The following is a 57,671-nucleotide window of genomic DNA, read 5'->3' on the forward strand; positions in this document are numbered from 1 at the left end:
AGTTATCTCAGCTTTATGAATTCATTACTTCACATCGATACGAGGCAATTCGCCCATTTCTTTGAGTTTTTTAGATATTTCACGACGCTCTTTAGAAAGCTCTGCGTTCTTAATAATATAATCATCGACGCGATCATCATAATCGCTACGCATGTTCGCAATAATTGCCTGAATATCTTCAATCGACATGCCTGGTTTTATATATTCACTCAAGTTATCCAGCAGTAAAACACGCTTCTGGTTATCACGAATTTTTTTCTCATTGTCGGTAATTTCACGACGAATTTTATTTTTGCGACGAAACATACGCACAAATTCCAGAACATTTTGGAAAGACGGCTTGTTAGCGTTGTCCATGTTTAAAACCCTCTAGTCAATATTCAAAACGCATTATCTATTAACACAATACATTCTAATCCTATCGTGTTACAAGCCCGTTTCGCATATTTATCAAATTATTCCGCTGAAAATTGATTTCACTTTATACTTTTACGTCCAAATTTTCGGAGTGACCTTCATAAAATTTATTTATCTGATCTTGCCCTTTGATTTCTGGATCACCAGCGCCATCACCTCTGAGACAAAATGCAGATAATATTGTCGTAATAATCACAAATGTACCCATAACGAGATAGGTATGAGCAAAACCAATTTTATCATACCCCCAGCCTGCTAATGGGGAAAAAAGACTTGCAACGACAGAACTCATGCAACTAAAGCCAACTAAATAAAGTGTCGATGACAAACGCTTATCAAAATGAAGACTGTTATATTTAAAAATTGCGACTAAAAGAATTGGGAGTTCAACGGCATGCAGTAACTTCATTATCGATATCATAATTGCGCCATCAGCTAAGCCTGAACCAATAATCCGTAACGCCATGACTGAACTCGCAAATAATAACCCATTTTTAGCACCGATGCGGTTGACGATAAATGGCGCTATGAACATGCCTCCCGCCTCTAAGAAAACCTGCAATGAATTTAGATAACCGTACATCTCATTACCTAGTTGTTCACTTTGGAACTGATGAACAAAATACACCATAAATTGCTGGTCATAGACGCTGTATATGCAGGTTCCAAATACAAATAATATTAAAGCCCAAAATTGAGGCTGCACAAATAATTGTAAAGCATCTTTCACCGTTATGACGGAAGGCTTACCGTGTTCAAGACTATTATAAGCATCCGTATTTACTGTTTTTAATTTCAATAAAATAACTAAAAATAATAAGCCTGAAACGGTTGCCATAATAAAATTGTAGTCGGGGTTTACGTTAATATTACTTCCAGCAAAAAACGTTGCAGTCGCCCAACCCAATGAGCCCCACATCCTCGCTTTACCATATTCAAAATTGCATAATCGGCTGACCCGCTCAGTATAAGACTCAAGAACACCTATCCCTGCGTGAAATGTCATACCAATAAACAAACCGCCAATAACACTGCCTAAAAATACATTCCATTTTAGCAACGTACCGAAAACCATAAAAAATGGCCCAGATAAAATCAGCAGTACAGCAATAAATAGCAGTAAATTTTTTCGTAATCCTAATTTGTCCTGTATAAATCCATAAAGTGGCTGTGCGCAAAGCGCCACAATTGAAATACAAGAGAAAATAAACCCCGTATCTGCACCATCTAAGCCAACATATTTACGCAGCCAAATTGCGACGACAGAAAATATTGATGACCACGTGAAAAAGAAAAAAAACAATAATGCACTCAAAGAGGCATAATACTGTCTTGACCCACGCTCCATATTTCATCACCTGCCAAAAATTATCCTGATTAAGCAGCTATCAATCTCACTCGCTCAATATCAGATAGCGTTGGTTTAGCTTTCACAGTAGATAAGGTATCATTAATCAACAATGTATAGTGATACCAATAAATTAACCACTATCAACCTATTATATAACCATCAAAATGGTGAAAACGTTGCAAGATAATAAAAAACAACCTTCATTCTTTATTCATGACTATGAAACCTTTGGTAAACGCCCTGCTCTCGATAGGCCTGCACAATTTGCCGGCGTTCGTACCGACCTTGATTTTAATATCATTGAAGAACCTGAGGTTTTTTATTGCGCTCCGGCTGATGATTATTTACCACAGCCTGAAGCCGTCATGATCACAGGGATCACCCCACAGGTGGCATTATCTCAAGGCGTTAATGAAGCCGAGTTTGCTAAACGAATTCATGCAGCTTTTAGTGTCCCTAATACCTGTATTATGGGTTACAACAATATCCGTTTCGATGATGAAGTTACCCGTAATATTTTTTATCGAAATTTTTACGACCCATATGCTTATAGCTGGCAACAAGGAAATTCACGTTGGGATTTACTCGACACTCTGCGTGCCTGTTTTGCACTTCGCCCTGAAGGTATGCAATGGCCAGAAAATGAAGATGGCCTACCAAGTATGCGCTTAGAACATTTGACCAAAGCAAATGGGGTTGCTCATGAAAATGCTCACGATGCAATGTCTGACGTTTTAGCCACTATTAACATGGCAAAACTGTTGAAAGCTGCTCAACCGCGGATGTTCGACTATTTCTATCAGTTAAGAAATAAAAACAAAATAAGCCAACTTATTGATATTGTAGAAATAACGCCATTAGTTCATGTGTCTGGTATGTTTGGCGCATTGCGTTCTTATGTTAGTTTAGTTGCGCCTCTTGCTTGGCACCCTGACAACAAAAATGCCGTCATTATGTGTGATTTATCTGCCGATATCTCACCATTAATTGAGTTAGATGTTCAACAGTTACGTACTCGTTTATATACACCTAAAGCCGAACTGGCTGGCGAGTCCCCTGTTCCTGTAAAGTTAGTGCATATTAATAAGTGCCCTATTTTAGCGCCAGAGAAAACTCTGCGGCCAGAAGACGCGCAGCGAACCGGTGTTGACCGTGACTTGTGTATGCGCAATTTGGAAACCTTACGCAAGGCTCCTGACATTCGTAACAAATTAATTGAGTTATTTAGCGAGCCTCAAGTATTCGCAGAGTCAGATGATGTCGATACACAAATTTATAATGGCTTTTTCAGTCCTTCTGACCGCTCAACTATGGATATTATTCGTGAGACATCCCCACAAAACTTGCCTGCATTGGAATTAAGTTTTGAAGATAAACGTATGAAAGAACTGTTCTTTCGCTATAAAGCACGTAATTACCCTGCGACGCTATCTTATGATGAGCAGCAACGCTGGTTACAGCACCGTAGGGATTACTTTAATGAAGAACGTTTAACAGACTATATGCAACAAATACAGCAACTACTTGTAGAACATCAACATGATGAAAAGCGTTGTCAGCAATTAAAAGCATTGATTAATTATGCGAGAGATCTCGCCAGTTAATTTATCAATAAAAAAGGCAGATATTGTACTATTCCCAATATCTGCCTTACTTCATTTATATAGCGAGTTTATTGCTGGTCATGAGTATGACCACAGCCACAATCTCCTTCCCAATTTTTCCATTTAGTTGTTTTACCTAAACCTGGGTTCATTGTGTTTGTTGGGTCAGATTGCTTATAGAACGATTTCAGTTGTTCAGGGGCTTTATACAAATGCCCTACGTTATGCTCTGCAGGGTATTGAGCGCCTCTTTCATCTAATAACGCTAACATTTTTTCTTTTAGCTCTTTCGGATCTACACCTTTCTTCAATACATAATCCTGATGCATAACATGGCACATAAAGTGACCACAATATAATTTATGAACTAATAGCTTTTCAATTTCTGGTGGTAATGTTTCAAACCAGTTTCTATCATTACGACGTAATGCGATATCAAGGGGTAAAACATCTTCCACATCTTTGTTGTGAACAGCATGATAACGAACCGCAGAACCCGCAGCAGCAAAACGGTGTAAAAATGCTTTCGCACCCTCTTCTGGCGTACATTCAAAATAGCCACCATCTGCGTTTGAAAAATAAGATTTTAGCCAAACTTTAGCTTCATCAATGCCGTCTCCAGCCATTTTCAACATTAAATGGTGTTCATAACGATCACGGAACTCTTTCATACGAGGCGGTAAGTGGGAAGGCCATAATTTACTGAGAACCTGCATGGTACGGTCAATCAGATTTGATGGTAGGAATGGGACTTTATTTAATACTGCATCAATACGCCCTTTAATAGTGAAAAACATTGGCATTTTGTCAGTGCCGAATTTATCAATCATTAAAAAGGTGTCTTTACCATAAACCTCTGCAATATCGAAGCAACCACGATGCATATATTCCCCCGCTACTGGCAGGTTTTTAAACTCACTCAGAATATAGCGACGTATATCTTCCAAAACATCTGGATTGTTAGAACCAATATAAAATACTTGTGTTTTTTTATCTGCAGGGAAGGTATCTAAGCGAACAGCAAATACCGCTAATTTGCCAGCGCACCCTGACGCTTCAAATAGGCGCCGTTCATCCGCATTGAAACGTGACGGTGTGTCTGCATCAACATCACGAACACGTTCTGCATATTCATGGTCAGACGCTAGTTTATCGCTCACTTGCACGTCTTCGCTGCTATAACCACGATTTTGTAAATTCGTCAGTATCTCTTCTGGCGTATTCCCCAAATCAATACCGAGGTGATTGACAAGCTCTACTTTGCCATCATCATTCACTCGGCCATAGAGAGCAAGTTCAGTATAGGCAGGACCTCTGCGCACCAATGAACCACCAGAACTGTTACAAATACCACCAACAACCGAGGCACCAATACATGAAGAGCCAATCAAAGAGTGCGGCTCACGCCCTAATGGTTTTAGAATTTTTTCCAGATCGTACAAAGTACTTCCCGGCATCGCAACAACTTGATTAAACTCCGGTAAAACTTGAATTTGGTTTAGTTTCAAGGTGCTAATGATGACGATATCGCGATCATAATCATAACCACTCGGAGTTGACCCTTCGGTTAACCCTGTATTAGCCGCTTGCATCAGCACAATTTTGTCTGCTTCAACACACGCCTTGAAGACATACCACTGTTCGAGCAATGTTGTTGGAAATACAACTGCGATTGCATCGCCCATACCAGAGCGGAAGCCTTTACGATAACGTTCTGTTTTATGCGGCTCTGTTAAAATATTTTTTTTGCCAACAATATTCCTAAGCGTCAGTAATAACCGTTGATTCTCAGGTTTCTTTGCATCATTCATTTGCGTGCCTTATTAATCGAATACGTAATTATCATAGTTATACATTATGTGTTGTAACAACAATATCACATAATATTATGATGTTAATAGGCTACACGCTTTATCTTAAATAATTCTTAACGGGTAAAAAAATAGCGCCTCAAGGGCGCTATTTTTAAATCTAATTCTGAACATATTCAAAATCGAATTTTTCAGTATATTCAAAATAGTTCGTGTTGTAGCAAGGCGCCGAGCAAAACGCAGCTACGGCGCGAAATAGGAAGAATTATGAAGAACTATACGTCGCTCATCTGCGGCATAGGCCGCTTAAACATGCGTGTCAGCACCGCCATATAGACCAAACCAACTGCTGTCCAGATCAACCCATAAACCATTGAGTCTTCTTCAATATTCAGCCATAACACACACACTGTTAGCGTACCAATAACAGGCAGGATCAAGTAGTTTAGGATATTTTTGAAGCCAGTCATTCGACGTTCACGAATAAAGAATTGGCTAATGACAGAAATATTCACGAAGGTGAACGCAATTAGCGCACCAAAGTTAATTAATGCTGTCGCAAAATCCATTTCAAACCAGATAGCGCCTAATGCCAAGAAACCAACCAGTAATACGTTGTATGCCGGGGTGCGCCATGTTGGGCTTACGTAGCCAAAGACTTTTTCTGGGAATACCCCATCACGTCCCATCACATACATTAAACGCGCACTACCTGCATGAGCGGCCATGCCTGATGCTAATACGGTAACACATGAGAACACCAGAATGATTGACTGGAAGAATGTACCAGCGACAAAACGCATAATATCTGGTTGTGTTTCGTTTATATTCTTAAAGCGTGATACATCAGGGAAGTATTGCTGTAAGAAGAACGAAACAGTAATAAAGATAACCCCACCGATTAACGCAGTTAAGAAAATAGCACGAGGAATAACTTTACCGGCATTCGGTGTTTCTTCTGAGAGTGAACTTAACCCGTCAAAACCTAAGAATGAGAAACAGAGGATTGTTGCCCCAGCAATGAGTGGGATCATTTCCGTTTTTTCATTAGCAAATGGGTTAAAAGTCCAGATTTCTCCCGTTCCTTCACCGTTAGAAACACCGTGGATCACAAGCCCTGTAAACACCACCATGACACCCACTTGAATAATAGCAATGACGGTACTTAAGTTTGCAATCACGTTAATCCCACGTAAGTTGGCTGCAGTCATTAAAATAACCAGCCCAACAACGAAGATTGCAGGTTCTACATTAGGGAAAATATCTTGTAAATAGATTTTAGCCAATAAGATGTTGATCATTGGCATAAAAATATAGGACAACAATGATGTCCAGCCCACCAAGAAGCCAATGTGTGGGCTCATGGATTTTTGGGCATAAGTATACGCTGAACCGGCTGATGGGAAACGTTTCACCAATTTGCCGTAGCTCAGTGCAGTAAACAGTATCGCAGCAAGTGCAATAATGTATGAAGTTGGAACATGTCCACCGGTTTTATCTGATACCATTCCGAAGGTATCAAATATCGTCATTGGCTGGATATATGCAATACCAATCATTACCACTTGCACCAATGTTAAGGTTTTTGCAAGTTGTACGCGGTTATTCGCACCCGTTTGATTGTGACCGATGTCTAATGGAATTGGCGTATTATTTTGCACGTCTAAGCCCTCCCATAACTTTCGATTGCATACTACTTCGGCTTAATCGACAGTTACTGGGAAGACTTTGCATCTGCCTATAGGCAGAGAAAAACGAAGAAAGGGAGAAAGGCGTGTGAGCGAAGCCACCGAGAGCCCCGTAGTCATCGATACGGCAGCCGCCAGCGCCTGGCCCTGCTGCGAATGCGAAAAAGTAAGCCATAAAAGCATTCCTCAAATCGGTAGCGAAAAATGTTTGCTACACGTAAATATTAAAATTATCTCTCCGGCTCTATGTCCGGCCCCGCTAGAATGAACGTTCCTAAAAACAAAAAAACCGATGCTTTATTTAATTAAGCATCAGTTATTTTTTAGTTCGCGCATTTTGCACGCCATAACTCGAAATAGCAAGCTAAATTGTTAACAAATCACCCTATTTCCCATGAGAAATTTTGATTATTTCTGACTTTTTGCCATATCTGCTTATAAGTTCTTTTTCTTATGATTTTTATCAGGTTTTAATCAACAAAAAACCCTCTGGTGAGAGCCAAAGGGTTTGGGTTAATCGAGATAGTATTTTCGATTAGAAGTTGTAGTTGATACCGATATTGTAACGACGGCCTTCTAATTCAGCACCGTAAGTCGCATTATCGATACGGCGATCTAAGACGTTATAGACACCACCAACAATGTTCGCATTCTTGTTAAGCTGATAACTCGCACCTAAATCAAATAAAGCATAAGATGCTGTACCACTTGACATTTTTTGTCCACGGCCTTGGTACTCAGAGGTTTTACCACGGAAATTCATACGCGTCCACGTTTCTAAATCTTCAGTGGTTTGCCATGTCAGTGTGGAATTAGCCATATGTTTAGGCTGTTTATTTAATGGCTTACCTTTATTTACACCACTTTTTTGTTCAGTATCGGTATAGGTGTAGTTAGCTGCGAAGCTTAAGTCATCCACAATACGCCAGTTGAAAGTTAGTTCAACACCGCGCATTCTTGCTTTATCAACGTTTGCTTTGTCACTAATAAAACGATATGGTTTTCCAGGTTTATCACCTTCACCATCTTGAGCTACTGTACATGCTCTTACTGTGCTACTATTTTCTTCACAACGCCTAACTTCAGTAATTTTATCTTTAAAGTCAGTGTTATAGATAGTTATCCCTGCGGTAATATTATCTTGGTTATTCCAAATAACACCAATTTCTTCAGTAATACTTTTCTCTGGTTTCAAATCAGGATTACCATAAATAACGGCATTTCCTGCACCACCGCCTGTTGCTTGTCCCCAGTTTGCGGACGATTCGCGCAAGCTTGGTGCTTTATAACCTGTAGTTACCCCACCTTTAATCGTCCATTGTTCATCAGCATGCCATACACCATACAGACGCGGAGTCCAGTGTGAACCATAGTTTTCGTCTTTATCCATACGAAGGCCACCCGTTAATGCAAAATCATTAGTCATTAACCATTCATCTTCTGCAAATAACGCCCAGCTATATCGTTCAAGCTGATTATACTGTTTAAATTTATTACCTTCGTCTTTCAACTTCTCTTTACGATATTGACCGCCGATACTTAAACTATGATCACCCAGTAAAAAGACACTTTGATTACGGAAAACAAGGTCTTCAGCCGTCATTTTACGGCCTGGGTTTTTTGTCTCATCGTATTGAACATAGGTATCTGTTGATGCAATATCATAAATACCCGTATGGGTTAATGCCATATGAGTCAATTCATATTTGCTAAAACCGCTACCATCACCTCTTTTGCTGGTATAACCTTCACGGTCATCACGGTGTTGGTTATCACGTTTGAACTCTGCATCGAAGGTATTTTTGTCATCTGGAGTTAACGATACCGTTGCTCCACCACTTGCCATGATTTGGCGGTTAAAACCATTAATGATTTTATCTTCACCACGATGTGAATACTGGCCTTGTAGTTTTACACCTAACAAACCATCAATTAATGGACCAGAGGTATAGAAACTGCCTTGCCCTGTATTACCTGAATTTTTGCGTTCTGTAATTGTGGCATCTGCTCGTAAACTGGTCGTCCACTCTTGTTGCACACGACGAGTGATAATATTGATAACCCCACCCATCGCATCTGAACCGTACAGCGATGACATTGGGCCGCGTACCACTTCAATACGCTCAATCGCAGGTAATGGCGGTAACCAACCTTGCTCAATACCAGAACCGTCACTATTTGGACGAGTGCTGCGTGTATCTACACGTTTACCATCGATTAAAATCATGGTGTATTTTGCATCCATACCACGGATGCTAATATCAGAGCTACTGCCGCCACCGGTGACCAAAACACCCGGTACATCTTTTAATGCGTCAGTTACATCACGATAAGCTTTAGTTTCGAGTTGTTCGCGAGTTACTACAGAAATAGACGCAGGTGCATCTTCAATTTTCTGTTGATAACCTGATGCGGTTGTAACATAGATTTTATCTTTACTGTCATCAGCAAATGCAGGTGCCGCAGCGATAGCCGCAATTATGCTAATTGCCACTTTTCTTTTATTAAAAACAACCATTCCCAACTCTCCAAGAGATATTTTGTTTTATATATGAATTGATTTGCTCACATTGATTTCATTGAATCAAAAATATCATTTTTATTATTTAGGCATTTAAATACCCATAAGAAATTCATGGTAAAAAACCATTATATAATTCAATTAAATTTCCTGTGGGTAATTACTATTAATTAATATTTAATTTGTTTATTTTTGAATATTGTTTCCTATTATTTTATTTGATGTGCTTGCTGTGTACTGCAAGCACATCATTTGCTTAGTGATATTAACTCGCCAGTTTATCAACCAGCCCATCAATCAGGACTTGTGGAACACCTTGCGAACAACGTTCGATGCGACCGCGTACACCATAAACCTCAGCAAGGCTTTCGGGTGTAATGACCTCTGCGGGTTCACCTTGTGCAATTAAATTACCCTGTTTCAACATTAATATGTGTTCTGCATGTTTAAGCGCAATATTAATATCATGAACAACCACAACCGTGATTATATTTCGGCGTTTGGTTTCTTTCGCCACTAAATCCATCACATGGTATTGGTAATTCAAATCCAATGCACTTAACGGTTCATCTAATAACAATAAGTTGGGTTGACGAATTAAAGATTGAGCCAAACCGACTAATTGTTTTTGCCCACCTGAAAGTTGGTCTAAATAACTTAACGCCAAATGTTCAATACCCAATTGGCGTAATAACCCCATCACTTCGTCTTTACTGTTTTCATTGCTTAAACCGCCTGAAGCACGTTGAGCAACAATAACAGACTCGAGAACATACAGGTGCACACCAGCAGGTAACGTTTGCGGTAAATACACCACATTTTGTGCCCGCTGGGCAAAACTCTGTTGGGTTAAATCCAAACCATCAAGCAACAACTGCCCTGTTGCCTTATTTAGACCCGCCAGCGAACGCAACAACGTGGATTTACCACTGCCATTAGGCCCAAGTAATACCGTGATCTTGCCGCGAGGCAAAATGTCCGTCGATAAATTCTCAATCACCGGGCGTTTTGGGTAGCCTGCATTAAATTGATTAATAATCAGGCCACTCATGATACGTTCCCTCTATGACGTAAAATAATGCTTAAAAAGAACGGTACCCCCACTAATGATGTCACAATCCCAACAGGAATAATCACACCAGGAATAATATTCTTCGACGCAATTGACGCCATTGATAAAATTAACGCCCCAATTAATGCACTTGCTGGTAGATAAAAACGGTGATCTTCACCAAAAATCAACCTTGCAATATGCGGTGCGACTAAACCAATAAAAGCAATAGGGCCAACAAATGCCACCGCTAAAGCCGATAAAATACTAATACGCAATAACGTTGTTAGCCTTAAACGACGCACATCAATACCAAAACTGATTGCCCTGTCCTCGCCCAACCTTAAAGCCGTCAGTTTCCATGAGCTCATCATGGCAATCGGGAAAATAAGTGCGAACACTAGCGCCATCACACCCAGTTTTACCCAAGTTGCTTTTGATAAACTCCCCATCGTCCAAAAGACTAAACCTTGCAAGGTATCTTCCGTCGCGATGAATTGCATCATAGAAACCAATGCATTAAAGGTGAACACGAGAGCAATACCAAACAATACGACACCTGAAGTTGCTACGCGCGTCCAACGGGTTACTGCGTCTAACATCAAAGCGGCTAACAACGCAAAAATAAAGGCATTCGCTGATATCACCCATTGGTCAGGCACACCTGGAATTGCAATGCCAGAGACAATCGCTAATGCGGCACCAAAAGCCGCTGCATTAGAGACCCCTAACGTAAATGGGCTCGCTAACGGGTTATTGAGGATCGTTTGCATCTCTGCGCCAGCAAGCCCTAATGACATGCCAATCACCACTGCCATCAACGCATATGGCAGGCGAATATCCCATACGATGACGCGTGTCCCTGCATCAACGGCCTCTGGGATCACCAACGTTTGCCATAAACGCTCAAGAGATAAGCCTGATGGCCCTAAAGTAAAATCAATAACCAGTGATAATAAAATTGCCGCAACGATGACTGCTAGCCATGTCAACCGACGACGTAACATATTTTGATAATGTATTTTTACATTATCGTCAGCCTGAATCGCTGCTTTTTCGGCCGCAACTATTGGCTCGCTCGTAATACTCATCAATTCTTACCCGTTTTCATTACTTTTCGCTGACCCAATATACACCTGTTGGCTCAATGGCGAGAAACTCTCTATGTAATTGCTCCAGCGTTTTTTGCGGCTCAAGGTCGGTAAATTGTTCTGGATAGAACCACTTAGCGAAAACTTGCGTCGCAATTACATTGTACGGAGAGTTATAGTAATTGTGCCAAATAGCATAATCTTGCTTATCTTTTATGGCTGATAACGCGCTAATTCCTTTACGTTCAGTAATTTTTTTCAGGCTTTCTTTTGCATCAGTTAATGTGCTTTGTGCCCCTAATTGAACGCCTGCATCTTTACTTCCCGGTGCTTTTGCACCAGATGCAATGTAAATACTTGGGTCTGCAGCAATGATTTTCTCTAAATTCATCGTACCAAGTGCACCCGGTAAAACGCCTTTAGCAATATTTTTACCACCAGCTAAATCAATAAAGTTCCCCATATTCCCATCACCAGCGGTACCACAGCAGTCTTCAAAGGCTCCCGCGCGTAATTCGATAAAAACACTGGGTTTTTTATCGTCTGGTATTTTAGAGGTAATATCAGTGACTAACTTTTGGTTTCTTTCATAAAAATCGACATACTTATTTGCTGCCTGTTCACGATTTAACGCTTTGCCAAGTAAACGCATACTTGGCAATGTATTTTCCAGTGGCTTATCACGGAAATCCACGAATACGACAGGCACTCCCGCTTTTTCAAGCTGGTTAACTAATTCGCTATTTTTACCCGGCCCATGGCCTGACAAACCAAAAATCGCGATATCTGGATTTAGGGTTAATACTTTTTCTGAACTGACGCTATCTGCGCTGGTATTACCAATCAGTGGAATATTATCAATTTCAGGAAATTTAGCTTTATAAGCAGCGTAGGTTTGTGGGTCTAGTTTTCGAAGGTCACCTTGCCAACCCACAATTCGGTCAATAGGTTTATCACCTTCCAGCAGAGCTATTGCACTAAATAGGCGTCCCTCACCTAATAAAATGCGATTAACATTATCAGGAACTTCAACTGTACGACCTGCAATATCAGTGACTGTTGCAGCCCAAGCACTCATACTGGCACTTGCTAATAACGCTAAACTTATCCCTTTTACTACCGACCTAGCTACAGACTTCTTGGCTACCGACGACATAGTATTAAGCTCCACTATTAACCTCATTGACTTACCTTTTTTTTATGCGGTAACAATAAAGCAAATAAGAATACTTATCAATACGATTATTAGTTTAATCATGACTTTCATCAATGGAATTCTGTGACCACCATCGTAAAGCCAAGCATTCAGCATATTTTACCGCCAAAATACCACTTTATTGCCAGCGCTATATATAAAAAAACAGCACCCTATAAAGAGTGCTGTTTTCATGATAAGTATTTTAAAAAATTATTTATCTAAATTTTCGCGGTAACTTGGAAAGCTCATGTCTTTATAGCGAATAAACGTAGTTTTCTTCGCTATCTTATAGCCAAACCAAATCGCTAAAAATAATGGGAGACCAATATAAGTTGCAGTAACCCCTACCCAATCAATTTTATCTTCTAAAAAGGCTTGGTAATTTTGGCCTAATGTAATTGTTAAACACAAAATAAAGGCAAAAATAGGGCCAATTGGGAAGAAACCTGAACGATAAGGTAAATCATTAAGATCTTTCCCTTGTGCAATATAGCCTCTACGGAAACGATAATGGCTAATTGCAATACCTAACCAAGCAATAAACCCTGTCATCCCGGATGTATTTAATAGCCACAGGTACACCGTCTGGTTTCCAAACATAGAACTTAAGAAACACAATCCCGCAACAACTGTTGTTGCTAACAATGCATAACGCGGTACGCCCCCTTTAGATAAACGGGCGAAAATGCGCGGCGCTTTGCCTTCACGCGCTAAGGTATACAACATACGCGTTGATGCGTACATACCCGAGTTACCTGCCGATAATACTGCCGTTAAGATAACCGCATTCATCACTGCTGCTGCGGATAATAGGCCTGCATTTTCAAATACTAAGGTAAATGGACTGACACTAATATCTTTGACATCATTACGCAGTAAACTTGGGTCAGTATAAGGAATGATCAAACTAATAATTAAGATTGCGAAGATATAGAATAACAGTATACGCCAAAATACTTTGCGCACTGCTTTTGGAATATTTTTGGCAGGATCTTTCGACTCACCCGCAGCAATACCAATTAATTCAGTACCTTGGAATGAGAAACCAACGATCATTGCCACACCAATCATCGCTGAGAAACCACCAGCAAAAGGTGCATCACCAATTTCCCAATTATGCCATCCTGCATTCTCTGCACCATTCATGATGCCAAAAATCATTAATACCCCGACGATAATAAAAATAACGACCGTGGTGACTTTTATTAATGAGAACCAGTATTCCGCTTCACCAAACCCTTTAACAGAGATGAAATTCAGTAAGAAAATAATGGCAAGGAAGATTGCGCTCCAAATCCAACCGGGAGTATCTGGGAACCAGTAGGTCATCACCAACTGAGCGGCAACTAAGTCAACGGCAATAGTCACAGCCCAGTTGTACCAGTAGTTCCACCCTAGTGCGAAACCAAAACCTTCATCGACATATTTTGCACCATAGGTTGCAAATGAGCCTGAAACAGGCATATAAGCGGCTAACTCGCCCAAACTGGTCATCAAAAAATAGACCATTAAGCCAATGATAGCATAAGAAAGGAGTGCTCCACCGGGGCCTGCTTGTGCAACCGTTGCACCGGATGCAACGAATAAACCGGTACCGATGGACCCACCGATAGCAATCATCGCAAGATGGCGTGCCTTTAACTCACGGCGTAGTTTTTGTGGGCCGCCCTGCGAGATAGTATTGGTATGTTGTTCTGACATTTGTTCCCTGCATTTTATTATTCAGCTAATATCGCATGGATTCTAGCAAAATAGGCTGTGAGAACTAAGCAACTCTTCACTGTTATAAGATACCTTCATAATTCACATAAAATTATAAGTAAAACGCGTTATTACCCAAGATCGAATATTGTTTCTTTAAAATCTTAGAAAAAACTTAACGTAGTTATTCCTCTGAAGGCTTTAGCCCGTTGCGAGGCGGCAAATGATTGGCATGTGGCTTGGGTAATCGAATGCAGCCAACAACGCAACGGACTAAAAGGTAACGAGAGTTTTTTAGTGACAATATGACAACAAATTAGTAATCGCACTCGAAATATGCTTTTGGCGGTGATAAATCAAATATAGCGTTCTTTCTAAATGAAGTTCGTCTATTTTTAACTCAACTAAAGTCCCATTCTCTAATTGCTCTTCGATCACTCGGCGTGATAAACAGCTTATACCTATTCCATATCGAACGGCATGTTTGATAGCTTCTGAATTTCCAAGCTCCATCAAAATATGAAAGCCGGGAAGATGTGCAAATAATAGTTGGTCAAGGACATCCCGCGTACCAGAGCCCCTTTCACGCAAGATCCAAGGAGCATCACGTAAATCTTTTAAAGAGACGCTTTTATTCGCTAATGGGTTTTGAGGTGAAACAAAAATAACGAGTTCATCTTTTAACCATGCTTTAGAAATTAACTCAGGGCTATGGCAAACGCCTTCAATTAACCCAACGTCCGCTCTAAACTCCATAACGGATTTAATGATCTCTTCTGTGTTACTGATAAAAAGCTCTAAAGGAATATCTGGGTGGTCATGACGATAACCCGCTAAGACTTCCGGTAAAATATAATTACCAATCGTCGTACTGGCAGCAAGACGCACAGCTCCCATCTCTTTTTTAAATAATTGCTCGACCTCTAGCCCTTGCTCTAATAATGCTAAAGCTTTGGGATAAAGCAGCCTTCCGTGCTCATTCGTAACAAGTCGTTTACCCACACGGTCAAATAATTGAACACCTAGTTGACCTTCTAAATCCGTTAGCGACGCACTGACAGCCGACTGTGAAAGCGCTAATAGCTGAGATGCTTGCGTCGTGGAGCCACTTTTTAATACTTCCGTAAAAACCTCAAGTTGCCTAAGAGTAATTCGCATAAAGGTAAGCCCCAACGTGATTTTTAGTATTTGTAATAATAATGTTAATATTAACGATTTATTCGCAATATTCCAGAAGAAACTTATAATCTATTTTGGTGGTAGATTATATAAAGATAATCAATTTAAATTATTATTGCTTTTGTTATATCCTTATTACTAAATCTTATAAGCGGTAATAAAGAGTATTATCATGAATAAAAGTGACACCAACACCCTTGAGCAAAATAGCCTAAGCCCTATATTTAAACTCATACCAGGCATTATTTTAGCGGGTATTCTAACTGCTATTGCAATTTACCTAGGTGACCAACCCTGGTTTATGGATATCGGTTTAGGTGCATTAACCCTCGCAATATTATTAGGAATTATTGTAGGGAATACTTTTTACCCCGTAGCCAGTCGATCTTGTGATGCTGGTACTAAATTTGCCAAACACTATTTCCTACGCGCTGGTATTATCTTGTATGGCTTTCGCCTTACTTTCCAGCAGATCACTGACGTAGGAGCAACTGGGGTAATTATTGATGCTTTAACATTAACATCGACATTTTTATTAGCATATTGGCTAGGTAAAAAAGTGTTCGGTCTTGATGAAGAAACAACATTGTTAATTGGCGCAGGCAGTAGTATTTGTGGTGCAGCTGCCGTCATGGCAACCGAACCTGTCGTTAAAGCTTCTGCGAGTAAAGTCGCTGTTGCTGTTTCAACCGTTGTTATCTTTGGTACGATTTGTATCTTTGTTTACCCTTGGATTTACCAATTAAATGCGCACTTCGGCTGGTTTCCAGCAACAGAAGAAACTTTTGGGATTTATATTGGTTCAACCGTGCATGAAGTTGCACAGGTTGTTGCAGCAGGCCACACCATTGGTACTGACGCAGAAAATGCCTCTGTCATTGCCAAAATGATCCGTGTCATGATGCTTGCGCCTTTTCTAATTATTTTATCGGCTTTCTTAAGCCGTAAAACAGCGGCTAACCAAACAGCCAATAGCCAAAAAAGCAAAATCACTATTCCTTGGTTCGCTGTATTTTTTATTGTTGTTGCAGGTTTTAATTCACTCAACTTACTGCCTCAAGTGTTAGTGCAACAAATCATTGCGTTAGATACAATTTTACTCGCTATGGCAATGGTGGCTTTAGGACTAACGACCCATGTGAGTGCTATTCGCCAAGCGGGTATTAAACCCTTATTAATGGCGCTGATTCTATTTGTTTGGCTGATTGTTGGCGGGCTTCTAATTAACGTACTGATTCAAAGCATTTTTTAGCATATATTCTCCTCATTTTTAGCCACCTTACTTGGTGGCTTTTTTGTTGATTTCATTTATTTGCTCATTAATGGCATACTCCAAGAAAAAGGAGTCAAAAATGAAATATATTGGAGCACATGTCAGCGCCTCAGGTGGCGTTGACCAAGCCGTTATTCGCGCACATGAAATCAATGCAACCGCTTTTGCTTTATTCACAAAAAATCAGCGCCAATGGAAAGCTGCGCCACTAAGCGAAGACGTGATTAAAAAATTTAAAGATAACTGCAAAAAATATGGGTACGGTAAACACCAGATCCTTCCTCATGACAGCTATTTGATCAATCTAGGTCACCCCGAATTTGAAGCTTTAGAGAAATCTCGTGTCGCTTTTATCGATGAGATGCAACGCTGCGAACAATTAGGTATTGATTTACTTAACTTTCACCCAGGTAGTCATTTAAAGAAAATTGAAATTGACGATTGTTTAGCGCGGATTGCTGAATCTATTAATATTGCCCTTGCTGAGACCGAAGGGGTGATTGCAGTTATTGAAAATACGGCCGGCCAAGGGACTAACTTGGGCTTTGACTTTACACATCTCGCAAAAATTATTGATGGAGTGAAAGATAAAAGCCGTGTAGGCGTTTGTATTGATACTTGCCACGCATTTGCCGCAGGTTATGACTTACGCACAGCCGAAGATTGTGACAAAACATTCGGCCAATTTGCAGAGATTGTTGGATTTGAATTTCTAAAAGGAATGCACCTGAATGATGCTAAAAGTGAATTTGCCAGCCGCGTTGACCGCCACCATAGTTTAGGTGAAGGGAACATTGGCTTTGCTCCATTTACTTACATTATGCAAGATGACCGCTTTGATGGTATCCCATTGATTTTAGAAACTGTTAACCCCGATATTTGGCCGCAAGAAATTGCATGGCTAAAAGCACAACAAAATAGCTAATTATTTGCTTTCTAATAACCAAAAACCCCTGCATTTATCATGCGGGGGTTTTGGTTGAAACTAATGTACTATAACGACTTCATTTCAATTTTAGCCATCATATCCGCTAATTTGTTTCTATTTTTTAAACCGACATCTGGCTGAGAAACGGATAGCGCGGAAATCGCTGTCGCCATACGTAACGTGTGCTCACTGGATTCACCGTTAAGTAACCCATAAGCTAACCCTGCCACCATGGAATCACCGGCACCAACAGTGCTTATCACTTCACAATGGGGTGGTTTTGCAAGCCAAGAGCCCGAAGCGTTAACCCAAAGGGCCCCTTCTTCCCCTAACGATATGACCACATGGGAAATCCCTTTGTCTCTTAATTCATGCGCTGCGGCCACGACCTCTTGTAAATCAGGAAGTTTTCGGCCAACCCAGCTTTCTAACTCATGACGATTAGGTTTTACTAACCATGGAGATGCTTTTAAACCTGCCTTCAAAGCTTCTCGGCTACTATCAAAAATAATACATGGACATAATTGGCGAAGGCGAGTCATCCAGCGAGTAAATTCTTCTGGGTCAATACCACTCGGTAAACTTCCGCTCACCACAACCATATCGAAATGGCCTAACCAATTGAGCGACTCTGTCGAGAAGCGGTTCCAATCTTCTTTACTAACCTCAAAACCTGAAAAATTGAAATCAGTCGATTCCCCGTTATTTTCAGTAAGTTTCACGTTAATTCGTGTACGCCCTGGCACCATGCTAAAGCGATTAGCCATACCATTTTCACTGAAAAAATGTTGAAATTCTTCTTGGTTATCCTTTCCCATAAAACCACTAACAGTGATATCAATACCTAAGTCACGGAGCACTTTTGCGACATTGACACCTTTACCACCCGCATTGAGGCTAGCGGTTTTGACTAAATTGACTTCACCAACTTCGATAGTAGAGCATAAGCCCACAAGGTCGTAAGCAGGATTTAATGTAATTGTAGCAACCCGGCGAGTCATAACCACTAATCTCCCTTATCATGATTATCGTGTCTTTAAATTTAATTATAGTTATAACATTAAAGCATATTGTTTTCAGTGATATTTGTACTTTTTCCTGCTTGTTTTTCTACTAGATTATGTCAGGATCAACGCGCTAAAAAAGAAAACAATAAGGAGAATATATGTCTGAGCCTACCAACGTCGTCGTGGGTGTCGGTGTTATAATCACTAACAAATGTGGGCAAATTTTGATGGGCAAACGCAGCAGTAAACATGCGCCCTATTGGTCTATTTTCGGAGGGCATGTTGACCCAGGTGAATCATTTGAAACCTGTGCCATCCGCGAAATAAAAGAAGAGATTGGTATTGATATTCAAACTCCCACCGTTTTTGGCATCAGCAACAATTTACAGACTTATCAACAAGAAGGTAAACATACCGTTTCTATTTGTATGCATGTTGAATATAGCGGTGATGTGGAGCCTCGAATCATGGAAGCAGACAAATGTGAAAACCTAATGTGGGTTTCACCTGATAACCTCCCAGAACCGCATTTTGAAGCTAGCCGCAATGCCGTTGACCTCTGGCTAACACAACGCTTCTATCACCAAAGCGCCTAATTAATCATAAGCGTACAAATATCTTCGCGTTGTACGTTTATTATCCATCTCGTTCTAATTACTCATTTTTCCCTATTTTATTCTATTTGCCATATTTACAATACTTCACGCTTGCCGTATCATTTAGCTAGTACAGTGAAACATTATATTTAGGAGCCACCATGGCTATTGATGGAACAACACAACAAAAAAATCCTTCTATATTGGGAGGTGCTATGATCATCGCCGGTACTGCAGTCGGTGCTGGTATGTTTTCTATTCCTATGGTGACTTCTGGCGTTTGGTTCACAGGTTCCGTCATACTGTTAATTTATACCTTTGTTTGCATGTTACTTTCTGGGCTAATGATTTTAGAAGCTAATATGAATTATCCAGCGGGTGCTAGTTTCCATACGATGGTAAAAGATTTATTAGGTTCGACTTGGAATTCAATTAACGGCTTATCCGTCACTTTTGTGCTTTATATACTCACTTATGCCTATATTTCTGCAGGCAGCTCTATCATCGCAGCAAACTTGTCAGAAAAAATACAGTTACCACAAGCGGGTGCAGGCTTTATTTTTGCCTCTATTGTGGCTTTTTTTGTATGGCTTTCTACGCGTGCTGTCGACAGGTTAAGTACCATTTTAATTGGCGGGATGGTGCTCACCTTTATTATGTCAATCGGTGGAATGATTTCCACTGCATCGCCCGCGATTTTATTTAACCAGACTGAGCAAAGTGAAAGCCAATACCTTCCCTATGCCTTAGCCGCATTACCTTATTTATTAACCTCTTTTGGTTATCACGGTAATGTTCCAGGATTAGTAAAATATTATAATAAAGATAGCCGTAGTGTTGTTAAAAGCCTAGTCTATGGTGCCACCATTACCGTGGTTATCTATATTTTATGGCAGTATGCTATTCAAGGAAATATTCCAAGAACGTCATTTATTGAAATAAGAGAAAACGGTAATAATATTGATGCATTACTGGCTCAAATGAATATTTCCACCAAAAGTAGTTTTATCTCTCAATTTTTGAACCTGTTTTCATATATGGCTCTAGCGAGTTCCTTCTTAGGCGTATCTTTAGGGTTATTTGATTTTATTGCTGACTTTTTCAAATTTGAAGATAATAAGTTTGGCCGCCTTAAATCTGTCGCAGTCACATTTTTACCACCAACAATTCTCGCGTTAATTTTCCCTAATGGGTTTATTTATGCGATTGGTTTTGCCGGGTTAGCAGCCACTATTTGGGCCGTTATTGTCCCTGCACTGATGGCGAAAGCAAGTCGTAAACGTTATCCAAACAACAGCTATAGAGCACCGGGGGGAAGCTTTATCATTGGCTTCGTGATCCTCTTTGGTTTAGTTAATGCGGTTGCTCATTTATTGTCATTGTCTGGCTTACTTCCTATCTATTAATCATTCCAGTATGAATATAGCCCACGGGTTATATTCATACTTATTGCATTATCCAATAACTGCATTATCTAGAATTGTATTATCCAAAAATTTTTCACTGAAAATTGACTTCAGCATCTTGCCTAATTCCTTATCTGCGAGTAATTTTGTCGCACTCTTTTTGACAACCCCAAAGAAGGTTATTTATGGCCAAGGCCAATGAAATCAAACGTGGTTTAGCAATCAACTACAACGGCAAATTATTACTTGTAAAAGACATTGATATTCAAGCACCTAGCGCTCGTGGTGCGAGTACATTATATAAAATGCGTTTTACTGATATCAAAACTGGCCAAAAAGTTGAAGAACGTTTCAAAGGCGATGATATTTTAGACACAATTTCGCTTACGCGCCGTGGAGTCAGTTTTTCTTATATTGATGGTGACGAGTATGTCTTTATGGATAATGAAGACTACACTCCCTACATTTTCAAAAAAGCAGATATTGAAGAAGAATTACTTTTTATTCCTGAAGAAGGGTTACCAGGAATGCAAGTGTTAACGATGGATGGGCAAGTTCTTGCTTTAGAGTTACCACAAACGGTTGATATGGCCATTATTGAGACAACACCTGCAATTAAAGGGGCGTCTGCCAGCGCACGAACTAAACCTGCAACGATGGCTACAGGGTTAACTGTCCAAGTTCCTGAGTATTTAACCAGTGGTGAGAAAATTCGTATTCATATCGCTGAGCGTCGTTATATGGGCCGTTGTGATTAATTTTTGCTTTTAGTTTCGCAGAAATAATGCTTTATATGCCTATGAGTTTATTGTTCATAGGCATATGTCATTAAAATTAAACATTGCACCCTCATCTCATTTTAGTTTGCTATATTCAATTTTTGCTTATCTCAAAATTAATCGTATTTTATCGTATAAATACCTAAGGTTTTATCTTTATTAATCCAGGTAAATTGTTGAGTACCTTTTTGGTTCGGAAGCAACGTTTCTTGATTTTTTAATTTTTGAATATCTGCAGATGCGGTTTCCAATTTGCCATTATCATTCCAGCATTTAGTTTCAACCCTGTGAACATTCGCTTCGACTACACAAGGCGACGCAACAATAGCACCAGTAAATCGAATAACGGCAGTATTACTCCTTCTCACATCACTGTTTTCAGAGGCAAACATTGAAAAATTTGTACTTAATGTCGCTACCGCTAGAAAAGTCATTACTATTTTTTTTACTGAGCTATTCATGAAGAAATCTCCTCCTAAAATTATGTTATCGTCACTTTCTGTCATTTATTTACAGTTAAAGTATTTAATTTGGCTAAATTGCCTGAGAACGACATACTAATTCCAAAAAGAAATTAAAAATTTCATTTATAGTCGTAGTTTTTTATTTTTCCTTTTAATTATTTATCCAAATAAAATAAACGACTTACATCACTCTTAATTAACCACACAAAATGCAACACTTTATAAATAGTATCTATTAGCATTGGTTGTATAATTTATAAAAACCGTCGCAATATCACTTGAGGCTTATCCAATAAATCATTAAAAATAGTGTTTATCATCATGAATAAAAATTTAGATAAAAAAATTTCATTACCCTCTACCAACTTGATCGCATCAGGCCGACAACGTGCTTGTTATCAGCATCCTGAGCATCATGACCTATGTATAAAAGTTCATCTAAATGGGAGAGACGACAAAGAAACCTTAAGAGAGATTCGCTATTACAAGCGTTTATATAGAAAAAACTTCACTACAAAAACAATTTCTCATTACTATGGCACCCAACAAACTGATCAAGGGCTGGGTTATGTATTCCAATTAATCAAAGATAAAACAGGAAATGTTTCACACACTTTAGATTATTACCTAAAAAACAAACAACTTTTTTTAAAACATAAAAAAAATATGAAAGTTGCTTACGAGCAATTTAAATAAAATATATATAAAGAGGCTATCTCCACGATGGCGCTAAAAACTTATAATATCGTTTACCAACTAGGTTATAAACCTTGTGGCCAATTTCTTATTATTGATAACCTAGGGTCTGCTAACTTAATCCCCATTGATTATTTTTCAACTAAAATAGCCCGTTCTACACTAAATCGTCGGTTTACCGATTTCGAACAACGGCTTTATCGTGACTATAATATTAAGGTATAGCACACATACTCTGACTTACACTTTATCCTCACCATTAGTATCTGGTTATATTGATTTATTGTAAGCGTAGATTATTTCACATTATCCGATATCAATATCACACAAAGAATATGATTAACAAAAATACTGATATACATACAGTATATTTGTTTTTTGAGTATTTTTCATTCTAATGGTGGTTTTTAAGACAAATTAAACTATTCGTTTTCCCCACAAACAAACCTTCGTTAAATATAAATTTAAACTTCTTTACATTTTGAGCTTAAAAAGGACTTAATTATGTAATTACACTGAAATAGCACACAATAAAACGTGATTCAGATCATATTTTATTAGTGATAAACACCCGTTTTATAAGTGAATATACCTCATTGTAGACGACCATCACATAACCCAATGGCAAATAGGCTCTTTTATCTAATGTTTTGTAAATTTCACCCCTATTAACTCGCCATTTTGCTTTTGTTTATGTATGCTCTTAAAGGTTTGATTTGGTACTAATGCGAAACCAAATCTTCCAAGCAAAAAATGTAAAGAATGTCTTAGTAAATTTAGTAAATATTGATATATATCCTATACTCAATAAGTCATTAAATATGATTAACACATTCGAAGTTTGGTAGTGCTGCAATAAACACTTTCTGCGAAAAACACACTTCTATGATTTATAATGCGTTTTTCACAGGGATAGGTTTAGTTTTTTTGTGTCTTTTTACACAATAAAGTACTAGAAAAATGGTAAGGGATATATATAAGAATGCTAACGTCTGAAAAACTTAAGCGCTATGCTTGGCGCATTGTTCCGGCAATTGCCATTGCCGTAACGCTCACAGCATGTACCACCCCAAAGTCAGCTAAGAATACACAATATACTGCCAAATCAGATACACGTATGCTAAATGGCTCTGCTGGCGATTCGTTGACGATGGCATCTCAAGATGAATTCGAAGAGTTAGTACAAAGCGTTGATACTAAGTCTAAAATAATGGACCAATACGCAAGCTGGAAAGGTGTAGCTTATCGCCTTGGTGGCACAACAAAGAAAGGTGTCGATTGCTCAAGTTTCGTTCAGCGCACATTCTTTGAACAATTTGGTGTTGAGCTTCCTCGTACAACATCTGAGCAAGAATCCTCCGGGAAAAGCGTAAAACGTAATAACCTAAAAGTCGGTGATATTGTTTTATTCAAAACAGGCCGCACGATGAAGCATGTTGGTATCTATATTGGTGATGAAAAATTTGTTCATGCATCAACCAGTAGTGGTGTTATCGTTTCTGAAATGACTAACTCTTACTGGAGCAAAAGATATTATGCAAGTAGACGCATTATCAACGGCTCATAAATTTTTGTAGTACCCTATATCCCCTTTCCAATAAAAAAGCTTCCATATGATGGAAGCTTTTTTATTGGAAATCTCTACTGACTAAATTTAGTGGTAGTCATCCGATTTTAAATCAAGAATAACTCAGTCACCAAATTCCACCTCATGATGATACTCATCCAAAAAAACAGTTTTAAATATAGAGCCAAATAAAATCAGTAAGCAAAAACAGTAATAAACAACCGAGCCATCATTACTAAAAAAATATTAAAACATACTCAAAGCTAAGTTCTATAAACTATAGCTCTTAAACTAAGCACTATAAAAACCAGAAGAAAGTTCTGCAATAGCAACACCTGAAGCTTTTAAACGGCACATAGCGGCTAACTCATCATTAGCATGAATGAATAGGCAAATTTCTTTCTGCCACTCTAAGATCGCATTAGCAATTTGCATGTCTGATAATGATTCAGATAATTGCTGCATTGCAATACAGTCTGTCGCACAGTCATGGCTAAGTAATTTTAGCCCCACAAGCTTATCGCTATCGACATCATTCATAGGTACAACTTCAACATCTGTACCTTTTTTGCCTGATAACCAGCGGTAGCTTTGCGGTAGCCTGTGCACCACCGAAAGACCTAATTTTTCCACAAACATATCCTATTGAAACATTTTAGTATTTTGCCAAGTATTGATATTTACTTTCTTACTTGACCTAACACCGGCTTAAGCCAATCATTCATCGTTCAAACCGAACTTTTAGTTATCTAAAAAGTAACATTAATGTTAAATATCGAACCTTAAATATAACATTAAAAAAACAAAATGTCGTTAAATTTTTGTGACACAAATCATTGCATATTCATTTTAATAGTAAATATATTAAAATTTAAACTAATTTTGATCTTCAAGTTCAACATCCAGCTCAAAATACTTAACTTTTTTTTACATTTCTGAAATGAAAATAGTAAAAAAGAGTTTATTCTTGAAGTTAAACCAAATTTTTATTAATGAATAATGTTGCAATGCACATTAAATCATAAAACATAAATTTAACAAATCCAGCCCTGATGATAATTGATTTAGATCATTTTTTAGCAAAAATTTTAAATACCCTGCGTTACTACTCGATTTTATCGAGCAATAATCCTCTATCTCTTATAGATAAAATGAATGATATGGAGAAGTAACTAGAACATGCTTTATTTGATTAGATATTAAAGAAGAGAATTACATGTTCTCAGCTTCATCCTTGAAACTTGAAAACATATGACATGACTTACTTTGTTTTTTTGGCCAATAATACAAACAACATTGAAAATGCAACGCAAGCGACCATTGAACCGACCATTGGCCATGCGCTCTGCGCAGGTATTAGTGATAATAACGTTCCAACGAGCGCACCAATCGAAAACCTGATTGTGCCTGCCAATGAAGAAACCGTTCCTGCAATATGTGGATAATTATCTAAGATCACGGCCATTGCATTCGAAGTGATCATCGCTATGCCACTGACATAAATGGCAACACCGATTACCAGTGTCCAAAAATCTAGCGCAAAGGCTGTTGTCATTAGCAACCACAATCCCATCACGAATTGAATAATAATACCAAAGTAAAGCATTTTTTCTGCACCAAAATGCCTAACATAGCGGCTATTTATTGTCGTCATAATAAATAGGAAGATAATATTGATACCAAAATAGTAGCCAAAATTCTGTGGAGACACCCCGTTCAAATCGATATACACAAAAGCGCCTGCATTTAAGAATGAAAACATCCCTGCAAAGGAAAATGAACTCGCTAATATGTAGAACAGTACCTGTCTTGCCCTAAATAAAGTGGCAAACTGCCTTAATGTTGTACCAATATGAAACTTCTGCCTTTTAGCTACGGGCAATGTTTCCCGCACAAAACAGCTCACTAAAACGACAGCGATAACCGCTGCAATGGCGATACTCCAAAAAATTGCATGCCATGAGAACCAGCGCATTAGCTCTCCCCCTAAAATAGGGGCTAGCAACGGTGCTATTGTCATCACTAATACAACAAAAGACATACTTCTTGAAAATTCATCACGGGTAAACATATCCCGCATAAGCGCGTTAATCACAACACTTGCAGCGGCAGCGGCAAAACCATGTAAGAAACGCAACCAAATCAGTGAATCAATCGATTCAGTGATAGCACAGGCCGCTGAAGCGATTGCAAAAACGACGACACCACCTAAAATAACGGGTTTACGCCCAATGCTATCTGCCATCGGACCATAAAATAATTGTCCTATAGCAAAACCAAAAATGTAGCTATTGAGCGTCATCTGAATGCGCCCTTCATCTACATTAAAATAATGCATCATCGTCGGAAAGCTTGGTAGGTACATGTCGATAGCCAATGGCATTAGCATCGATAATAAACCTAGAATTAATATCAGCCCCAAATAGGATGAACGCTGCTGTTGCACTCTTTAAACTCCTGCTGTTTTTTTACGTGGTACATTAATACTGTTGATCTCTTCTTCCGTCAGTGGGCGGTATTCTCCTGGTTCAAGCGTCTCATCTAGCCAAATTTCGCCAACGCGCTCACGATGTAGCCCACAAACATGGTTTCCTACTGCAGCAAACATGCGTTTTACTTGATGATAGCGCCCTTCACTAATCGTCAATCGGACATCTCTAGGGCTAATAATTTCCAGTTTCGCCGGTTTAGTTGGGTGTTTTTCCCCGTTAAGCATAACGCCCTGAGCAAACTGCTCGGCAACATCATTGGCGATGTCGTCACTCAATTGAACTCGGTATGTTTTTTCACAATGATGCTTCGGTGAAGTAATGCGATGTGACCATTGACCATCATCAGTCAATAACACAAGACCCGTTGTATCGATATCTAAACGCCCTGCTGAATGCAGTTTTTGTGCAAGAGGCTCATCAATAAAAAAAAGAATTGTTGGATGTGTTGGGTCATCTGTTGAGCAAATATAGCCTTGCGGTTTATGTAACATAAAATAACGCGGCCCAGTAACTTGTACGAGGACATTACCATCATAAGCGACTTCATGGTCAATCGTAACTTGAAAGGCACCTGATTTAACGATTTCATCGTCAACTGTTACAAGCCCTGCGCGCAATTCTCGCGCTACCAAACTTCGGCTTATCCCTAATTGCTGGGACAAAAATTTATCCAGTCGCATAGATTCTCTTAACTTGATGGAATGCCAGTGAAGCGTACAATAACGCTCAACTGTCAGAATATAGAGTGAAAGGTTGTTGTGATTGTTATCACATTATTCATTATAACAATAACCCCTGTGAAGTGATAGTTTCACTGAAGCAACAGGCATCTTTAGACAGACTCATCGTTTTAAATTAAATTTAACGTCATTCACCTGACTGAATCACATAATACTGAATAATATGTCTTTTATTTTACGCCCTTACCAACAAGAAGCTGTCGATGCGACAGTGAGTTATTTCCGTAAGCAGACTCACCCTGCCGTGATTGTCTTGCCAACTGGCGCAGGTAAAAGCTTAGTGATTGCCGAATTGGCCCGACTCGCTCGAGGACGAGTACTGGTATTAGCGCATGTAAAAGAATTAGTTGAACAGAACCATGCTAAGTACCTCGCATATGGCCTGCAAGCAGATATTTTTGCTGCAGGATTGAATCGCAAAGAGTCTCAAAGCAAAGTCGTTTTCGGCAGTGTGCAATCCGTTGCTCGCAATCTTAAAGCATTTGACGCACATTTTTCCCTAGTAATTATTGATGAGTGCCACCGTATAAGTTTGAATGATAAGAGCCAATACCAACAGATTATTCAAGTTTTACAAGTAAATAACCCTTCATTACGTATTTTAGGCTTAACAGCCACCCCCTACCGCCTCAATAGTGGCTGGATTTACCAATACCATTACCATGGCATGGTACGCGGTGATGAAAATTGTTTTTTCCGTGAGTGCATCTATGAGTTACCACTACACTATATGATTAAAAACAAGTTCTTAGTCCCACCTGAACGGCTTGACATGCCTGTTTTACAATATGATTTTAGCCAGGTTTCACTTACATCATCGGGTATTTTTAACGAACAAGAACTTAATTTGTCGTTAAAAAAACAACAACGCATTACACCTAAAATTATTGAGCAAGTTATTGAATATGCAGCACCTTTGCAAGGCTGCATGATCTTTGCTGCAACGGTCGAACATGCAAAAGAAATTTTGGGCTATTTACCTCAGGGTCGTGCTGCATTAGTGACAGCTGAAACCCCGGCTGCTGATAGGCAATCAATTATTAAGCAATTTAAAAACAAAGAACTACATTATCTCGTTAACGTTTCAGTGTTAACAACCGGGTTTGATGCTCCTCATGTGGATGTGATTGCTATTTTGCGGCCAACAGAGTCAGTGAGTTTATACCAACAAATTGTTGGTCGAGGATTACGCCTTTCTGAGGGAAAAACACGCTGTTTAATCTTAGATTATGCAGGGAATCCACATGACCTATTTCGACCAGAGGTGGGCTCAAGTAAACCGAATTCAACCAGTGTGCCGGTACAAGTTTTCTGCCCATTGTGCCAATTTGCGAATATTTTTTGGGGAAAATGCACCTCTGATGGCCAAATTATTGAACACTTTGGCCGGCGCTGCCAAGGCTGGGAAGAAGACGAAAATGGGCAGAAACAGCAATGTGAATTCCGTTTTCGCTTTAAGCAATGCCCACACTGTGGCGCTGAAAACGATATAGCCGCTCGTCGCTGCCAAAAATGCCAAGAGGTGCTTACCGACCCTGACGATATGTTAAAAGCCGCATTAAAACTTAAAGATGCATTGATCATTCGTTGCGGGGGAATGCAATTTATCACAGGGAATGATGCCAAAGGCGAATGGATTAAAATCAATTATTATGATGAAGATGGAACCTGTGTTTCAGAACGTTTTCGCCTAGCAACTCCTGCGCAAAAACGCGTGTTTGAATACCGTTTTTTACGGGAGCATCAACGTGCCCCAGGTGTTCCATTTAAGTGGAATAATGCAAATGATATATTATTGCAGCAATCTTTATTACGATATCCCCAATTTATTGTCGCTCGCAAAAAAGAACGTTTCTGGGAAATTCGAGAGAAAATCTTCGATTATCAAGGGCGTTTTCGCGTTGCAGATCCCCTATCGTAAAGCGAAAATGATCATAATGATTGCTGGATGACGGATTTTTCGTTAAAATGCCGCCCGCCTTCCGATATCTTGTTCTCTGAATGAAGTATTCCTAGGCCAAATCTCGAACCTGCTGCTGGGTCGCCTGTAGCAGGAATTTATATTTTCTTTTTATAGAGAAATAGTAATGTTAACTATCAATGCAATTGAACGTAAAGAGCAGGGTAAGGGTGCGAGCCGCCGCCTGCGCAGAGATAACCAGCTTCCAGCTATCGTTTACGGTGGCAACCAAGAAGCAATCTCTGTAACTCTTAACCACGATGAAATCATCAACCAAGAAAGCAAAGCAGAATTTTACGAAGTTCTGAATCTGGTTATCGATGGTAAAGAAACAAAAGTAAAAGTTCAGGCTGTTCAACGTCACCCATTTAAGCCAAAAGTGACGCACATTGACTTCCTGCGCGCTTAATTAAAGCCCACAGCCGAGCTTTAGAATTTTCGGGACGCCGAGTAAATAACGCCGCAATTGCGGCGTTATTTATTTCTAGCGATTCAACACCATAACTTATTTAGTACCACGGCGTTGTAATTGGTCCCGCAAATTAGGTGGTGTGCCGCGAATGGTTAACGTATCAGTGACAGGATCCCAAAAGATACGCTCCCCCATGAGCATCGCATCAAAGCTAATCGTGATCCCTCCACCACTCCCCGAAAACTTCGTTAATTGTTTTAACGTTCCTCTATCGGCAGGGAAACTTTCTTCGAGTTGATAATCATTTTGGCGAGCGAAATCATCGAAGCTTTGTTCTTCCACCATTGGTAACTCTTTTGCCAATGCTTCTAACTCAATTTCTTCACCTGATTGTAATTGCTCCGTGCAATAGCTATGCACTTGCTGGCGATAAGCTTGACGAGTATTTTTATCCATCTGAGCATTGTCACAAAAATCATCAAGTGCTTGAACTAAGCCTTTATTTTGAACTTTTGCATTTAGCCCTTCAGACGCAGCTAAAAAATCCATAAAGAAGTCAGAGACTTTTCGTCCTACTCTACCTTTTAAAAAGGTTAAATAGCGTTTTGACTCTGGATTGGTTTCCCATTCGGTTAAATCAATACGAGCGACAATATCCGCATGAGGAATATCTAAATAATGAGTTGTGCCTAAATCTAATGATTCCGTGACAAACATGCTGTCACAACTATTGAGCACTGCAATTAATAAGTATTCGACTGCAAGGTAACGGTATTGACAGAAAAGAACGACGCCCCCTTCAGCAAAAGGATATTTAGCTAATTCATCTTTCAAGCGAACGGTCATCGCACGACTAAAACCTAAAAACTCTTCCTCACCTTTGCGTAATAGTTTTAATGCATCAGCAAGTTCACTTTCTTCATTAAACTCACCAAATGCTTTACTTTTTGCACTATAGACGCGGTGTAACTCTGCCATCATGTCTTGTACGACACCATCTGCTGTTAATAAAGAATCCCGCAACATCACCTCGAGGGTTTGTTCATCTCTTTTAATTAACTGGTGTAAAGCTATCTGGTTAATTTCCAGACTCATTGTTGGCTCCTTCGAAATAGCAGAAATAATGTTGCGCGTATTCAAACACTGATATTATTCCTCTGCAATAGAAACTATCATTTGTGCAAATTTTAACCCCACCCTGCTGAACTTATGCACACTTTACGAATCTGAATTAGCATTATTATCACTTAAACAAAAATTTGTTGCGAAGAAAGAAGAAAAACCAACTGTGATACGCTATGATATGTAGCTTTCATTAATTTAGGATGTCTCAATTTATGCCACAATCATCTCGCTATAGTGATGAAAAAGTTGAAGGTTTACTTTCTGACCTTGTTAGTGTGTTAGAAAAAAACCACACCCCTGTTGACCTTTCCCTTATGGTGTTAGGTAACATGGTCACGAATCTGCTAAATACGTCGGTTGCACCTGCACAACGTAAAATGATTGCAGAATCATTCGCAAATGCATTACTTTCTTCTGTTAAAGAAGATAAATCACACTAATTGATTAATGAAATAAACAGTATGGTCACCCACCTGCGCTACCGTGACAAAGTCTCTAACATGATTGGTTGGGGGCACTGGTTTGCACTATTCAATATACTGCTTAGCCTCGCGTTAAGTAGCAGCTACCTGTTTATTTTTGATTGGCCAGACACCCTAACTGGTCGAGTTTATGCCTTCGTCAGTTGGTTAGGTCACTTTAGCTTCGTGGTCTTTGCGGCCTACTTACTAATTATTTTTCCACTGACCTTTATTGTCATGTCTCAGCGGTTGCTGAGGCTACTTTCTGTTGCCCTCGCGACTGCAGGGATAACCCTTTTAATTTTTGATATCCGTGTTTTTAGCCAGTTTGGTTTGCATCTAACACCACAGGTTTGGGATTTAGTCATTAACCCCACAAAAGGCGAAATGGCTCGTGAATGGCAGCTGATGTTTATCAGTATCCCAATTATCTTTCTCGTTGAAATGTTATTTGCAACTTGGAGTTGGCAAAAACTGCGCAGCTTAAGCCGGCAAACCTTTGGTAAACCGCTTGCAGGTATTTTTATTGTGACTTTTATTATGTCACACCTGATGTATGCATGGGCCGATGCGAATTTTTACCGCCCTATCACTATGCAGCGTTATAATTACCCATTATCACAACCGATGACCGCACGGAAACTTCTTGATAGATATGGCTTATTGGATTTAACAGAACATCAAAATCGTGTCTTCCAGCAAGGTAGTCCGACCGCCCTTAAGTTGAATTACCCATTAAAACCATTAAGCTATTATGACCAAGGTTCAGGCTATAATTTATTATTATTAGTGGTTGATGACCTCGGTGATAAGTCACAACAAGATTCGATAAATGCCCTGAATGAGTTTAAATCAATCAGCACACAGTTTACCAACCATTATACAACTGGGTTACGTAACGATACCGCCTTGTTTGGTTTATTCTATGGGATTTCATCGACTTACTTTGATAATATTCTTAATGGTCGCCATCCATCTAGCCTGATTGAAGCCCTTCAACATCAAGGGTATCAGTTTGGTTTATTCTCAACGGATGGCTTTAACTCTCCATTATTCAGGCAAGCTATTTTAGCCGATTACTCTTTGCCTGCCAAAACTGCAGATAACGATAGCTTGACCGTTTCTCAATGGAATAATTGGTTAGATAATCTTAAAAATGGGTCGCCTTGGTTCTCGTTCCTTAACATTACTGGCACACCGGGTAGTGCAAAAACCAACGAGCAGATCAAACGTGTAATGGCGGCATTGCAACGTGATAACCGGTTAGAAAATACCATTGTTATTGTGACTGCCAATTACAATAATCAAGGTAAATCAGAAAACGATTGGTTAGACGGCAAACACTTTAATCGAGATAACATGCAGGTGCCTCTATTTATTTACTGGCCGAATACCCCTGCGCAACAAATAGATAAACTGACTAGTCATCAAGATATAATGACCACGCTAATGCAGCGTTTATTACATGTCACAAACCCACCAGATGATTACAGCCAAGGTGAAGACTTATTTAGTGTTAAACGTACTTATCCATGGGTGATCACCGGTGATAACGACGATGTTGTGATTACCACTGACAATGCCACCCTTTATATGGATCAAAATGGTCAGTTTAATATCTATGATAAACAAGGTGCTATCGAGAAGAATGAAAAACCTGATTTAGCTGAGTTGTTGAAGATCTTTACTGAATTAAAGCGTTTTAATGAAAATTAAGTGCTTAAATATCAACCAGTCGCATCATGAGTCTATTGCTTTTAGAAGCAAATTGAGTAGTATAAATCAGAGTTCGGCATGTAGCGCAGCTTGGTAGCGCACCGTCATGGGGTGTCGGGGGTCGTAGGTTCAAATCCTATCATGCCGACCAGCTTTTTATAGAGAAACCAACCTGTTAGGGTTGGTTTTTTTATTGATGGGGTTGGGGTGGGTAAAAGTCCGACATGGTTACACTGACTTCCCCCTCTTTTTCTTAGGATTTATCATCCAGTGACTGACTTTCCGCAGCTTCCTGCTCCGCCCTTTCCGCTTCCTATGCTGCACGTTTAACTTCTTCTTGCGCTAATCGCTCTGCTTCTAGCTTAGCGAGTCCCTCTGCTCCCGCTTATTTTTGATTGTAGAGTGAGTTGGATGGCATGTTTACACGAACATTAACCCTGTGCCCCGTAGAAGTATCACAGGGCTTCCCTTGGGAGTATCTCTTGAATTATCCACAAAATTAATTTGTTTCATTGAATTAAAGTTTCTTTTACCGATGCACTTTTTGTTACATCGATTAAAACTTAAGCGACTCTTTTGACAACATCAAAACTTATTGGATTTCTATCTTTTGATGCATGCTGCATAACTTCACCGCAAAAAATAAAGCCACCAGTGATGAGCTGATGGCTATGATGATTTAACTTATGTATATTAATACATATCGAGTTATCAATACCCAAAGGATAGAAATGAACTCAATTGCTGGCCTATATTTTATTCAATTTGTACTGATTATTTCAGTTCTAGTCCACAAGTTTAATATCTAAGCTACGCAATAAATCTAGAGCATCGAGGCGGGAAAACTTCGCTTGAGTTAATTTATTTTGTCGAACATCAATCGTAAAAGAGTGTGTCCCGGTGAAATCGACTGATGTTAAGTTTGTCTGCATAAATAAACTGTTAGATAAATCAGAATCCGTTATTACTGATTTATTTAATTCCCCATTTCTAAAATCAACATCGTGTAAACGACAATCATCAATGTATGTTTCATGGAGTTTAAGTGCAAAAAAATTACTGCTATTTAATATACAACTTTTAAAACTCAACTGAGAATAAAAATCAAAACGTGGCCAATACCCTTTTGTCCAATCGATTCCAACTAATTTACACCCTATAAACTCACAATTCGAAAAACGGGAATTAGGTATGTTAATTAAGCTTAAATTACATTTTGTGAGTGTACTTTCAACAAATCGACAACTCGCAAAATGGCTATTTGTAAAATTACAATTAATGAACTCACACCGTTCAAAAAGTACAGATTCAAATTTTTCATCTTCTAGGTTTAAATCGTAAAACCTCTGGTCTAAATATTCACCATGACTTTCTATTAACACCTATCACCTCAAATGTCTGTTCTTATGTACCTTTTAGACCAAATAATGCTGTATATAATATCATATTTCTTGAACCATCCTTCTATACGTAGCACAAAAACAATATTTCAATAAACCAGCCATTCTGTATTTTATATTACATTGAAAATTAAAATAATTTTGTTCTATACTGAGGCATCTGAGTAAACTAAAGATATCTATTTATGATTTTCCGCCTAGCTAAAATTATTGATATAAATGCTATTTATCAAATAGATAGCGTAGCCTCTACCCATCGGTTTAATGAAATTACCCAGTGGGTTAAACAAGGCGTTTGTTTTATTCTACAAGATAGCAACGATATATTGGCGTATGGCGTAATAAACCAACGTTTTTTTGCTCATAGCTTCATTGAACTGCTTATGGTAAATCGCCAGTATCGTCGGCAAGGCCTTGGCCTCACTTTAATTAATAAACTAAAAATGCAGAGTAAATCCCAAAAGATTTTTACTTCTACAAATCAATCGAATACAGCAACTCAACACCTCTTAATAAAAGCTGGCTTTATTCCTAGTGGCTACATTGAAAATTTAGATGATAATGATCCCGAACTTATCTATTGCTATATACCTGAGTAAAACCATCTACATAATGAACTATAATAGCGTTTTATTCATCACAACCGTTTGTAAGATATGATTAAATTGCTGATACACTTCTTGAGCTATCACTTCTGGATAGCTTAATACGCTAAGCTTATGTGGCTTATTTTTTGGGTAATAACTTGGGTGTGCGTGAGCATATTCGTTTTGCTGAAAACCGCAATGTTGATAAAAAGACCAACGTTTTTGACTCACATCATCAATAATAGGATCGATTTCTAGGATCACTTTGCCTACGTCATGACAAAACTGCTTTAATACCCTTTGCCCATAACCTTGCCCTCTTAATACAGGGGAAATAGCAAAGTGTTCAATGTAATAATAATCTTCGATTTTCCAACACCCAATAAAACCAATGAAAATATCATTTTCTTTGAAATTGAGTAAATAATAGTCACCATGATTTAATATTGCATCTCTTCCTTGATAGCTTCTTTGTTCATACAATGGAAAAGCTGTGTCATACAACTGGTTAATCATTGCTATCGCTTGGCTATCTTCACTTGAAACTCTTAAAGCATATAACATTTAATTGTAACTCACCTTCATAGAATATACTTTCTAGGATACCTATTTTAATTTTTCTGACAATTATTTTATCAAGCATCTATAATATTAACCTACTGTTTTAACTTGATATTATTTTTTCACTCTATTCACTGCTAAAAATATTTATGCCTCTATATTGACTTTTTTGCCTAATAGTTCTAAAAATACTGTATATTAATACAGTCTTCATTAGAGGCTATCATGTTACGTATCGAAGTTTTATTTGATAAGAACGCTCCACAAAAACCGAGTTCAGTTGTTTTGCAAGCACTTGAAACTGAGATTTTACGCAAACTTCAAAACCAATATCCAGATATGGTAACGCGGGTTGGGTTTAGCTCACAACAACGCGTTAATATCTCAGGAACAAAAATAGCGGAGGATAAAACTCGCATTGAAGAAATACTGGAAGAAATATGGATGGATGATGGTTGGATCCCAGAAGAAACAACAGTGGATTAACCAAATACTTAAAGGAATGTTTCCTTATAGTGTAACATTCCTTTTTCTGCACCTAAAATTAGAAATTAAAACAGACACTTGACTCACCACCTCATATCTAAATTTTACTCCCTGTTAATCAGCCAATTTTATGTCGAAGAAAGGCTTTAATCTCTTTCACTGGATTCAACTTTTTATTTTTTGCATTAGTTGCTCTAACCTGAGAAATACAGTTATTAACATCCACACAAGTAGGGATTTCATTCAACGTTATTGTTGATAAACTAACTACCGGCCTATTATTGAAATCTTTTCCAATAAAAATCAAAGCAAGTGCGATTGCTACTATAAATAATGGCACCTCATAGAATGCTTGTTTCATTATCAATGCTCTTATTGTTTGAGTGATGGACTCATAATAAACAGTCTATTTTTTTGTACCTTAAAAAAGGGTTAAACCAACCTTAAGATATGCTTAAATCCACTTCAAACTTGAATTGTTCGTATTGTCTGACGCTCATTGCCTGCTTATACTTGTTAGTAGAGGTGATGATATGAATATCCTATTAGTCGAAGATGATCTTCAATTGGGAAAAGCGCTATGCCGTGGGTTAGAACTTGCAGGTTTTAACCCTTGTTGGGTCAGGCTACTTGCTGATGCAAAATTACAACTCGCATCTCGCAATTTTGATTTAATGCTTTTAGATTTAGGCTTACCTGATGGCGATGGTCATGATGAACTAATTACTTGGCGTAATATGGGAGAAACGATCCCAATAATAATTCTCACGGCAAGAAATCAAATGGATAACTTAGTTTCTAGCTTAGATTCAGGTGCTGATGACTTTTTAACAAAACCATTTGCTATGCCTGAGCTTATTTCTCGAGTAAAAGCCGTTAGTCGCCGTATGGCAGGTTTCTCATCTGAAATATGGCAATTGGGTAACCTACAATTAAATCCTCTTAATCACCAAGTCACCCTTAATGAGCAATTGTTGCTGCTCTCTGGGAAAGAATATCTATTGCTCTACGAACTAATAAAAAATGCAGATAATGTTGTCAGAAAAACGGATTTAGAGCAGCGCCTATTCGGATTAGATGATGTGGAAAGTAACTCTTTAGAGGTTCACATTCATAATTTACGCCGAAAGATAGGTAAAGACCGCATAATTACTATCCGCGGTATTGGTTATTTATTAAAAAAAGAAGTGCCGATAAGTGAAAGTTAAATCATTTTTTATTTATACCTTTGGGCTACAAATTAGCTCAGTTATTTTCCTTTGGTTATTATTAGTTGGCTGGCTACAGTTTTTTTATTGGCCCTCAATTCATGATGAGCTAAATGAACAACAAAGTGTCATCACCCAAGGGTTTGCTAAGACACTTGATGTGGTTGCTGATAAGCCAGAATATTTCAATAAAATAGCTGATAACCTACAAGAACTTTATTCTGCTGCGATGGAAAGTGGCGATGACATAAGTTATCGGCCTTTTATGGTTGTTAGAGATAAACAAGGGAATGTCTATTACCGAAACAGTGACAAATTACATGTCCCATCACTTAAATCTGTCTCTGAACTCGCAACATTACATAAAGACTGGCATTTTACTTCTGCATGGAATGATCAAGAAACTTTCGAAGTTGTTATTGCAGAGTCTTATAGTGACCGTAAATCCTTATTAGGTAACCCTGCCGAAGGCACAGCCATTCCTCTCGCGTTTATTTTGGGTATTATGTTGTTAGCAATATTAATTACCGCTTATTTTAGTCTGCGGCCTTTAAGACAATCTGCAAAACTCATCTCTAGCCGTCAGCCAGGTAATTTAACTCCAATAGAAACGAAGGAACAATATAAAGAAATTCGCCCTATTATTGATGCAATAAATAGCCTCATGTCTCGTGTTGATGCTGCAAATCAACGTGAAAAGCGCTTTATGGCAGATGCCGCACATGAATTAAGGACCCCCATAGCGGCTGTTATTGCTCAATTACATTTATTGATGCAAATTGATAATCCGAAAGAGAAAGAAGAAATTATTAATGATATGCAAGAGACTTTAAATCGCGCAGCCTCTTTATCGCATCAATTAATTGACCTAGCCCGCTTAGAAACTGAAGACTTTTTATTAAATAAAGAGCTAATTGACTTGCCCGTACTAATCAGCCATTTAATATCCTCACACATACCTTACGCTATTAATAAAAATATTGATGTTGAACTACAAAGCCCAAAATCTTTTTATATCCTCACCGATAAACTCGCATTGAGTAATATTTTTACTAATTTGATTGAAAATGCGATTAAATACTGCCCAGAAGAAGGAAAAATAAAAGTCGTTTTAAAAGATCTTACCCCATTTGGTGGGACTATTTCTGTTCAAGATAATGGCCGAGGAATTCCAGAAGAGAGCCGCCAACTTATATTTTCTCGTTTTTATCGCGTTCCAGGAACGATGGAAACCGGAAGTGGTTTAGGTTTATCTATCGCTCAAAATTTAGCTCATAAAATCGGTGCTGTAATTAGAGTTACTGATGGATTAGACAATCAAGGTATCGGCTTTATTATTGACTTACCCTAAATCTAATTATGTTATTGAGTTAACAGCATTTGCTATTTTTTCTAGATAGAATACGCCTTTTATACGTTAATATACTTACACCTAAAAGAGGCAATAATGTCCAAGGCATTAGTAATTATTGATCTCATTGAAGAGATAATTGGTAAAAATGGCTTATCTAATTCGAGTTACCAGCAAACTTGCTCACGTAAAATCGTTGAGAAAGCTAATCGAGCAGCACAATATGCAAGAAACCATCATATTCCAGTGATTTGGGTTAAGGTTGGCTTTTCAGACAATTATCACGATGTTCCTGCTGGCTCCCCGATGTTCCAACAAGCTAAAAAACTTGGAGCCTTGAAACTAAGTGGCACTGGGTGTAATTGGGCTCATGACCTTGAGGTAGCTTTTCGTGATCCGGTAATGATTAAAAAAGGGGTTTCTGCATTTGCAGGAAATCATTTCAATAAATGGCTTACCGATAATGATATTACCGAGTTATTTATTGGCGGAGTTAGTACCGTAAAAGCAATTCAAAGTACTGCACGACAAGCCCATGATTTAGGATATACTGTCACAGTACTCGAGGATTTATGTGCGGCCCCAACGCTAGAACTCCATCAGCAAAGTCTTCAGGCACTAGAAGGCATGGTAACGATTTCTTCAGTTACAGAATTTATGCAATTAAAATAACATTTATATTTCTCATGTGATTATTTCAATTTTTGCAAGTATATCTCCCGTAGCCGGATAGCTAGTTTCCCCGGCTTACCTTCCCCAATTAATTGGTTATTCGCCATAATAACTGGCCAAACTAATGTTGTTGCAGAAGTAATAAAGACTTCTTTTGCTTCTAACATTTCATCAATACTAAATGGCTTTTCAACAATGTCTATTCCTTGTTCCCGAGCAAGTTGTAAAATTGCTTGACGAGTAATGCCTGGTAATATTTCATTATTTAACCCTCGTGTTTGTATTTGGTTCTGATGGTTAATAATAAAACAATTACTGGAACTTCCCTCAGTGACATAGCCATTTTTAACAAATATAGCGTCGTCTGCACCTTGCTGTTTAGCGTATTCTTTTGCCATGGAAGCTGCTAATAAAGCAACTGTTTTAATATCACAACGCTGCCAACGAATATCATCTACAGTTACGACTTTTATTCCATATTTTGAATTCTCATTTTCAACAATCTTCGTCTTTTGTGCAAATAAGACTAATGTTGGCTTCGTTTGTTTATCAGGATATAAAAAACTGCGTTGTTTCGCATTGCCACGTGTCAATTGTAGATATACAAGCCCTTCTTCTATATTATTCTGCTGAACTAATTGAAGATGAATTTGTTTTAATTCTGCTAAATCGTAGGGAAATGATAACTGTAATTCAGCACAAGAACGCTGCAAACGAGCCATATGATGTTCAAAGTCAACTAACTTACCGTTAATTATTGCAGTCACTTCATACACAGCATCCGCAAATAAAAACCCACGGTCAAAAACAGATACTGACGCTTCTTCTTCAGGTAAAAACTGGCCGTTTACATAAGCAATCATGAGCTATATTCCTTTATCAATCAAATCATTACCTAATCTCTTATTAACCATACACCATATTACAAAAATTACCTTTCAATTCTTCACATTTTTTATCTCTATTTGCAGATTCAGGCCCTCTTGTAAGAACCGCGACTAACAAGAAAACAAGCTGTAGCACAGCGACTAAAATATAGTTTAAAATTTAAAATTATTTTTAATATTAACTTGACATTAACATGTGAATAGCTAGAATGCTCTCACGTGATCTGGATCACATTTTAATTTGGAGTTCTCGATGAACAGCATCAAAGAATTTATCAGCAGTGTGCAAGAAGTTGTTGAATTACTATCTAAACGTTTTATGTAAGCAAGTTAATTATCTTTTAGTTAATCAAACCTTTAGTTACCTCATCATTAGCGTTAATTGCATTTATTTTGCACAACGACCTTGAAATCAAGGTCGTTTTTTTATTCAAAAACATTCTCAATAATTTCAGCGACAACAGCTGTACCTAACGCAACCAAGATAAGGTCTCGGCCACTCATTTTCCATTCATAACCGACATAAACAGGTAATTGTGCTAAAAACGCAGAGGGTAACGTTTTTTTTGCAATACCTGGAGGAAGTGGTTTTCCCCTGCTAACTTGTTTTGCAATACCTGGAGGCAAGCCACGATATCCTGTCAATCCATATTCAATGGCCAAAGGCCTTACATTGCCAAAGCTCACATTAAAACTAACATTTGCTTCCCGATGCTTATCGTAATACTTACTTGATTTGACATGCTTTGCCTCTTGATTATTATTTCCTTTATTTGAGTTATCTTTGTTCTGCTTCCCTTTATTTCCATGAACTTGTTGATGTCCTTTGTCGTTTCCTTGGCCTTGATTGCCATTGGGGGATGAATTAGCAAGCAATGAGGTAAAAGCAATAATGGGCAATAAGATATACTGCAAAAGAACAGAACAAATCGGCCTTTTAAATCGGTTCATAATAAATTCCTGCAAAGTTAATATAACATTAGGACATTTTGTAGAACATTATGCTTAGTTATAAAGACTCACAATCAGAAAATACTTATCACACGTAATGTTATGTAAATGTTACTTAATCACTCAAATTAGTGAGCGCGCTCCTTTATAATAGCTCTTATTGCCATTAATATTATTTCCATATATTAGACAATACTTAGAACTAGTAATAAGAATTAAGACGGAGTTTAATGTTGCTCCCCATGAATTTTCGTTGTAAATATGATAAGGTCATTCAGCCTATGATATTTTTATAAACAATTGTTCCTAACACTCTAAAGAAGGAGAAACCATGCAGCAGCAACTGCTAGACTGGGTACGTCAATTCAACCAAGATTACGCTGACCTTGCCTCTTTACTTATGGTGCTCGGTTTAATCCTTATCGTCGCCTGCGTATTACACTTAATTCTACATAAAATATTCCTTCCACAACTCGAAAAACGTGGGCAAAAAAGTGCAGGAACTTGGGTGCATTTAATCACTCAACATAATCTTTTTAATCGCTTCGCATTCGTGATCCAAGGTGTTGTAGTCAATATCCAAGCAACGCTATGGTTACATTCAGGCTCGACTGCCCAAGCCGTTTTAAAGGTTGGCTCACAGGCATGGTGCCTATTATTTGGCTTACTCACCCTTTATTCCGTTCTTGATATTATACTTGGTGTACTTCAACGTGCGGCCAAAACCGCGCATTTACCTCTTAGAGGAATATTTCAAAGTCTTAAACTGATTGCCACAATTCTAATTGGCATCATGATTATTGCACTATTAATAGGTAAATCGCCTCTGATTATTCTCAGCGGTCTTGGTGCAATGACAGCGGTCATGATGCTAGTGTTCAAAGACCCTATTATGGGGTTAGTTGCTGGGATACAACTTTCAGCCAACAACATGGTTAACATTGGCGATTGGTTAGAAATGCCTAAATACGGTGCTGATGGCGCTGTGGTTGATATTGGTTTAACTACGGTAAAAGTGCGTAACTGGGACAACACCGTTACGACCATTCCGACTTATGCGCTTATTTCTGATTCATTCAAAAACTGGAAAGGAATGACAGAATCAGGTGGACGCAGAATAAAGCGTAGTGTCCGCTTAGATGCCAGCAGTGTGCATTTTTTAACTTCTGAAGAAATCGCACAATGTATTAAGGCAAATTTACTTGAGCCCTACATCGAACAGAAAATATCTGAGATCCAAGTCTTTAATTCTAGCCTACCGGATGACAAAGCGGTTCCTTTGAATCAGCGTCGTTTGACAAATATAGGGACCTTCCGAGCTTATATTGAAGCTTATTTAAAATCACACCCTAATATTCACAAAAATATGACGATTATGGTCAGACAGCTAGAATCTGACTCAAATGGTATTCCAATCGAAATATATGCATTTACGAATACAACCGTATGGGTGGAGTATGAAAGAATACAATCTGACATTTTTGACCATATCTTTTCCATCCTTCCGCAATTTAATCTGATGGTACATCAATCACCTACCGGAAATGATGTTAGAATGATAGGCCATTTCCCAGAAAAATAACTAATACTAAGTGATTAGTTAAATTTCCTTATCCATCTACATCTAAAGTAGTATCGAAAGAGGGAGATATCCCTCTTTACGCTTACTTTCCCACCCAGCGTTATATAAAGAATAACATTTCGATAGTTAACAAAAACAAAACTGATCGATGCTCTAACAAACAAAAAACCCTTATAAATTAAATAAATACATTTCCTTTATCGTGGATAACATTGATGTAAGTCATGTAACTCTACAGGATCTTTTTTTAACATATAAAACAAGATAGTAATGTTGTTATTTACATATAGGCAATGTCAATGCATAAAAATAAAATAAATACTCAATTTGGAAAACTGAGCAGGAGGGAGTTTATACAAACCTCTGCAACCGTTGCGGGTGTCGCTGCTGTTGCTGGCTCAATCACTCTACCTTTTGCTGTACAAGCAAAAACGCCAGCAATCATGCCTGACGAAGTCAGCGAAAAAATTAGCTATAGCGCATGCTTAGTAAACTGTGGCAGCCGCTGCCCATTAAAAGTTCATGTGAAAGATGGTGTTATCAGCCGTATTTCCAATGAAACGATGTATGACGACTCAACGTTAGGCGAACACCAAATTCGTCCATGTTTACGTGGCCGTTCAGTGCGTTGGAAAACCTACAATCCAGACCGTTTAAAATACCCAATGGTTCGTGTTGGTAAACGTGGTGAAGGTAAGTTTAAAAAGATTTCATGGGATGAAGCAACAACCATTATCGCTGAAAAATTAAAGTATACGATTGATAAATATGGAAGTGATGCCATTTATTATCAGTATGGCTCTGGGTCAACGGGTGCTAACTTACACGGCCGTGCAGCTTGTAAACGTTTATTAAGCTTAACTGGTGGTTTCTTGGGTGACTATGGTACATATTCATATGCTCAATTAATGGAAATCACACCTTATGTCTATGGTAGCGTAGAAGAATCCTATTTATCTGAAATCCAAAACTCTGACTTAGTTGTCATGTTTGGCCACAACCTTGCAGAAACGCGCATGTCTGGCGGCGGTCAATTCTACGAGACCCTCAATGCGTTAGATAAAAGCAAGGCAAAAGTGATTATCATTGACCCGCGTCGCACTGATAGCGTCACAACGCTTGGCGCTGAATGGATACCAATTTACCCCGGTACTGACGCTGCATTAGTTGCTGCTCTCGGTTATGTCATGATCGAAGAAGGCCTGACTGACGAAGAATTCCTGAACAACTATTGTGTTGGTTGGGATGAGTCTACCTTACCTGCTTCTGCACCACGCAATGCATCATATAAAGATTATATTTTAGGTAATGGGCCTGATGGCATCGCAAAAACCCCAGAGTGGGCGAGTAAATTAACGGGGATCTCCGTCGCACGCATTAAGCAACTTGCACGTGAAATTGGTAATGCCAATAGAGCATGGATCTCACAAGGCTGGGGCTTGCAACGTACCGAAAATGGTGAGCAAGCTTGTCGTTCAATCATGATGCTACCGTTAATGTCTGGGAACATTGGTCGTGCAGGAACGAACACAGGCCTGTGGGGTAATAGCTATGCTTATCCTGTTGCGGGATTTGCTTTACCTAACCCAGTCAAAGCCCTGATCCCAACTTATATGTGGTCAGAAGCTATTGTTCGTGGGAAAGAATTAACCGCAGAGAACGGTGGTATTAAAGGTGTCGATAAACTCAATAACGACATCAAATTTATGTGGTGTTACTCCAGTAATGTCATTGGTAACCAACATGGTGATTTAAACAAAACCCATGAAATACTTGCTGATGAGTCAAAATGTGAGTTCATTTTGGTGTGGGATAACCATGATACTCCATCCGCAAAATATGCAGATTTATTGTTACCGGATGTCACTACCGTTGAAACCAATGATTTAATCAATAACTCCTATGCAAGTGGTGCATACCACTATTTAGTTCGCCTACAAAATGCCATTGAGCCACTGTGGGAAAACCGCCCTAACTATGATGTATTAGCAGAAGTTGCTGAGAAAATGGGGGTAAAAGAACAATTCACAGAAGGCCGTACCTACGCCGAATGGATTGAGTTCTGTTATAACAAAACACGTGAAAAAATGCCTCATTTACCTGAATTCAGCGAAACTGACGGTGCGGGTATTATCGACCGTAAGTTCTTGAACAGTTCAGAAAATATTGCATTGAAGAAATTCCGTGATGACCCAATCAATAACCCATTGAAAACGCCGTCAGGTAAAGTGGAAATCTATTCGGAACAACTGGCTGAGCGTGTTAAAAATTGGGAGTTACCAGAAGGCCAACGTATCCCTGCCCTTCCTGAATATTGCGTCAATAAAGAAGGCGTTGAAGCCCAAGCAAGCCAACAGAAGCATCCGCTATTAATGACGGGCTTTCATGATAAAGGCCATGTGCATTCATCTTATTACAATGTTGCCATGCTCCGTGAAGCCATTCCGCATCAATTTTGGCTCAACCCAATTGATGCCCAGCAACGCGGCTTGAACAATGGTGACATGGCTGAAATATTTAATGATCGTGGCCGTATTCAAATTAAAGTGAAAGTGACAGAGCGTGTATTACCTGGTGTTATCGCTGTTCCACAAGGTGCATGGCGTACTCTCAATGAAGATGGGCTGGATATTGGTGGTTGTATCAACACACTGACCTCTCATGTTCCTTCGCCATTGGCTAAAGGTACCCCACAACATACTAACCTTGTTGAAGTTAAACGCGCTTAAGGAGTTGAATGATGAAACAATATGGCTTTTACTTTGACTCCACAAAATGCACTGGCTGTAAAACGTGTCAAGTCAGTTGTAAGGATGAAAAAGATTTAGATTTAGGTCCAAAATTCCGTCGTGTCTACGAGTTTGGTGGCGGAAGTTGGCAGAAGCAAGATGGTATTTGGCAGCAAAACGTCTTTAATTACTATCTTTCGATTTCATGTAACCATTGCTCAAACCCAACTTGTGTCGCAGGTTGCCCAACCGGTGCAATGCACAAACGTGAAGAGGATGGTTTAGTCGTAGTTGACCAATCTATTTGTGTGGGTTGCCGTTACTGTGAACTACGTTGCCCATATGGCGCACCACAGTTTGATGAGAAGAAAAAACTCATGACTAAATGTGACGGCTGTTATGAACGCGTCGCAAAAGGAATGAAACCAGTTTGTGTTGAATCTTGCCCGCAGCGTGCTTTAGATTTTGATGATATTAATGTTCTTCGTGAGTTACACGGGACAGAGTGTGGTATTGCGCCAATGCCAGACCCAAGCCTGACAAACCCAAATATTGTCATCAAGCCACATAAAGATGCGAAGCCATTTGGCGATAAAAGTGGCGAATTAAAAAACCCTGCGGAGGTGTAAGATGCATGAATTACCACTCGTTTTTTTCACCGTCTTAGGACAGTCAGCTGCTGGGCTTTTTTTACTCGCTTATATCAGCCGTAAAATGGGGTCTATTGACGATAAACAGCTAAAAACTGCCAATATCGTTGCCTTTATTATTATGATAATTGGTTTGGGTATCGGTGGGTTACACGTTGGTCAACCACTACGCTTCTTCAATATGCTACTGGGTGTAGGCCGTTCGCCAATGAGTAATGAAGCGTTCTTAAGTGGCGTATTTGTTGGATGCGCTGCGGCAACGTTATTTTTCACTCTGTTTTTCAAGCATACGTTATTGCGTGAACTGGCAAATATTGCCGCAGTAGTGTCAGGACTCGCATTTGTTTGGTCAATACCTCAAGTGTACAACATCGCCACTATTGCTAACTGGGACACCGGTTATACCACACTGCAAATGTGGATGACGATGTTAGTCGGTGGCGGTGCGCTCGCTATTGCAATTGGTGCGCGTGGCTTAGGTATTGCTTCGTTCTTAATTGGTACTTTCGCTATTTTTGCAAGCCGTGCTGGTTACCAAGCGTTTTTAGCCGAAACCGGCCCCGCTCTTAGCGGTGAGCAAACAGGCTTCTGGGGCTTCCAAGTTGTCGTCTTGGCCATTGCTTTAGCTGCATTTGTTGGTATGACGTTAAAGCAACGCGTACCAAGAGCAACATTAGCAACGTGTGCGGCAGCTGTTTTATTAGCTGAACTTGCAGGCCGTATCGCATTCTATAACTTGTGGCAGATAACCATGTAAGGCATTGTTCTTACTATGTTATAATTTATTATTAAAGAACCCCGTTTGGGGTTCTTTGTTTAGTAATCCCACATCATCCTGCATCGATACAGTGACAGGAAATCAGATAATGATGTCATGCTTTAACGCGAAATAAGACGGATAAAATAATATGATTGATACGACAATGATCCGCATCCTTGGTGCGTTTTTCTACTACCCTCCGCAATCGGACACGTTACGAAACGTCTACCCTGTTTTGGGTGAAATCCCACAGTTACACTCATGGGAAAATCCAGAGCAAATTCAGGCGATTTGTACTTCGTTGTCACAAACACAACCTGATGATATCTCGTATGATTATTCTATCTTATTCGAAGGACAAGGTAGTATGCCTGCGCCTCCATGGGGGTCTGTATATCTGGAACATGACAATTCTGTTATGGGAGAATCAACAGCGGCTTATCGCCATTTTTTGCAAACCAAAGGGTTAGTGACTGACACCGGACTTCGTGAGCCTGAAGACCAATTTGGCTTAATGATGATGGCTGTTTCTGCTTTAGCGGAACAAGAAGACGACAGCGCCATTATAACGCTATTTGAACAACATTTATTACCTTGGGCATATCGTTATTTAGAACTGGTGCAGGAAAGTATAACTGAGACAGCCTTTTACCCTAACCTTGCGCAGATCACTGAAATTTACCTCAAATCACTACAGTTAGAATTAGCATTATCGCCAATCCATGCTGAGTTATTTCGTTAAATGAAAAGCGAAACCAAATGAGCTTATTAAGTAAGATATGGGCTCATTTGGTTTTAACCTAAAAAGAAGAATTTGGCTCTTGTAAAAATGCAATTTCTTCTTGTGTAGATGGCCGACCTAAAATTTCATTACGGTGCGGATAGCGACCAAATTTGTCAATAATCGCTTTATGTCGCATTTCATAATCTAATGTGCCGTCATCACCCAGCATGCGAAAGAGTTCAACGGCCTGTAAATGAATAAAACTGGATTCAGAATGCATAAATGGCATTAAAACAAACTTGCGCTGTGATAACGTCAGGAGGTTATAATCATGTTGCTTAATCGCCTCTTGCGCTAGTGCTAAAGCCATCCCATCTTGAGCAAAAGACTTTGGCGTATCACGCCATAGGTTACGTGAAAACTGGTCTAGAACAATAATTTCCGCTAAACGGCCTCGAATAGATGCCCGCCAATACGCTAATTCACCCTTAGCTGCGCGTTCACAAACATGAGCAAATCGTTGTGCTATCGTCAAATCAAATTTAGCATTTTTTTCAAACCATTGTTTTGGTGTCGATTCCTCAAACCAAAATGAAAGTACTTCTTCCATGGAAGTCATGATTTATTCCTATCAGTTTTCTTATTAGAGGTTGTCATAATCCTAGTTAAAAATAGTCTTAATTGACAGGCTTGAGCTCTAACATCGGTTATTTGTAGATAATTATTTTATTTTTTTGCGATCTGACACCAAAAAACACTCGATATCGATAGGGTTATTTTAATAATATACAGCGTTATTTATTATTAAATTATTTAATTTCTACTTATAATAATTCGCAACTTTTTAATTCATAAAGATTTGCTTTTTAGTGTGAATAAGAGAATTCATTATGTCTAAATACATACATTTGGTTAACTCAATGTTAGAATTTAACTTATAATGTGTGTGAATTAGAGAGCTACTTACAGTCATCACTTTTCAGCGGTTCATATTGGTTCTTATTAAGGAAGGCAATGTAAATGGCAGGACATATGGTACTCATTGGGTGGGCATTATGGGTGAGTCCTTGTGGCTCAGATTCATGTGATGCGTTACCTGTGACTGAAACTATTTTCACACAAGAACAATGTATTAGCCGAAAAGACTACCTAGAATCAAAACGGCCAAATCTCTATTTTCTATGTGGTGAAGTCTACCGCGATAGCAATGAAATGACCGCTGAAGAAAAACATGCCATTCCTGCGCCTCATCTTCCTCTAAGAACATTGCCTGAACGACTTTCTCGTTAGTTTGAGCTAATTCCTTTAGCTCAAACTTAAGCCAACCAAACTAAACAATTTCAGCTATTGGGCTCTCTGCTTCAACAAAATCCCCTTTAATCGCACAGTGTTTCAACGTTCCTGCTCGGTGTGCAACAATTTGAACTTCCATTTTCATCGCCTCCATGACACCGATTATATCCCCTTCAGAAACATTATTTCCGTGAGGGATCAGCCAGTTAAATAATAGCCCAGAGATAGGTGCATTGACCGCATCTGGGTTATGAATTATTTGAGGAGCTGAATGGGTTGCAGCTGAACTATTGACTGAAAAGCCAGAAAACAGTTGTGTAGGTAAACCCAATTCGCAACGCTTTCCATCGATTTCAATAAAAGTGCGTGTCATTTCAGCAGGCGATAGTGGAATTTGCCGTTTTGCGGGTGGAATTTCCACATTAAATTCGGTCTCTATCCAACGCGTATGTACGCTAAAATTATCACAAAAATCAGCTTGTTCCATTACCGCTCGGTGGAATGGTAATACGGATGCAACGCCTTCAATATTAAATTCAGCCAAAGCACGACGTGCACGCAAAATGGCTTGCTCTCGTGTACTACCCACAACAATTAATTTCGCCATTAACGAATCAAAGGTACCCGGTATTGTTGTTCCCGCTGTTACACCACTATCGACACGAACCCCCGGCCCCGTTGGTGCATCAAAAACCGTAATAGTGCCTGGTGTCGGTAAAAAACCATTTCCAGCATCTTCGGCATTAATACGAAATTCAAACGCATGCCCCCGAGGAGTCGGCATCTCATTAATACTTAAAGGTAAACCTTCTGCAATTCGCAATTGCTCAATCACTAAGTCAATACCTGCGGTTTCCTCTGTGACTGGGTGCTCAACTTGTAAACGCGTATTCACTTCTAGAAATGACAACGTGCCATCTTGGCTTAGCAAAAACTCAACGGTTCCGGCTCCCACATAGCCCGCTTTGCGGCAAATATCCGTTGAAGCTTGAATGATTTGCTGCTGTTGACTCTGAGATAAAAAAGGGGCTGGCGACTCTTCAACCAGTTTTTGATTACGCCGTTGTAGTGAGCAGTCACGAGTCCCCACCACCAGCACGTTACCATGCGTATCCGCAATAACTTGGGCTTCAATGTGCCGAGGGTTATGTAAAAATTGTTCAGTAAAACATTCACCCCGGCCAAATGCAGCGGTCGCTTCGCGTACTGCTGAGTGATAAAGTTCTTCAACTTCATGGAGTTGCCAAGCTACTTTTAGCCCTCGGCCACCACCACCAAATGCCGCTTTAATAGCAATAGGTAAGCCGTGTTGATGAGCAAATTCAAGGACTTCCTGTGCACTATTCACAGGGTCTTTTGTGCCAACCACTAGCGGTGCACCGACTTGCATTGCAATATGGCGAGCTTGAACCTTATCGCCTAGTATATCAATGCTGTTTGCGCTCGGCCCAATCCAGATTAACCCTGCGGCTTCAACTGCACGCGCAAATTCAGCCCGTTCAGATAAAAAACCATACCCTGGATGCACCATGGTTGAACCTGACTGCTGAGCGATACTAATCAACTTTTCAATATTTAAATAACTTTCTGCTGGCGAGTTTCCCCCAAGCCCGTAGGCTTCATCAGCCATTGTGACGTGGAGAGCGTCAATATCGCTGTCCGCATAAACCGCAACAGACTGGAAACCATAATCACGACATGCACGGATAATACGAACTGCAATTTCGCCTCGATTAGCAATCAATACTTTATGTTTTTTGTTGTTATTCATTTTCATAAGCACAATGGCTCCCTTGTAGTACTTTAAATTCACCGAGTGGATTAAAACGTATTTTGGCATTCACAGGAATTTGCCCTGCTAAATCCAGATGATATTCACATACCGCGCCAATAACGGGATAACCGCCTGTTAAAGGGTGATCATTGAGAAACAAAACAGGCTGGCCATTTGCGGGGACTTGAATAGCGCCAATGCAAGTTCCTTCGCTCGGTAGCTCCTGTAATTGTTCGCGCTCTAACGGTTTTTCACTAAATAGCCGCAAACCTATTCGGTTTGATGACGCTGTTACTTGCCATAATTGGCTCGTTAGTTGCTCAACAGCTTGTTTTGTAAACCAATCCGCTCGGGGTCCTAATACAACATCCAAAACCACCACGTCGTTTTCTGTTGGGTAATCAAAAGCAGGCGCCTCATATAATGAAACGGCTAATGGAGATGAATTGCTGTTAACCGTGAGTGTTTGGCCCGCCGTGATTGGGGCTGGACCAACTTGCGCTAATGTATCAAACGAGCAGCTCGATAAAATAGGCTCTATATTGAAACCACCTCGGACAGCGAAATAACTACGAACTCCTTTGCTCGGGCGGCTCAGTTTGATGGTGTCGCCCTTTGCTAAATGAATCGGTTGATAAGTGTCAACTTGATATTGCTGGTCTTCTGCGGTGATAACGTCAATAGTACAAGGCGCTCCAGTCACTGCAACAATGAGGTCTTTGTGAACTTGAGCCTTAAACCCACCTTGCGTTATCTCTAAAACGGCAGAATCTGATTTATTCCCCACAATACGGTTTGCACTACGTAATGCCGATTTATCCATACCGCCTGATTCAGAGATCCCCAATGCCGATTGGCCTATACGCCCTAAATCTTGAAATAAAACCTGTAACCCCGTCGCTAAAACTGTTAAATCAGTACTGACATTCTTAGCATTTTTTTCAATACTTACTTTCGCTGGCAAGCTATAGCTAATTTGGCTTTTTGCGGCATCAACAAAGTTGACCCGCATGCCTGCTTGAACGAGTGCAGGTTCAGGTCGATTGATATCCCACATTAATAGTTCAGTCACACCAATTAACTGCCATCCCCCTGGGCTAGCTTGTGGGTAAACGCTGCTAAACTCTCCAGCTAAGGCAACCGACCCCGCAGGGATGCGTACTCTTGGCGATTGACGTCTTGGGACGTTCAGCTTAGCCCCTTTCGAAACCATGTAACCAAAACCTGGGGCAAAACCGCTAAATGCAACCTGAAATTCATTTTCTGTATGACGACGTATTACTTCCGCAGTGGATATCCCTAAATGCGCTGCAACATCGGGTAAATCCTCGCCATTGTAGTGAACAGGGATAGTAACCAATTTACTAGCCTTGCCGACGACCGCCGACACATCTCTAAGTGATATCTTTTCAACCAAATCATTCACATTTGTCTTGATCGGGTTATAGCGAATTAAAATTGTCCTCGCTGCTGGCGTTATTTCGTCAATCCCATAAATTGGCATTTCTGTTAAGGAATCAGTCAATGCCATTGTTTGTTCAAGACTTTCCAACTCCACCATAAAGGCACTTAAATTGACGGGTAAAAATCTCAATTGGCACCTCTATATGTGATATGCGGCATCAGGTACATCTGTAATAAACATGTAACCAGGTGCGTGGCTTAATGCGAATGGAACCCCTGATTTCATTACTGCAGCTTGAGGTGTGACACCACAAGCCCAGAAAACGGGAATTTCGCCCTCTTCAATGCGAACCGCATCACCAAAGTCAGGTTGCATAATATCCGTAATACCTAATTGTTCTGGTGCGCCAATATGAACAGGTGTGCCATGCACGGCAGGGAACCTACCCGTGATACTCACTGCATCAGCCACGCGATTTGCAGGTATTGGTCGCATTGAAACTACTAATTCGCCTTGTAAACGCCCTGCTGGGCGACAAAGACGATTAGTCTTATACATCGGAACATTCGATTTATCCGTGATATGCCGTACATCAATACCGGCTTCAATCATTGGCGTTTCGAATGTAAAACTGCAACCAATTAAAAAAGTGACTAAATCAGGATGTTGTTGATAGATTGCTGTCGCATCCGTAATTTCATCAATTAATTGTCCTTTTTCCCACACACGGTAACGTGGGATATCCGTGCGTAAATCGGCACCTTCAGCTAGGACAGTTTGCCAGCTCCCTGCTTCACATACGTCTAAAACAGGGCAGCTCTTTGGGTTACGCTGAGCATATAATAAGAAGTCAAATGCCCAGTCACGTGGCAACGCAATCATGTTGGCTTGAGTCATACCCGGGGCAAGGCCTGCTGTTGGTTTGTCATATCCTTCACGGATAGCTTGCCGTGCAAGGCGAGCAGCTTCGATGGCCTGCAGTGATGCTTTCATTAGCTGTGTCATTCACGGCCTCCTTTGTGGGCAAAACCATAAATTTCAATACCTTGTTGTTCTAATACGGCTCGCACCTGTTTCGCCATTTCAAGGGCGCCAGGGCTATCCCCATGAACACAAATCGACCCAGCGTCAACAGGTGTAAATTTTCCATCAATCGACATCACACCGCCTTCCATGACCAACTGCAACATACGGTCTGCAACTATCTGTGGGTCATGTAATACTGAACCGGCTAATTTTCGGGATACCAATGTGCCATCGCTGTTATATGCGCGATCAGCGAAGGCCTCGGCAACTACATTTAGCCCACTATCTCGTGCCCACTCAATTATCGGGGCTCCAGCTAACGCCACTAATATCAATCGCTTATCAATGGCTAATATCGCATCAATCACAGCCATTGCTTGGCGTTTATCATGAGCAATCGTGTTATACAATGCGCCATGAGGTTTAACATATAAAACTTGTGTCCCTGCTGCGGTTGCTAACCCTTGTAATGCACCAATTTGGTAAATTACGTCTGCGGTTAATTCATTCGATGCAATATCCATATTACGTCGACCAAAACCCACTAAATCGGGATATCCCACATGAGCACCAACAGCAACCCCATTTTCTTTTGCGGCTTTAAGGGTTTTTAATATCCCTTCTGGTGAACCCGCATGGAAACCACAAGCAATATTCGCACTGCTAACAACAGGCAGAATGTCGGTATCATTGCCCATTTCCCATTGTCCAAAACTTTCCCCAAGGTCACTGTTTAAATCAATCTGCTTTTTCATGATCACTCCTTGAGTTATTTCAGATAATTAAAAATTGTACCGACAGACATTGCCCCCATATACCAAGTGAGTGCACAGGTCACGACACCAGACCATAATAGCCAACGCGGATAATGATAGCCCGACATTAAATCTGAGCGTTTCCAACCGATATAAACAAATAAAGTTAAACCAATAGGTAAAATTAGCCCATTGAAACCACCAGCAAAAACCAATAATGCCGCAGGGGCTGTTCCCATGAATAAATAGACAACCAGAGAAACTGCGATAAATATGATAGTTGCGACATTACGTTGCCTTTCTGTGATAGAAGACTTAAATGCCGTTAAGAAGCTCATTGAGGTATAAGCCGCACCAATTACACTGGTGAGTGCCGCAGCCCATAGAATTAAACCAAAGATACGTAAACCAAAGTTACCTGCGGCAGCCTGAAATGCTTGAGATGCTGGGTTGGCCGCATGACCAGAAATATCAATAGTCACACCACTTGCGACTACACCTAAGATAGCCAAAAACAAAATATAACGCATCAGCCCAACAACTAGGATACCTTTTGTGGCTGCGCTAGAGACAACTTTAATGTTTTCAATACCAACAGCGCCTTTATCTAATAAACGGTGAGCACCTGCATAACAGATATATCCCCCGACAGTGCCCCCAACAATGGTGGTTATCATGGCAAAATCAACTGTGTCAGGTAATACGCTTTGACGTAATGCTTCCCCAACAGGTGGGTTTGATGCAATAGCGACAAATAAAGTTAAGCCGATCATCACTACGCCTAATCCAATAATCAACCGGTCAATAAACGTACTGGCCTTACGGGAGGAAAATATATAAATTGCTAATAATGCGCTAATCAAGCCCCCCCATTTGGGGTCTAAGCCGACTAAGGCATTGAGCCCTAACCCTGCGCCTGCAATATTACCAATATTAAAAATTAGTCCGCCGAAAATAACTAATACCGCTAATAAATAACCACTCCCAGGAATTGTGGCATTCGCAATTTCTGATGAGTGCATTTTAGTCAGGGTAACAACTCGCCATATGTTTTGCTGAACAATGAAGTCAATCACAATAGACGCTAAAATTCCGAAGGCAAAAGCAGCCCCTAATGTCACGGTAAAAGTCGCAGTTTGTGTGATAAACCCAGGCCCAATGGCTGAAGTTGCCATTAGAAAAATTGCGCTTATCAGTGATGAACGACGACTTTTCACATATTCAGCAGTAGTTGGTGCACTTTCATGAGCTGCCATATGCATACTCCTCTAATAGTTATTGTTTTAATTATTGATGTGGTTGTTGATCTAGTTGTTGATGTCACAGTCACTAAGGCAATTATCGTGCCATTGTTCTACTTGTTAGCCGTATTGTTAATTCATTTTTAATGGATTGTTGAACAATTAGTATTGAATGATGAATAAACAATCAATAAAAATCGTAATTGTTCGTTTAAAAATCAAGACGAGATCACTTTTTTAACAATTTTGACTCACAAGCCATATCGCTTACCAAGCAAATTGCACTAAATTGGTGCAATAAATTCTAATTTCACTATTCTTGTGCAAATACAGGGGGGAATGTGGTAAAGAGAAATGAAACTTGCTGCTATAATTTGAATATGTGAATATAGCGGCTCATTGCCTCTGAGACTAAAATTAGCCTTTATTATGAAAAAACAACCTGTTGCCCAAACTTTATCTGTTTCTATTGCAGAAGTTATACGTCATAAGATAACAATTGGGGAGATCACACCAGGTCAACGCTTATCTGAAGCGGCATTAAGTGAAGAACTCGATATTTCTCGAAATACATTACGGGAAGTATTTCGTGTACTCACGCAGGAAGGTTTATTAACTTATGCTCCAAATAAGGGCGTATTTGTCTCAGTACCAGATATGGCTGCCATTATCGATATTTATCAAGTTCGCCGACTTATTGAGTGCGATGCACTAACTCATGCATATGCCATGCATCCATCAGTTCAAAAAATGAAAGATGCAGTTCAAGAAGCTAGAGAACATGAAAAGACAGAGAACTGGGTGGGTGTAGGCACTGCAAATATGAAATTTCACACTGCCATTGTCGAACTATCTGACAGCGAACGCCTAATTAAATTATACCGTAATGTGTCTGCTGAGTTACGACTGGCCTTTGGTCACCTCAATGACCCTAAAATTTTATATGCCCCCTATATTGACAAAAACCATTCTATTCTTAATTTATTAGATTCTGGCAAAAATATAGATGCAGCCAATATGTTACGTGGTTACTTAGATCTCTCTGAACGCACACTGCTCGCAGCATTTAAACGGAAACAATCTGCCGTTTGAGTTGCTTGACGTTTTCTTTTTCATTATTTAACTCACCCACTTCTAACTAATTTCATTATATAAATTTGAGTGAGAAGCCATTTATAGAAATCCTTTAATATTTCAATATCATCCATTCATCTAGCTATATCTAAGTTAAACTTTAATTAACTAATTAAATCTAACAATTTAAATATAAAATCACATTCAGTCGTATATTCGATAAAAATAAAGAGTTGCAGTCTATTTTTCGCTCAATCTAGTTTTGTTTGCAAAAAACAAACAGTGCAAAAACAATACCATTAACAATTTTAGAATATTTATCAGATTTACTTTTAGAAACACCTTGCAATTAAAAATCACTTATTCATTCACACTCCCACCATTTATTTTACATAAATAACCATAATGGCCTTATTTATTAACAAAACAAACACATTTATATAGATCACCCATTGAAATTACTCAAATTAATCGAGTTATTAGTTGTAGTTTTACCGAATATTCGATATAAAATTTATGATAATAAAAACACATACATAAAAATTATTAATATAAATGAGATTTAATTATGACATTAAACCAAGTGACTAAAAAAAAACCGTTTAAATTTGGCCTAGGATGGCAAATATTACTTGCTCTTATTTTAGGTGTTATTGCTGGAGCGCTTTTACATGATAATTCAGAGTACAAAGATTGGTTGATTTTAAATATTCTTTCCCCGGCGGGTAAAATATTTATTCAGTTAATCAAAATGATTGTTGTTCCTATCGTTATATCAACGTTAATTGTTGGGATAGCAGGGGTTGGTAATACCAAACAACTCGGTTCTCTTGGTTTCAAAACTATCCTTTATTTTGAAATTATTACTACAATTGCCATTATCGTCGGTATTTCTTTTGCCAATATATTCCAACCAGGTGTTGGTATCGACATGTCGCAATTAACACAAGTCGATATTTCACAATATGAAAAAACCACTCAAGAAGTTGAAAGCCACCCTTCAGGGATCATTAATACGATCCTAACTTTAGTGCCAAGTAATATTTTCGCTGCTATGGCAAGTGGTGACATGCTGCCTGTCATCTTTTTTGCTGTGTTATTTGGTTTGGGGCTTTCTTCTTTACCTTCTGAGAAAAAACAGCCTCTACTCAATGTATTACAGACTTTCTCTGAAACCATGTTCCGTGTAACGAACATGATTATGATGTATGCTCCAATCGGGGTTTTCGCATTAATATCTGTTACCGTCGCTAACTTTGGTTTCTCATCCTTAGTGCCTCTATTGAAACTTGTTATACTCGTCCATTGTGCAATTCTATTT

General features: G+C 39.3%; 55 protein-coding genes and 1 tRNA gene (1 of these 56 running past the window's edge). 28 read left to right on the forward strand and 28 right to left on the reverse strand.

Annotation, left to right across the window (positions count from 1 at the left end; genetic code table 11):
• Nucleotides 1-24 precede the first annotated feature (24 nt).
• Together tmaR and PR800_RS13195 are read right to left on the reverse strand one after the other, a co-directional pair.
• Complete coding sequence (tmaR, locus tag PR800_RS13190) at nt 25-357, reverse strand: PTS system regulator TmaR (RefSeq protein ID WP_004253179.1); 333 nt, start codon at nt 355-357, stop codon at nt 25-27.
• A gap of 124 nt (nt 358-481) precedes the next feature.
• On the reverse strand, nt 482-1,765 hold the full coding sequence (locus PR800_RS13195; protein WP_272531038.1) for an MFS transporter: 1,284 nt from the start codon (nt 1,763-1,765) through the stop codon (nt 482-484).
• Nucleotides 1,766-1,932: 167 nt separating this feature from the next.
• Between PR800_RS13195 and sbcB the strand changes: the two genes are divergently transcribed.
• Nucleotides 1,933-3,372 (forward strand): exodeoxyribonuclease I, encoded by a 1,440-nt coding sequence (sbcB, locus tag PR800_RS13200; RefSeq protein WP_407072563.1) that lies wholly within the window; start codon nt 1,933-1,935, stop codon nt 3,370-3,372.
• A 68-nt stretch (nt 3,373-3,440) separates the two neighbouring features.
• Here sbcB and dld read toward each other — a convergent pair whose 3' ends face one another.
• The 9 genes from dld to yieE all read right to left on the reverse strand — a co-directional run bounded on the left by dld (nt 3,441) and on the right by yieE (nt 15,591).
• Nucleotides 3,441-5,183, reverse strand: coding sequence for a D-lactate dehydrogenase (gene dld / locus PR800_RS13205; RefSeq protein WP_272531040.1), 1,743 nt, complete (start codon nt 5,181-5,183; stop codon nt 3,441-3,443).
• A gap of 275 nt (nt 5,184-5,458) precedes the next feature.
• A complete protein-coding gene (locus PR800_RS13210) occupies nt 5,459-6,844 on the reverse strand; it encodes an APC family permease (RefSeq protein ID WP_102137708.1) in 1,386 nt (461 codons plus the stop codon).
• Nucleotides 6,834-7,046: a hypothetical protein gene (locus PR800_RS13215; protein ID WP_004253162.1), complete on the reverse strand. Its 213-nt coding sequence runs from the start codon at nt 7,044-7,046 to the stop codon at nt 6,834-6,836. Before PR800_RS13215 ends, PR800_RS13210 begins: the two co-directional genes overlap by 11 nt.
• Before the next feature lie 360 nt (nt 7,047-7,406).
• Nucleotides 7,407-9,389, reverse strand: a complete 1,983-nt coding sequence (locus tag PR800_RS13220) for a ligand-gated channel protein (RefSeq protein ID WP_272531042.1) — start codon at nt 9,387-9,389, stop codon at nt 7,407-7,409.
• A gap of 268 nt (nt 9,390-9,657) precedes the next feature.
• Nucleotides 9,658-10,446 carry an ABC transporter ATP-binding protein gene (locus PR800_RS13225; RefSeq protein WP_102137706.1) on the reverse strand — a complete coding sequence of 263 codons (789 nt, stop codon included), beginning with the start codon at nt 10,444-10,446 and terminating at the stop codon, nt 9,658-9,660.
• Complete coding sequence (locus PR800_RS13230) at nt 10,440-11,534, reverse strand: FecCD family ABC transporter permease (protein WP_272531044.1); 1,095 nt, start codon at nt 11,532-11,534, stop codon at nt 10,440-10,442. The genes PR800_RS13225 and PR800_RS13230 overlap by 7 nt, the downstream gene beginning before the upstream one ends.
• A gap of 19 nt (nt 11,535-11,553) precedes the next feature.
• Nucleotides 11,554-12,690: an ABC transporter substrate-binding protein gene (locus PR800_RS13235; protein WP_168222847.1), complete on the reverse strand. Its 1,137-nt coding sequence runs from the start codon at nt 12,688-12,690 to the stop codon at nt 11,554-11,556.
• Nucleotides 12,691-12,942: 252 nt separating this feature from the next.
• Nucleotides 12,943-14,433: an amino acid permease gene (locus PR800_RS13240; RefSeq protein ID WP_102137703.1), complete on the reverse strand. Its 1,491-nt coding sequence runs from the start codon at nt 14,431-14,433 to the stop codon at nt 12,943-12,945.
• A 294-nt stretch (nt 14,434-14,727) separates the two neighbouring features.
• Complete coding sequence (gene yieE / locus PR800_RS13245; RefSeq protein ID WP_102137702.1) at nt 14,728-15,591, reverse strand: DNA-binding transcriptional regulator YeiE; 864 nt, start codon at nt 15,589-15,591, stop codon at nt 14,728-14,730.
• A gap of 193 nt (nt 15,592-15,784) precedes the next feature.
• Between yieE and PR800_RS13250 the strand changes: the two genes are divergently transcribed.
• Together PR800_RS13250 and nfo are read left to right on the forward strand one after the other, a co-directional pair.
• Entirely contained in the window at nt 15,785-16,864 is a 1,080-nt protein-coding gene (locus PR800_RS13250; protein ID WP_102137701.1) for a YeiH family protein, read from the forward strand.
• Between the two features lie 100 nt (nt 16,865-16,964).
• On the forward strand, nt 16,965-17,810 hold the full coding sequence (gene nfo, locus PR800_RS13255) for a deoxyribonuclease IV (protein WP_102137700.1): 846 nt from the start codon (nt 16,965-16,967) through the stop codon (nt 17,808-17,810).
• A gap of 68 nt (nt 17,811-17,878) precedes the next feature.
• Here nfo and fruK read toward each other — a convergent pair whose 3' ends face one another.
• Nucleotides 17,879-18,814, reverse strand: a complete 936-nt coding sequence (fruK, locus tag PR800_RS13260; RefSeq protein ID WP_102137803.1) for a 1-phosphofructokinase — start codon at nt 18,812-18,814, stop codon at nt 17,879-17,881.
• 164 nt (nt 18,815-18,978) lie between these two features.
• On the opposite strand from fruK, the gene PR800_RS13265 reads away from it, so the two are divergent.
• The 3 genes from PR800_RS13265 to yeiP all read left to right on the forward strand — a co-directional run bounded on the left by PR800_RS13265 (nt 18,979) and on the right by yeiP (nt 21,580).
• Nucleotides 18,979-19,416, forward strand: a complete 438-nt coding sequence (locus PR800_RS13265) for a nucleotide triphosphate diphosphatase NUDT15 (RefSeq protein ID WP_102137699.1) — start codon at nt 18,979-18,981, stop codon at nt 19,414-19,416.
• Between the two features lie 161 nt (nt 19,417-19,577).
• Nucleotides 19,578-20,822 carry a tryptophan permease gene (gene mtr / locus PR800_RS13270; protein ID WP_272531047.1) on the forward strand — a complete coding sequence of 415 codons (1,245 nt, stop codon included), beginning with the start codon at nt 19,578-19,580 and terminating at the stop codon, nt 20,820-20,822.
• Between the two features lie 185 nt (nt 20,823-21,007).
• Nucleotides 21,008-21,580 (forward strand): elongation factor P-like protein YeiP, encoded by a 573-nt coding sequence (gene yeiP / locus PR800_RS13275; protein WP_102137697.1) that lies wholly within the window; start codon nt 21,008-21,010, stop codon nt 21,578-21,580.
• A 137-nt stretch (nt 21,581-21,717) separates the two neighbouring features.
• On the opposite strand, the gene PR800_RS13280 is transcribed toward yeiP, so the two are convergent.
• Nucleotides 21,718-22,062: a hypothetical protein gene (locus PR800_RS13280; RefSeq protein ID WP_102137696.1), complete on the reverse strand. Its 345-nt coding sequence runs from the start codon at nt 22,060-22,062 to the stop codon at nt 21,718-21,720.
• 324 nt (nt 22,063-22,386) lie between these two features.
• On the opposite strand from PR800_RS13280, the gene PR800_RS19640 reads away from it, so the two are divergent.
• From PR800_RS19640 to mepS, 3 genes are all read left to right on the forward strand, one after another.
• The gene (locus PR800_RS19640; RefSeq protein ID WP_336298219.1) at nt 22,387-22,761 is read left to right on the forward strand and encodes a YrbL family protein; all 375 of its coding nucleotides are present in this window, start codon (nt 22,387-22,389) and stop codon (nt 22,759-22,761) included.
• 27 nt (nt 22,762-22,788) lie between these two features.
• Entirely contained in the window at nt 22,789-22,986 is a 198-nt protein-coding gene (locus PR800_RS19645; protein WP_277419957.1) for a YrbL family protein, read from the forward strand.
• A gap of 757 nt (nt 22,987-23,743) precedes the next feature.
• Entirely contained in the window at nt 23,744-24,328 is a 585-nt protein-coding gene (gene mepS, locus PR800_RS13290) for a bifunctional murein DD-endopeptidase/murein LD-carboxypeptidase (RefSeq protein WP_102137694.1), read from the forward strand.
• Nucleotides 24,329-24,619: 291 nt separating this feature from the next.
• Here mepS and PR800_RS13295 read toward each other — a convergent pair whose 3' ends face one another.
• From PR800_RS13295 to rsuA, 3 genes are all read right to left on the reverse strand, one after another.
• Nucleotides 24,620-24,961, reverse strand: coding sequence for a hypothetical protein (locus PR800_RS13295; protein WP_102137693.1), 342 nt, complete (start codon nt 24,959-24,961; stop codon nt 24,620-24,622).
• A gap of 628 nt (nt 24,962-25,589) precedes the next feature.
• On the reverse strand, nt 25,590-26,774 hold the full coding sequence (locus PR800_RS13300; RefSeq protein WP_102137692.1) for a Bcr/CflA family multidrug efflux MFS transporter: 1,185 nt from the start codon (nt 26,772-26,774) through the stop codon (nt 25,590-25,592).
• A 3-nt stretch (nt 26,775-26,777) separates the two neighbouring features.
• Nucleotides 26,778-27,500, reverse strand: coding sequence for a 16S rRNA pseudouridine(516) synthase RsuA (gene rsuA, locus PR800_RS13305; RefSeq protein WP_140172551.1), 723 nt, complete (start codon nt 27,498-27,500; stop codon nt 26,778-26,780).
• A gap of 223 nt (nt 27,501-27,723) precedes the next feature.
• Here rsuA and PR800_RS13310 point away from each other — a divergent pair, with 223 nt between their 5' ends.
• Both PR800_RS13310 and rplY read left to right on the forward strand, forming a co-directional pair.
• On the forward strand, nt 27,724-29,481 hold the full coding sequence (locus PR800_RS13310; protein WP_166264623.1) for a DEAD/DEAH box helicase: 1,758 nt from the start codon (nt 27,724-27,726) through the stop codon (nt 29,479-29,481).
• A 166-nt stretch (nt 29,482-29,647) separates the two neighbouring features.
• Nucleotides 29,648-29,929 (forward strand): 50S ribosomal protein L25, encoded by a 282-nt coding sequence (rplY, locus tag PR800_RS13315; RefSeq protein ID WP_004260060.1) that lies wholly within the window; start codon nt 29,648-29,650, stop codon nt 29,927-29,929.
• Between the two features lie 96 nt (nt 29,930-30,025).
• On the opposite strand, the gene yejK is transcribed toward rplY, so the two are convergent.
• Nucleotides 30,026-31,027, reverse strand: a complete 1,002-nt coding sequence (yejK, locus tag PR800_RS13320) for a nucleoid-associated protein YejK (RefSeq protein WP_125891240.1) — start codon at nt 31,025-31,027, stop codon at nt 30,026-30,028.
• Between the two features lie 242 nt (nt 31,028-31,269).
• Between yejK and PR800_RS13325 the strand changes: the two genes are divergently transcribed.
• The 3 genes from PR800_RS13325 to PR800_RS13335 all read left to right on the forward strand — a co-directional run bounded on the left by PR800_RS13325 (nt 31,270) and on the right by PR800_RS13335 (nt 33,385).
• Nucleotides 31,270-31,497: a YejL family protein gene (locus PR800_RS13325; protein WP_047755730.1), complete on the forward strand. Its 228-nt coding sequence runs from the start codon at nt 31,270-31,272 to the stop codon at nt 31,495-31,497.
• A 21-nt stretch (nt 31,498-31,518) separates the two neighbouring features.
• Complete coding sequence (gene yejM / locus PR800_RS13330) at nt 31,519-33,234, forward strand: LPS biosynthesis-modulating metalloenzyme YejM (protein WP_239979402.1); 1,716 nt, start codon at nt 31,519-31,521, stop codon at nt 33,232-33,234.
• A gap of 74 nt (nt 33,235-33,308) precedes the next feature.
• Nucleotides 33,309-33,385: transfer RNA gene (locus PR800_RS13335), tRNA-Pro, on the forward strand.
• 634 nt (nt 33,386-34,019) lie between these two features.
• On the opposite strand, the gene PR800_RS13340 is transcribed toward PR800_RS13335, so the two are convergent.
• Entirely contained in the window at nt 34,020-34,616 is a 597-nt protein-coding gene (locus PR800_RS13340) for a pentapeptide repeat-containing protein (protein ID WP_210842824.1), read from the reverse strand.
• A gap of 203 nt (nt 34,617-34,819) precedes the next feature.
• Between PR800_RS13340 and PR800_RS13345 the strand changes: the two genes are divergently transcribed.
• Entirely contained in the window at nt 34,820-35,233 is a 414-nt protein-coding gene (locus PR800_RS13345) for a GNAT family N-acetyltransferase (RefSeq protein WP_210842822.1), read from the forward strand.
• A gap of 18 nt (nt 35,234-35,251) precedes the next feature.
• Here the strand turns inward: PR800_RS13345 and PR800_RS13350 are convergent, their stop codons facing one another.
• Nucleotides 35,252-35,785 carry a GNAT family N-acetyltransferase gene (locus PR800_RS13350; RefSeq protein ID WP_102137686.1) on the reverse strand — a complete coding sequence of 178 codons (534 nt, stop codon included), beginning with the start codon at nt 35,783-35,785 and terminating at the stop codon, nt 35,252-35,254.
• 222 nt (nt 35,786-36,007) lie between these two features.
• On the opposite strand from PR800_RS13350, the gene PR800_RS13355 reads away from it, so the two are divergent.
• Nucleotides 36,008-36,268, forward strand: a complete 261-nt coding sequence (locus tag PR800_RS13355; protein ID WP_102137685.1) for a DinI-like family protein — start codon at nt 36,008-36,010, stop codon at nt 36,266-36,268.
• 118 nt (nt 36,269-36,386) lie between these two features.
• On the opposite strand, the gene PR800_RS13360 is transcribed toward PR800_RS13355, so the two are convergent.
• Nucleotides 36,387-36,629: a hypothetical protein gene (locus PR800_RS13360; protein ID WP_102137684.1), complete on the reverse strand. Its 243-nt coding sequence runs from the start codon at nt 36,627-36,629 to the stop codon at nt 36,387-36,389.
• Nucleotides 36,630-36,801: 172 nt separating this feature from the next.
• On the opposite strand from PR800_RS13360, the gene PR800_RS13365 reads away from it, so the two are divergent.
• From PR800_RS13365 to PR800_RS13375, 3 genes are all read left to right on the forward strand, one after another.
• Complete coding sequence (locus PR800_RS13365; protein WP_102137683.1) at nt 36,802-37,476, forward strand: response regulator; 675 nt, start codon at nt 36,802-36,804, stop codon at nt 37,474-37,476.
• Complete coding sequence (locus PR800_RS13370) at nt 37,466-38,827, forward strand: sensor histidine kinase (RefSeq protein ID WP_210842820.1); 1,362 nt, start codon at nt 37,466-37,468, stop codon at nt 38,825-38,827. Before PR800_RS13365 ends, PR800_RS13370 begins: the two co-directional genes overlap by 11 nt.
• A 96-nt stretch (nt 38,828-38,923) precedes the next feature.
• Nucleotides 38,924-39,499 (forward strand): cysteine hydrolase family protein, encoded by a 576-nt coding sequence (locus tag PR800_RS13375; RefSeq protein ID WP_210842818.1) that lies wholly within the window; start codon nt 38,924-38,926, stop codon nt 39,497-39,499.
• A gap of 20 nt (nt 39,500-39,519) precedes the next feature.
• Here the strand turns inward: PR800_RS13375 and PR800_RS13380 are convergent, their stop codons facing one another.
• Together PR800_RS13380 and PR800_RS13385 are read right to left on the reverse strand one after the other, a co-directional pair.
• Nucleotides 39,520-40,362 carry a D-amino-acid transaminase gene (locus tag PR800_RS13380; protein WP_210842816.1) on the reverse strand — a complete coding sequence of 281 codons (843 nt, stop codon included), beginning with the start codon at nt 40,360-40,362 and terminating at the stop codon, nt 39,520-39,522.
• A 450-nt stretch (nt 40,363-40,812) separates the two neighbouring features.
• The gene (locus tag PR800_RS13385) at nt 40,813-41,337 is read right to left on the reverse strand and encodes an anti-virulence regulator CigR family protein (protein ID WP_210842814.1); all 525 of its coding nucleotides are present in this window, start codon (nt 41,335-41,337) and stop codon (nt 40,813-40,815) included.
• A 331-nt stretch (nt 41,338-41,668) separates the two neighbouring features.
• Here PR800_RS13385 and PR800_RS13390 point away from each other — a divergent pair, with 331 nt between their 5' ends.
• From PR800_RS13390 to PR800_RS13410, 5 genes are all read left to right on the forward strand, one after another.
• A complete protein-coding gene (locus PR800_RS13390; protein ID WP_166264607.1) occupies nt 41,669-42,919 on the forward strand; it encodes a mechanosensitive ion channel family protein in 1,251 nt (416 codons plus the stop codon).
• A gap of 299 nt (nt 42,920-43,218) precedes the next feature.
• Nucleotides 43,219-45,648 carry a DMSO/selenate family reductase complex A subunit gene (locus PR800_RS13395; RefSeq protein WP_102137677.1) on the forward strand — a complete coding sequence of 810 codons (2,430 nt, stop codon included), beginning with the start codon at nt 43,219-43,221 and terminating at the stop codon, nt 45,646-45,648.
• 11 nt (nt 45,649-45,659) lie between these two features.
• Nucleotides 45,660-46,277, forward strand: coding sequence for a DMSO/selenate family reductase complex B subunit (locus PR800_RS13400; protein WP_125891252.1), 618 nt, complete (start codon nt 45,660-45,662; stop codon nt 46,275-46,277).
• A gap of 1 nt (nt 46,278) precedes the next feature.
• The gene (locus PR800_RS13405; protein ID WP_102137675.1) at nt 46,279-47,055 is read left to right on the forward strand and encodes a dimethyl sulfoxide reductase anchor subunit family protein; all 777 of its coding nucleotides are present in this window, start codon (nt 46,279-46,281) and stop codon (nt 47,053-47,055) included.
• Nucleotides 47,056-47,206: 151 nt separating this feature from the next.
• On the forward strand, nt 47,207-47,800 hold the full coding sequence (locus PR800_RS13410; protein WP_210842812.1) for a TorD/DmsD family molecular chaperone: 594 nt from the start codon (nt 47,207-47,209) through the stop codon (nt 47,798-47,800).
• Nucleotides 47,801-47,858: 58 nt separating this feature from the next.
• Here PR800_RS13410 and PR800_RS13415 read toward each other — a convergent pair whose 3' ends face one another.
• Nucleotides 47,859-48,401, reverse strand: a complete 543-nt coding sequence (locus PR800_RS13415) for a DUF924 family protein (RefSeq protein ID WP_102137673.1) — start codon at nt 48,399-48,401, stop codon at nt 47,859-47,861.
• 401 nt (nt 48,402-48,802) lie between these two features.
• Between PR800_RS13415 and PR800_RS13420 the strand changes: the two genes are divergently transcribed.
• The gene (locus PR800_RS13420) at nt 48,803-49,072 is read left to right on the forward strand and encodes a hypothetical protein (protein ID WP_102137672.1); all 270 of its coding nucleotides are present in this window, start codon (nt 48,803-48,805) and stop codon (nt 49,070-49,072) included.
• 40 nt (nt 49,073-49,112) lie between these two features.
• On the opposite strand, the gene PR800_RS13425 is transcribed toward PR800_RS13420, so the two are convergent.
• Genes PR800_RS13425 through PR800_RS13445 form a run of 5 tightly spaced genes read right to left on the reverse strand, consistent with a single transcriptional unit; the run spans nt 49,113 to nt 55,291 of the window.
• Nucleotides 49,113-50,852, reverse strand: coding sequence for an acetyl/propionyl/methylcrotonyl-CoA carboxylase subunit alpha (locus PR800_RS13425; RefSeq protein ID WP_210842810.1), 1,740 nt, complete (start codon nt 50,850-50,852; stop codon nt 49,113-49,115).
• On the reverse strand, nt 50,839-52,443 hold the full coding sequence (locus tag PR800_RS13430) for a 5-oxoprolinase/urea amidolyase family protein (protein ID WP_210842808.1): 1,605 nt from the start codon (nt 52,441-52,443) through the stop codon (nt 50,839-50,841). The genes PR800_RS13425 and PR800_RS13430 overlap by 14 nt, the downstream gene beginning before the upstream one ends.
• 9 nt (nt 52,444-52,452) lie before the next feature.
• Nucleotides 52,453-53,259 (reverse strand): putative hydro-lyase, encoded by an 807-nt coding sequence (locus PR800_RS13435; protein WP_195697386.1) that lies wholly within the window; start codon nt 53,257-53,259, stop codon nt 52,453-52,455.
• Nucleotides 53,256-54,035 (reverse strand): LamB/YcsF family protein, encoded by a 780-nt coding sequence (locus PR800_RS13440; protein ID WP_210842806.1) that lies wholly within the window; start codon nt 54,033-54,035, stop codon nt 53,256-53,258. Before PR800_RS13440 ends, PR800_RS13435 begins: the two co-directional genes overlap by 4 nt.
• Nucleotides 54,036-54,049: 14 nt before the next feature.
• Nucleotides 54,050-55,291: an NRAMP family divalent metal transporter gene (locus PR800_RS13445; RefSeq protein WP_102137668.1), complete on the reverse strand. Its 1,242-nt coding sequence runs from the start codon at nt 55,289-55,291 to the stop codon at nt 54,050-54,052.
• Here PR800_RS13445 and PR800_RS13450 point away from each other — a divergent pair, their 5' ends adjacent.
• The 3 genes from PR800_RS13450 to gltP all read left to right on the forward strand — a co-directional run.
• Entirely contained in the window at nt 55,292-55,423 is a 132-nt protein-coding gene (locus tag PR800_RS13450) for a hypothetical protein (protein ID WP_256372923.1), read from the forward strand.
• Nucleotides 55,424-55,705: 282 nt separating this feature from the next.
• On the forward strand, nt 55,706-56,368 hold the full coding sequence (locus PR800_RS13455) for a GntR family transcriptional regulator (protein ID WP_102137667.1): 663 nt from the start codon (nt 55,706-55,708) through the stop codon (nt 56,366-56,368).
• Between the two features lie 550 nt (nt 56,369-56,918).
• Nucleotides 56,919-57,671 carry the 5' portion of a glutamate/aspartate:proton symporter GltP gene (gene gltP / locus PR800_RS13460; RefSeq protein ID WP_102137666.1) on the forward strand. It continues 555 nt past the right edge of the window, so the window shows 753 of its 1,308 coding nt (coding positions 1-753); it begins with the start codon at nt 56,919-56,921; its stop codon lies off the right edge, out of view.

It is taken from the genome of Providencia sp. PROV205, assembly GCF_028479505.1.
GTDB classification, from domain to species: Bacteria; Pseudomonadota; Gammaproteobacteria; order Enterobacterales; family Enterobacteriaceae; genus Providencia; species Providencia huaxiensis.

Excerpts from the sequence above, each read along its gene's own strand:
- tmaR (WP_004253179.1), bottom strand. The coding sequence starts at position 357 with ATGGACAACGCTAACAAGCCGTCTTTCCAAAATGTTCTGGAATTTGTG.
- rplY (WP_004260060.1), top strand. The coding sequence starts at position 29,648 with ATGTTAACTATCAATGCAATTGAACGTAAAGAGCAGGGTAAGGGTGCG.
- PR800_RS19640 (WP_336298219.1), top strand. The coding sequence starts at position 22,387 with ATGAATAAAAATTTAGATAAAAAAATTTCATTACCCTCTACCAACTTG.
- PR800_RS13350 (WP_102137686.1), bottom strand. The coding sequence starts at position 35,785 with ATGTTATATGCTTTAAGAGTTTCAAGTGAAGATAGCCAAGCGATAGCA.
- PR800_RS13375 (WP_210842818.1), top strand. The coding sequence starts at position 38,924 with ATGTCCAAGGCATTAGTAATTATTGATCTCATTGAAGAGATAATTGGT.
- PR800_RS13365 (WP_102137683.1), top strand. The coding sequence starts at position 36,802 with ATGAATATCCTATTAGTCGAAGATGATCTTCAATTGGGAAAAGCGCTA.
- PR800_RS19645 (WP_277419957.1), top strand. The coding sequence starts at position 22,789 with ATGGCGCTAAAAACTTATAATATCGTTTACCAACTAGGTTATAAACCT.
- dld (WP_272531040.1), bottom strand. The coding sequence starts at position 5,183 with ATGAATGATGCAAAGAAACCTGAGAATCAACGGTTATTACTGACGCTT.
- PR800_RS13380 (WP_210842816.1), bottom strand. The coding sequence starts at position 40,362 with ATGATTGCTTATGTAAACGGCCAGTTTTTACCTGAAGAAGAAGCGTCA.
- PR800_RS13395 (WP_102137677.1), top strand. The coding sequence starts at position 43,219 with ATGCATAAAAATAAAATAAATACTCAATTTGGAAAACTGAGCAGGAGG.
- PR800_RS13420 (WP_102137672.1), top strand. The coding sequence starts at position 48,803 with ATGGCAGGACATATGGTACTCATTGGGTGGGCATTATGGGTGAGTCCT.
- PR800_RS13435 (WP_195697386.1), bottom strand. The coding sequence starts at position 53,259 with ATGACACAGCTAATGAAAGCATCACTGCAGGCCATCGAAGCTGCTCGC.
- PR800_RS13455 (WP_102137667.1), top strand. The coding sequence starts at position 55,706 with ATGAAAAAACAACCTGTTGCCCAAACTTTATCTGTTTCTATTGCAGAA.
- PR800_RS13445 (WP_102137668.1), bottom strand. The coding sequence starts at position 55,291 with ATGGCAGCTCATGAAAGTGCACCAACTACTGCTGAATATGTGAAAAGT.
- PR800_RS13450 (WP_256372923.1), top strand. The coding sequence starts at position 55,292 with ATGCATACTCCTCTAATAGTTATTGTTTTAATTATTGATGTGGTTGTT.
- nfo (WP_102137700.1), top strand. The coding sequence starts at position 16,965 with ATGAAATATATTGGAGCACATGTCAGCGCCTCAGGTGGCGTTGACCAA.
- PR800_RS13310 (WP_166264623.1), top strand. The coding sequence starts at position 27,724 with ATGTCTTTTATTTTACGCCCTTACCAACAAGAAGCTGTCGATGCGACA.
- yejK (WP_125891240.1), bottom strand. The coding sequence starts at position 31,027 with ATGAGTCTGGAAATTAACCAGATAGCTTTACACCAGTTAATTAAAAGA.
- PR800_RS13230 (WP_272531044.1), bottom strand. The coding sequence starts at position 11,534 with ATGAGTATTACGAGCGAGCCAATAGTTGCGGCCGAAAAAGCAGCGATT.
- PR800_RS13250 (WP_102137701.1), top strand. The coding sequence starts at position 15,785 with ATGAATAAAAGTGACACCAACACCCTTGAGCAAAATAGCCTAAGCCCT.
- PR800_RS13355 (WP_102137685.1), top strand. The coding sequence starts at position 36,008 with ATGTTACGTATCGAAGTTTTATTTGATAAGAACGCTCCACAAAAACCG.
- PR800_RS13390 (WP_166264607.1), top strand. The coding sequence starts at position 41,669 with ATGCAGCAGCAACTGCTAGACTGGGTACGTCAATTCAACCAAGATTAC.
- PR800_RS13415 (WP_102137673.1), bottom strand. The coding sequence starts at position 48,401 with ATGACTTCCATGGAAGAAGTACTTTCATTTTGGTTTGAGGAATCGACA.
- PR800_RS13215 (WP_004253162.1), bottom strand. The coding sequence starts at position 7,046 with ATGGCTTACTTTTTCGCATTCGCAGCAGGGCCAGGCGCTGGCGGCTGC.
- mepS (WP_102137694.1), top strand. The coding sequence starts at position 23,744 with ATGCTAACGTCTGAAAAACTTAAGCGCTATGCTTGGCGCATTGTTCCG.
- PR800_RS13400 (WP_125891252.1), top strand. The coding sequence starts at position 45,660 with ATGAAACAATATGGCTTTTACTTTGACTCCACAAAATGCACTGGCTGT.
- PR800_RS13195 (WP_272531038.1), bottom strand. The coding sequence starts at position 1,765 with ATGGAGCGTGGGTCAAGACAGTATTATGCCTCTTTGAGTGCATTATTG.
- PR800_RS13405 (WP_102137675.1), top strand. The coding sequence starts at position 46,279 with ATGCATGAATTACCACTCGTTTTTTTCACCGTCTTAGGACAGTCAGCT.
- PR800_RS13280 (WP_102137696.1), bottom strand. The coding sequence starts at position 22,062 with ATGAATAGCTCAGTAAAAAAAATAGTAATGACTTTTCTAGCGGTAGCG.
- yejM (WP_239979402.1), top strand. The coding sequence starts at position 31,519 with ATGGTCACCCACCTGCGCTACCGTGACAAAGTCTCTAACATGATTGGT.
- rsuA (WP_140172551.1), bottom strand. The coding sequence starts at position 27,500 with ATGCGACTGGATAAATTTTTGTCCCAGCAATTAGGGATAAGCCGAAGT.
- yieE (WP_102137702.1), bottom strand. The coding sequence starts at position 15,591 with ATGCGAATTACTCTTAGGCAACTTGAGGTTTTTACGGAAGTATTAAAA.
- sbcB (WP_407072563.1), top strand. The coding sequence starts at position 1,933 with ATGGTGAAAACGTTGCAAGATAATAAAAAACAACCTTCATTCTTTATT.
- fruK (WP_102137803.1), bottom strand. The coding sequence starts at position 18,814 with ATGACTCGCCGGGTTGCTACAATTACATTAAATCCTGCTTACGACCTT.
- PR800_RS13385 (WP_210842814.1), bottom strand. The coding sequence starts at position 41,337 with ATGAACCGATTTAAAAGGCCGATTTGTTCTGTTCTTTTGCAGTATATC.
- PR800_RS13235 (WP_168222847.1), bottom strand. The coding sequence starts at position 12,690 with ATGTCGTCGGTAGCCAAGAAGTCTGTAGCTAGGTCGGTAGTAAAAGGG.
- yeiP (WP_102137697.1), top strand. The coding sequence starts at position 21,008 with ATGGCCAAGGCCAATGAAATCAAACGTGGTTTAGCAATCAACTACAAC.
- PR800_RS13425 (WP_210842810.1), bottom strand. The coding sequence starts at position 50,852 with ATGAAAATGAATAACAACAAAAAACATAAAGTATTGATTGCTAATCGA.
- PR800_RS13345 (WP_210842822.1), top strand. The coding sequence starts at position 34,820 with ATGATTTTCCGCCTAGCTAAAATTATTGATATAAATGCTATTTATCAA.
- mtr (WP_272531047.1), top strand. The coding sequence starts at position 19,578 with ATGGCTATTGATGGAACAACACAACAAAAAAATCCTTCTATATTGGGA.
- PR800_RS13265 (WP_102137699.1), top strand. The coding sequence starts at position 18,979 with ATGTCTGAGCCTACCAACGTCGTCGTGGGTGTCGGTGTTATAATCACT.
- PR800_RS13410 (WP_210842812.1), top strand. The coding sequence starts at position 47,207 with ATGATTGATACGACAATGATCCGCATCCTTGGTGCGTTTTTCTACTAC.
- PR800_RS13360 (WP_102137684.1), bottom strand. The coding sequence starts at position 36,629 with ATGAAACAAGCATTCTATGAGGTGCCATTATTTATAGTAGCAATCGCA.
- PR800_RS13325 (WP_047755730.1), top strand. The coding sequence starts at position 31,270 with ATGCCACAATCATCTCGCTATAGTGATGAAAAAGTTGAAGGTTTACTT.
- PR800_RS13440 (WP_210842806.1), bottom strand. The coding sequence starts at position 54,035 with ATGAAAAAGCAGATTGATTTAAACAGTGACCTTGGGGAAAGTTTTGGA.
- PR800_RS13240 (WP_102137703.1), bottom strand. The coding sequence starts at position 14,433 with ATGTCAGAACAACATACCAATACTATCTCGCAGGGCGGCCCACAAAAA.
- PR800_RS13220 (WP_272531042.1), bottom strand. The coding sequence starts at position 9,389 with ATGGTTGTTTTTAATAAAAGAAAAGTGGCAATTAGCATAATTGCGGCT.